Raw genomic sequence first — 57037 nt, 5'->3', positions numbered from 1 at the left:
CGGTCGCCCCCCGGACAACCCTCAACCGACCCCGGACAACCCTCAGCCGCCCCTGCACCTGCCGTTCACGGCGACGCGAGAGACGGCGACTCGGACGGTGGGTCCGCGGCAGGCGGGCGCTCGGGCACCGCCGTCCGCCCGGTCATCGCCGTGCGCAGGCGCCCCAGCAGCTGCCGTGCGGCCGGACTCATGGGACCGTCCGTCCGCCAGGCCAGGGCCACGCGGCCGCGCGCCCGGGGGTCGGCGATCCGCAGCGTGCGCAGGCCGGGTGCCGTTTGCGGGCGCGGAAGCACCGCGACGCCGAGGCCGCGGGCCGCGAGCCGGGCCAGCGCGTCGGGGGCGGCCGCCTCGAAGGCGATGTGCGGCCGGAAGCCCGCCTCGGCACACAGCCGGTCCACGACGGTGCGCACCCCGGTCCCGCGGGGCAGGCTGATCAGGCGGTGCCCGCGCAGCGCGGCCGGTGGGACGGCCGCGGCGCCCTCGTGCCCGGCCGACAGGGGATGTTCCGGGACGGCGGCCGCGACCAGCGGCTCGTCGATGACGATCTGCAGGCCCACACCCGGCGGCGGCTCCTCCTGCGCGACACCGATCACCGCGAGGTCCAGCTCCCCGCCGCGCAGCGCGGCCAGCATCCGGTCCGAGGTGTCCTCGGTGAGCGTGACCTCCACCTGCGGATGCGCCTCATGGAAACGGGCCAGTATTCCGGCCAGGTCGAAGGCGTGGGTGAGGGTGCCCGGGACGAGCCCGACAGCGACCCGGCCGCGCAGCAGACCTGTGAACTCCTCCACCGTCTGCCGCACCCCGTCGACGGCGGCCAGTGCGGCCCGCGCGAACGGCAGCACGGCCTCACCCACCTCCGTCGGCCGCACCGTACGGCCCGTGCGGTCCAGCAGCGGCTGCCCCAACTCCCGCTCCAGCTGGCGTATCTGTGCGCTCAGGCCCGGCTGCGCCAGATGCAGCCGCTCGGCGGCCCGGGTGAATCCGGCCTCCTCCACCACCGTCACGAAATACCGCAGCTGCCTCAACTCCATAACCGTTCATGATAGGTCCGAGACGGACCGGTTCTTGGACTTATCGGCGTCCTGTCAACACCCTTGATCCATGGGGAAAGCAGCAGACACCGTCACCACCGGAGCCATCGCCGCCGAACGCCGGGAGCTGGCCGACCTGTTCGGCACGCTGACGTCCGGCCAGTGGGAGGCGCCCAGCCTGTGCGCGGGCTGGCGGGTGCGGGAGGTCGTGGCGCACATGTCGATGGGATTCCGGTACCCGGCCGTCAAGGTCCTCGGCGAGCTGGTGAAGGCACGCGGCAGCCTGCACCGCATGACCGACCGGCTCGCCCGCCGGGACGCGGACGCGCACCCCGACCCCGAACTCGCCGCCTTCCTGCGCACCCACGCCCGCCACCCCTGGAAGCCCCCGGTCGGCGGTTTCGCGGCCGCGCTCGGCCACGACGTCGTCCACGGTCTGGACGTCACGGTCGCCCTCGGCCTGGACCGGAAGGTCCCCGAGGACCGGCTGCGGATCGTCCTAGACGCGATCGACCCGCGCGCTTTCCGCCTTTTCGGTACCGACCTCACGGGTGTGCGGCTGTGCGCCGACGACCTCGACTGGTCCTTCGGCACCGGCACTCCGCTGCACGGGCCCGCCCAGGACCTGCTGCTGGTCGCCTACGGCCGCAGGCTGCCCGCCGGTCGGCTGCGCGGCGACGAAGTTCACCGTTTCGTCACAGCCTGACCGGAAGCACAACCGTCGGATCCGGAGGCGGGTCTAGTAGGCGCAGACCGCGGGAATCGCGAAAGGGAGCACCTGGGCAAGGCCCGGGACGCAAGGGGAGAAGGGGAAGTGGACGCTATGGGGGACATACGCAGACGAGGTGTCGTCGCGCTCGGTCTCACCGGGCTGGTGGCGCCGCTCACACTGGCCTTGACCGCGGCACCGGCCCAGGCCGCGAGCTGCACGACACAGGCGGGTCCGTACCAGAAGCAGGTGGAGAAGTTCCTCGGCCGCCCGGTCGACGGCAAGCAGTCCTCCGCCGACTGCCGGGCCGTCCAGGCCTTCCAGAACCGGCACGGCATCACGCCCGCCATCGGGTACGCCGGTCCTGTCACCTGGGGCGTTATGGACCTGATGAACAAGCAGAAGGCGGTCGGGAACGATCCCAACAAGGACGGCAAGTGCCCGGTGGACAAGGGCCGTATCGCCTGTGTGAACCTCACGCTCCAGCTGAGCTGGATCCAGGACGGCAAGAAGCTCGTCTACGGTCCCGTACCCGTGCGTACCGGCCGTAAGGGTTATGTGACCCGCACCGGTCTGAAGAAGATCTACTGGCGGGACATCGACCACGTCTCGAACCTCTACAACGTGCCGATGCCCTACAGCCAGTTCTTCGACGGCGGCCAGGCCTTCCACTCGGTGAACCTGAGCATGTGGAACCCGCCGGGCTCCCACGGCTGCGTCAACATGACCACGACGGACGCCAAGAAGTACTGGTCGCTGCTGAGGACGGGCGACGACGTCTTCGTGTACGGCCGCAAGCCGGGCACCTGAGCCGCACCGGGACCCGGCCCCGGGCCCTTCGGGGCTCAGTTCTCCGGTGCGTCCCCGAAGTCGGGGATCTGCAGCCGGACCCCGCCCTGCCGTGCGGACTCGTGCGCGAGGACGCCCGGCAGGGTGTAGCGGGCGGCCACCCATGCGTTCACCGGGGGCAGGGTGCGCGTGGTGACGGCGGTCACGAAGTCGTCCACCAGGAAGTGGTGGCTGCCCTCGTGCCCGTTGCGCAGCGCGTCGAACTCCCGCGGCAGCCGCGCCCGGTCGTGCACCGGCGCCGATCCGGAGGTGAAGGCGGCCCGCAGCTCCGGCGCGACGTGCCGCAGCGACGGATCGTCGGGGGAGAGGGTCGGCTTGGGCCCCAGCAGCTCGCTGATGTCCTCCACACCGTTCTTGTCCTGCCACAGGGCCACCGTCGCCAGCTGCTCCATGCTGGCCTCCGTGCCGAAGAACCGGAAGCGTGACTCGCGGATGTGCGAGGGGTAGCCGACCCGCCGGAACTCGTTCGTGCGGAACGAACCGCCGCCCGCCACCTCGAACAGCGCGGTCGCATTGGACACGTCGTTGTCGAACCGGCTGACCGAGCGGTCGAAGACGCCGTCGTCACGGTCGTCGCGCACCCCGATCGCCGACACGCTCACCGCGTGGGTCCGCCAGGCCCCCAGCACGCCGCCCACGGAGTGCGTCGGGTACAGCAGCGGGGGATAGCTGGCGGTCGCCTTCCAGTTGTCGCCGCCGCTGTACTTGTAGGCCTCGTAGAAGCCGAGGTCCATGTCGTGGACGTAGTCGCCCTCGGCGTAGAACAGCCGGCCGAAGGCGCCCTCGGCGATCCGGTTGCGGGCGTGCACGGTCGCCGGGTTGTACTGGCTGGTCTCGCCCATCATGTACGTCAGCCCGGTCGCCCGGACCGCGTCGAGGATCGCGGCCGTCTCCTCCACGGTGATCGCCATCGGCACCGCCGAGTACACGTGCTTGCCCGCGCCGAGCCCCTGCAGGACCAGCGGGCCGTGGGTCCAGCGCTGGGTGAAGACCGCGACCGCGTCGACCGCCGGCGACCCCAGCATGGCCTCGTACGACGGGAACGTGCCCGCGAGCCCCTGGGTGACGGCGAGCCGCTCGGCCCGTTCGGGCAGCAGATCGGTGACGTAGACGTCGCCGACGCCGGGGTGGGCCCGGAACAGCGCGGCGAACTGACCGGAGAACTGTCCGGCGCCGATGATGCCGAGGGAAAAGGTCATGCGTTTTACTTTTGCCTCAAAAGAATTGGAGCGTCAAGAGGGCGTCCTGCTTGCATCGATGCGGCTCCTCGCAGAGCTCGATCACGGTAGAGTGGCCAGATTACTTCCTTCTCGAAAGAAACGGAGGGGTCGGCCCTCATGAGCAGCTGGCTGCCCCTGAGCCCGGGTGAGCGCTCGGTGGCGATCGAGGTCCTCGTGCACGGCCCGCTGTCCCGCACCGAGCTGGCCCGGCGGCTGGACCTCTCACAGGGCAGCCTGACCCGGCTGACCAAGCCGCTGATCGAGTCCGGCCTGCTCGTCGAGGTGCCGGAGACGGCAACCCCGCCGGAGGCGCGCCAGGGCCGGCCGTCACAGCCGCTCGATGTGGTCGCCGGCTCCCGCTCCTTCCTCGGCTTCAAGATCACCGCCGACACGGTGTACGGCGTCGTCACCACCCTGCGCAGCGATGTCGTCGCCCGCCTCGACAGGCCGCTCGCCGATCGTGACCCCGCACGCGTCGCCGACCTGCTCGCGGAGATGACCGCCGAACTGGCCGACGGCCGTCCGGCCGCCGCGGGCATAGGGATCGGCGTGGGCGGACTGGTGCAGGAGCGTGCGGTGGTCGGCGAGTCGCCTTTCCTGCAGTGGCGGAACGTTCCGCTCGCCGAGCTGGTCCAGGAGCGCACCGGCCTGCCCGTGGTCGTGGAGAACGACGTGGCCGCCCTGGTCGAGGCGGAGACCTGGTTCGGTGCCGGACGCGGGCTCGACCGCTTCGTCGTCCTGACCATCGGCGCCGGCATCGGCTACGGGCTCGTCCTCGGGGGCAGGCGGGTGCCCTGTGCCGAGGAGAACCGCGGCTTCGGCCGGCACTGGATCATCAACCCCCACGGCCCCCTCACCCCGGACGGTGGGCGCGGCAGCGCCGTGTCGCTGCTCACCATCCCGAGCATCCGCTACCAGATCCGCGCCGCCCGCGGCCGGGACGCCACCTACGAGGAGATCCTCGCCGACGCCGCCGGGGGTGAACCCATGGCCCACCGGGTGATCGACGAGGCCGCCCGGGCCCTCGGCACCCTGGTCGCCCAGATCGCCAACCTCGCGATGCCGCAGAAGATCCTGCTCGCCGGGGAGGGTGTCGGCCTGATGGATGTGGCGGGAGACACGGTCCACGGGACCATCCGTGCCCACCGTCACCCGCAGGCCGCGCCCGTGGACCTGGAGACCAGGGTCTCCGACTTCCACGACTGGGCCCGTGGCGCAGCGGTGTTGGCCATCCAGGTCCTCGTGCTGGGCGCGGCGGCGGAATGAACTCCCGCTGCCGCTTGACACATTGACGTGATGAGTAACACGGTCCGGAATGTCCGTATCGGGTGTGCTTACTCACAGCGCCTTCACGTCGCTCGGCATATGCTTCACAACATGTCCACCACTCTTGAAGCCGCCTCCGAGCGATCGGCCGCGGAGGTCAACGAGGAGATCAGGGCCCTGTGGCTCCGGTCGGGCGGGACACTGACCACCGAGCAGCGCGCGGAGTACCAGCGCCTCGTGTTGGAGTGGGCCGCCGCGGCCCCGCAGTCGCACCGGGCGGCCTAGAAAGGCCGACGGGCACCTGCCGTACCGTCCAGGGGCACCCGTGAGTGCACGGGTGCCCTTCTCGTAGCACCTCCGCAGACCCGGGGGCCCTGAAGGCCCCGCGTCTCGTCGGCCCATGTCGTAGTCGTCCCGTCAGCCCCACGTCGCCGAGTAGTACCGCTGGTACGCCCTGCGGTCCTGCTCGGACCGGATGTACCGGGTCGCGACGAGCGCGATCAGACTGCCCGCGATGACCAGCAGCCCGGGACCGATGGTCCGGGTGTCCGTGAGCCGCGCCAGCAGGGTCTGACCCTGTGCGGTGCCCGTCGCGGGCGCCGAGGAGCCCGGCGAGGCCGCGCTCGGCGCGACCGCACCCTGCGCGGCCGCCGCGGACGGCGCGGGGGAGGGCGGTGCGCTCTGGGCGCCGCCGGCGTTCTGCGTCGACACGAGGAGCCGGACGTTCAGCGCGGCCAACGCCTTGGTCAGCGGCTGGAAGAACGTCGTTCCGCCCGCCTTGCAGTCACCGCTTCCGCCCGAGGTGACGCCCAGCGCGATGCCGTCGGAGAACAGCGGGCCACCGCTGTCGCCCGGTTCGGCGCACACGGTGGTCTGGATGAGTCCGGTGACCGTGCCCTCGGGGTAGTTCACGGTGGCGTTGAGCGCGGTGACCTGGCCGTCGTGCAGTCCGCTGGTGCTGCCGCTGCGGAACACCCGCTGTCCCACCGTCGGATCGGCCACACCGGTGATCCGCACGCCCTTGCCGCCGCCGATCGCGACCACCCCGGCGCCGTCACCGGCCTTGCCCGAGTTGTACTGGACGAGCGAGAAGTCGTTGCCGGGGAAGGTGCTGCTGACCGTCTTGCCCAGCTGCTGGTCGCCCTGGTTGTCGGCGAACCAGATGGAGCCGGCGGGCCCGCAGTGGCCGGCGGTCAGAATGAAATCGCTCTGCCCGTTGGTGACGTTGTAGCCCGCCGAGCAGCGGCCGCCCGTCGAGAGGATCGGCTGCGCCCCGTTCAGTCGTGTGGTGAAGGTGCCCTTCATACGCTCCATGTGCACGAAACTGCCGATGCCCGTGGCGACGTGGGTCATGCGGGACCAGTCGGCGGCCGACACCGTGGAGTCGGCCTGCACCACGACCCGGTTGGTCCGGTAGTCCACCGCCCATGCGGTGCCCGCCACCCGAGGGGCCGAACGCAGCGTGGCGGTGGCCGACTTGAGCTCGTTCATGCTGTGCGACACGACCTTCGCCTCGGCCCCCGCCCGGCGCACGGTCTGTGCCGCCCCCGAGTCGGTCACCGCCACGACCGGCCGCCCGTCGCGGCCGACCCAGCTGCCCGCCGTCCGCCCCGTGCCGAGCTTCGCCACCAGCGTCGCACCGGTGTCACCGCTGGTCCCGGCCGTACTGAGCGGGGTGGCGGACGCCGGGGGAGGCTCGCTCGCCATGGCCGCCTGTGCGACCATCGCGCCCCCCAGAAGGAGTCCGCCGACCGCCGCCAGCCGTGTCACTCGCCTCACGACCCGTCGTCGTGCGTGCCTCATGCGTGGCTCCCGAACCCGAACGCGCGATGCCCCTGCCGGCACCGCGGGGACCTCCGGTCGTCGAGGGCCCACGTCTGAGTACGTGGCCCGCCCCGGCGGCGTTCACCGACGGCGGCGATCTTCTCGGACCGCCCGTGCCCCGGCGCCCGCGCGCTCAGTTCTTGCGCGCCACCCCGCCGAACATGGCGACCTCCTCCGGCTCGGCCCCCTCGGTGCTCTCCGGGCGCCAGCGCGAGCAGGACACCACGCCCGGCTCCAGCAGCTCCAGACCGTCGAAGAACCGGGCCACGTCCTCGGGCGTGCGCTGGGTGAGCTTCGGAGTGCCGTGCTCGTTCCAGAACGCGACGGCCTCGTCCACGTCCGGCATCGACGGGCTGGTGATGGTGTGCGACAGCACCAGGTGACTGCCGGACGGCAGCCGGTCCGTCAGTCGCCGCACCATGCCGTACGGGTCCTCGGCGTCGCCGACGAAGATGACCACGCCGAGCAGCATCAGCGCCACCGGCTCGCTGAAGTCCAGGGTCTTCGCGGCGTGTTCGAGGATCGCGTCGACGTTGCGCAGATCCTCGTCCAGGTAGTCGGTACGGCCTTCGGGCGTGCTGGTGAGCAGGGCGCGCGCGTGCGCGAGGACGAGCGGGTCGTTGTCGACGTACACGATCCGGGCGTCCGGAGCGACGCGCTGGGCCACCTCGTGCGTGTTGTCCGCGGTGGGCAGCCCGGTGCCGATGTCCAGGAACTGCCGGATGCCGACCTCGCCGACCAGATGGCGTACGGCCCGGCCCAGGAACAGCCGGTCGGCACGCGCGTACTCCCCGATGCCCGGGTGGAGCGCGCGGATCTGGTCGCCGGCCGCGCGGTCGACCTCGTAGTTGTCCTTGCCGCCGAGCCAGTAGTTCCAGATCCGGGCCGTGTGCGGCTGGCTGGTGTTGATGCGGGCGCGCAGCGACACGGCCACGTCGTTGGTGGCTGCCGGGTTGTCGGTCACGTGGGTTCAGCTCCTGGATGCCTGAGGAGAAGTGCACCATTCAAGACGCAATCTAGACGCCCGAGTTGACCGGCGCTCGTCCGGGGTTTTCCACGCCCGGACCGAGCCGCGGCCGGCTGAGTGTGTCGCACCGCACCGACGCGGCGTCGACGTACCGCCCCCGAGCCCCGGCCCCGGGCCGCTGCCCTCCGTACCGCGTCCGGCCGGTCTGCCCCGTTTCCGCTCACACCGCAGCGCCTTATCTTGAGCCCCATGACCAGCATCCCGCACGGCACACCCGGCGAACCCGATCCGCTGCGCGCCCTCGGCCTGGAGCAGCTGCGACGTCGTACGAGCATGAAATGGCGCGCCTACCCCGAGGACGTGCTGCCGCTGTGGGTGGCCGAGATGGACGTGCCCCTCGCCGAGCCGGTCGTCCGCGCCGTCACCGACGCGCTCGCCCTCGGAGACACCGGCTACCCGGCGGGCACCGCCTACGCCGAGGCCCTGGCGGGGTTCGCCGCCAAGCGGTGGAACTGGGACGGAGTCGCCGTGGAGCGCACCGCGATCGTCCCGGACGTGATGCTCGGCGTGGTCGAGATGCTCAAACTGGTCACCGGCCCCGGAGATCCGGTGATCGTCAACTCGCCGGTGTACCCGCCGTTCTACCAGTTCATCACCCACATGGACCGCCGTGTGGTGGAGGCCCCGCTGGGCACCGGTCTGCGCCTCGACCTCGATCTGCTGGCGGACACGTTCCGGCAGGCCACGGCCGGCGGCGGCCAGGCTGCCTACCTGCTGTGCAGCCCGCACAACCCCACCGGCACCGTGCACACCGCCGCCGAACTGGCCGCCGTCGCCGACCTTGCGGAGCGCTACGGCGTCCGGGTCGTCGCCGACGAGATCCACGCCCCGCTCGTCGCCCCCGGTGTCACCTTCGTGCCCTATCTGAGCGTGCCGGGCGCCGAGCGCGGCCTGTCGCTGATGTCCGCGTCCAAGGGCTGGAACCTGGCGGGGCTCAAGGCCGCGCTCGCCCTCGCAGGTCCCGCGGCCGCCGCCGATCTGGCCCGGCTGCCCGAGGAGGTGAGTCACGGCCCCAGCCACCTCGGCGTCATCGCCCACACGGCCGCCCTGGCCGAGGGCACCGGCTGGCTCGACGCCCTGCTGGCCGGTCTCGACGCCAACCGGCGTCTGCTCACCGCCCTGCTCGCCGAGCAACTGCCCGCGATCCGCCCCTGCCCCGCCGAGGCCACCTACCTGGCCTGGCTCGACTGCCGCGCCCTGGGCCTCGGGGAGGACCCCGCCGAGGTGTTCCTGGACCGCGGCCGGGTCGCCCTCAGCTCCGGCCTGCCCTTCGGCACGGGCGGTGCCGGGCACGTACGTTTCAACCTCGCGACCTCCCCGGAGATCCTCACCGAGGCGGTGGGGCGCATGGCGGCGGCGCTGACCTGAGCGGAGGCCGGGGCCCGCCCGCGGTGCCCGGGAACGGCGTGGCCTCCTACACTGCCGGGATGGACGACACGCGGCCGGCCCGGCTCGGCTCCGGCAAGTACCTGCTGGTCACCAGCTACCGCAAGGACGGAACCCCCGTCGACACCCCCGTGTGGGTGGTCCAGGACGGGGACGGCCTCGGGGTCTGGACGGCGGCCGACAGCTGGAAGGTCAAGCGGATCCGCCGCCGCGCCGATGTCCTCGTCGGTCCCTGCGACCTGCGCGGCCGTCCCACCGGCGACCAGGTCCCGGCCACCGCCGAGATCGCCGACGCGGCCACCACCGCCCGCTACCGCACGCTGATCGCCCGCAAGTACGGCATCACCGGCCGCCTCACCCTGCTGGGCAGCCGGCTGCGGCGCGGCCTGGAGGGCACGGTCGGGATCCGCGTGACCCTGAAACCGTGATTCGGCAGGTCGCGAGGCCCTGAGTGGCCCGGCCACGGGCACCTGAGCCGGCCGGCCCGGGTCTGTGGGACGGCCGGTCCCGAGGCACTCATCCGGCCGGTGGCGAGGCCCTGATCCGGCCGACCGAGTGCCTGAGCCGTTGAGCCCGGAGGCTCCGAGTCCTTGAGGCGGAAAGCACTCAGGGCCTGAGGCGCGTTCCGCCCACAGGCCCTGAGCCGCTTTGGGCCCTGAGGCCCCGAGAAGGCCGTCGCCGCCTCAGGGCCCGGGTGCCGCTGCGGATGCGGCTACGACGCGTCGAGCACCGTGCCGTTCAACTCCAGCCCGCCGGGCTGCTGTTCGCCGGTCTGCGGGTCGATCTGCCGGAACCGCACCGACTCGGCGGGCTCCGTGACCCGGTCCTTGACCGTCGGAACGGTGATGTCGACGCCGGTGCTGCCCGCCGGGATGTTCTCCCACAGGTAGAGACCGCCGTTCACCTTGGACAGGGGCCGCTCCGGGTCCGGCGAGGCGCCGGTCGTGTCCCGCAGCCAGCGCGCGGACACGTCCTTGGTGGACAGCTCCGGCCCGGTGGGCTGCACCGCGACGAAGGCCGCGGTCATGTCCACGTCGACGGCCTCGGACAGCGACACCCGCCACTTCAGGGCCTGCCCCTCGGTCACCCGGTCGGCCACCGGAGTGACGGTCGTCTTCGGCGCCGGATCGTCGTTGTGCACCGTGATCCCGCCCCGGTACGAACCGATGACCGCGCCCCGGACCGCCTTGACGAGGATGTTGTACGACACGTCGTCGCCGTAGCGCGTGTTGCCCTTCACCCGGACGGGCACGTCGATGTCGTGGCCGCCGGGATGCACGGTGACCAGCCGGTCCCTGGCCCGGCCGCCGGCCGGATCGAGGACGTACACCCGGACCTGTCCGCTGCCCCGCCCCGACACCCGGACCGGAACCCGGTAGGTGCGCACACCGGAGTCGCCCTCGTCGACGGTCGTCCGGCCGACGTCCACCCGCGCCAGCGCGGCCGCCCGCACCGCCGGCAGCCCGGGCCGCCAGCCCCACGCATCCATCAGCCAGGCCCGTCCCGATCCCGAACGCGGGGTCAGCTCAAGGGACTTGACCTTGTGCAGGTCGAGCCGGCCACGGGCGGCTGCGGTCAGCGGCACCCGGATCTCGCGCGCCCAGTAGGAAGCGGTGCGCTCGCTGCCGGGCAGCCCGTCCATCCGCACCTGGCCGAGGACCGCCTTGCGGCCGGAGGCGTCGGTGGCCGACACGTCCAGGCGCGTGCCGCGGGAGTTCGGCGGCACGAACAGCCTGAGGGCCAGCGCCTTGTCACCGGCCAGCGAGACCGGGTCCTTCACGCGTACCCGTGCCGGGGCGCCGGCGTGGGTCCAGCGCAGGGCGACCGCGTTCCGTCCGGTCTCATGGTCCGTCTCCCACGAGGCGAAGTGCGGCGAGCTTCCCTTGGCCCCCTCGCCCAGGCAGGCCTTGGCCGGGGAGGGGTCCACCGCCGCGCACAGCCTGCCACCGGTCACCGACACCCCGCCGTCGGGCAGGAAGGCGGCATCGCGGCGCCCGCCCACCGCATGGGTGAGGACCCGCGCCGGGTCCGCCGACGGCGCGCGCCTGCCGGAGCCGTCCAGCAGCGGCCGTACCTTGTCGTCACCGGCGAGGAACAGGCGCGCGGCGGCCGCGATGTAGGTCGAACCGGCCCGGTGCTGCTGGTCGGCCGTCAGCCGGGTGCCGGAATGCTTGCCGCACACCGGGTCGGGGTGGCCCGGGTCGTCCCCGAAGTCGTCCTGCGCGGGCGCGGTGGCCTGCCCGGGCGTCCACTCGGAGTTGAAGAAGTTGTGATTGGCACCGATGACGTAGACCGCGCTGTGCAGGGCGGTGCCGCGGCTGACCGCGCGGGTGCCGTCGACGTAGACCTCGCCCTCCAGGTCGGAGACGTCGCCGTCGCAGCCCGGCAGGATCGTCGCGGACGGGACGTCGGGCACCGGGTTCTGGCCGAAGACGGTGGGGCCGATGAGGACCAGGCCGCGGATGGTCCAGCGCACCGGTCCGTGATAGCCGTCCTGGGCGGCGGGCGGCGGGTAGAGACTGTCCAGCGCGGCCCGGTTCACGCCCTCACCGCCGCGGGAGTGCCCGACGAGCAGGACGTGCGACAGGTCGGCACGGGGCGCCTCGCGTACGACGGCCGGGGCCGTCTCGGGGTGCGCGGCCCAGCCGGCCCACCGGGCCAGGTGCAGTCGGACCAGCGATGAACGCGCCTGCGCGCCGCCGTCCTCGACGTCTCCGTCCTGGCCGTTGATGCCGTTCGCGGAGATCGAGACGGTCACGTAACCCTGCGAGGCGAGCAGCTTCTGGTCGCGCAGATAGCCGCGGTGGCTCGGCACCGGCCTGGTCCCGGCCGGGCAGGGCCAGGCACCGCTGATGTCGTGCCCCTTGTAGCAGGTGAAGTGGCGGCCGTGCAGGAACAGCGCGAGCGGGCGAGGGCCGCGGGCGCCGGTGGGAGCGACGACCACCGCGCGCATCTCCACGGGAGCGGCGAAGCCCGGCAGCCGGACCGACTCGAGGCTGTACTCACCGGTCCTGGTGCGGTACGAACCGGGCTTGCCAGGGTCCACGTCGCCTGCCGGCAGCGTCGCCGGGGGCTGGACGGGCGACGTGCCCGAGGCGGTCTGCCTGCGGTCCAGCCGCCGTCCCCCGGACCAGACTTCCAGGTCCCGCAGCTTCCCGGCCTGCCGGCCGTCCAGCCGCAGCCGGAAGGTGCGCCCGTCCGCGCCCGGCTGCGGGACTCCCAGCAGCCGTCCGTCCGCGCGGAATTCGACGCGCGCGTCCCCCATGGGCACCGGCTGCTTCGACCGCCACACCAGCTGCGGCGTCGGTGAACCGCCGGTGATCCCCCACCCCGGTGGCATCGTCCCGTCGTTCCCGGCCGTCAACGCCCGTATGTCCGAGGGTGGTTGACTCTGTGCGGCTGCCACCCCTGGGGATGCTCCCGCCACCGCGAGCAGCGCGGCAGCGGCGATCCATATGCGCCGGGCACGGACCACGGCTCCTCCTTGAACCCCGACCTCGGGCGCCACGGCCGTACCCGGGCACCCCTCGCCCCCGGAGGACGGAAGGGGAAGTCTGTGGGTTGCCTGTGAAGAGCAAGTGATCGATCACACTGCGCAGTCGGGTGCGGTCAGATGCGGTCGGGCGCAGTCAGGTGCCGTCGGGTGCGGTCCTGGGACCGGCGCCGACACCTGTGCCGTTCAGGAGGGATGTGCGATCGTCCTCAGGTCCAGGCCCGGTACGGCTCGTCGACCAGCTGGAAGACGGGCTCGCCCCGTACGGGGTCCTTGGTCGTCGACAGCCGGACCCGGTCTCCGCTGTGGATGCCGACGGGCGGCCCCATGACCCGGCCGCGGACGACGAACCCCTCGGCCATCTCGATCAGCGACACGTTGCGCGCCGCGGGTGTGTTGCGGTGCACCACGGTGGAGTGGCGGACCGTCCCGGCGCCCTCGCTGCGCTCCGTGCGCAGCTCGCTGCCCTGGCACACCGGACACAGCAGCCGGTGGTAGGTCGCGGTGCCGCACCAGGTGCAGCGCTGGAAGAGGATGGCGTCCTTGGCGTCCTTGGCGTCCGCGGAAGCGGGGTCGAGAACACCCGTCGCGGAGCCGCCCGCCGAATGCGAGGTGCTTGCTGAGTGGTGGTACACGCTGGTCAACTCCCCTGCGCTCGGCCGGAATCCCGCGTGCCCGGCGCGAGTCGCGCACGCAGGTGCGCGGTGGCCGTGCCACCGTGCACGCCGACAGAGTATGGCACTGAGTGTCACTCGTAAAGGCACTCCGTACCCCGAATCTGCGGAGGTCCGGTGAGGATGTGGCTCGGCCGGGGCGCCCTCAGGCGCGGCCGAGTGCGGTCTCGAACTCCTGCACCACCCGCCACAGCGGGGCATCGCGGCGGGTGACGAGGACGACCACGTCGTCGGGGTGCTCGGCCCGCTCGCCGTCGGACGCGGTGAGGGCGGCTTCGGGCAGGGGGGCGATGGTGCGGGGGTGCGCCGGTCGCCCGAACGCGGCCTGTACGTATCCCAGGGCGTGGTCGACCGCCACGCCGGCGTCGCCCTTGCCGTCCGAACGCAGCCAGGAGCGCAGGGCGTTGTTGTGGGCGGCGACGACCGCGGCCGCGATCACATCGGCCCGCAGGGTGCCGTCGGGCCGCCCGGCGAACCGCCCGCGCAGATACGCGGCGAGCGCCCGCTCGTAGCGCCACACCACCGACAGTTCGTAGGCGCGCAGCCCCGGCACCTTCTTGGTCAGGCGGTAGCGCTGCACGGAGAAGGCCGGGTTCTCCGCGTACATCCGCAGCACCAGCCGGGCCGCGTCGCACACCCGCCGTACCGGCTCGTCCTCCTCGTCGCTCTTGGCGAGGAAGGCGCTCATGTCGGCGAGGCAGCGCTCGTGGTCGGGGAAGACCACGTCCTCCTTCGAGGGGAAGTAGCGGAAGAACGAGCGCCGGCCGACCCCGGCCAGGGCCACGATGTCGTCCACGGTGGTCTGCTCGTACCCGCGTTCCAGGAAGAGCTGGAAGGCCGCGGCGACCAGGGCGTCCCGCATCGGCGGCTTCGCGGCCGATGCCGCGCTGCTGGAGCTCATGAACGGGAACGTAGCACCCGGCCCCCATTCCTGGCACTCGGTGCAGCGAAGGAGGGGTGATGGGGGAACTGAGTGCACTGAGGTGCCACCCGGCTCGGCGTGAGGTACCCGGGGGACCGGGCCGGGGGCGGAACCGGCCACCCTCCGGCTTGACCGGCCACCCTCCGGCGTAACCTTTCTGCATCCCAGTTGCCCGAGGAGCCCCGCATGTCCGCCGCCCGCCCCCGCATCCTCTACGTCACCGACCTGGCGTACCCGGCCCGCGGGCGCCGCTACGGCGACGAGGACGTCTTCCTGACCTCGCGTCTGCGGGAGCACTTCGACCTCGCCCTGTGCCACCCGCTGGACGCGGCCGCGCTGATGGACGCCTACGACGCGGTCGTCGTCCGCAACAGCGGGCCCGTCCTCGGCTATCAGAAGGAGTACGACTCCTTCCGCGCGCGAGCCCTCGCGGGCGGCACCCCGGTGTACAACCCGCTCAGCGGCAAGGCGGACATGGCGGGCAAGCAGTACCTGCTCGACCTGAGCGCCGCGGGCTACCCGGTCATACCCACCGTCGACCGCGCCGAGGACCTGCACCGGCTGCCCCAGGCCGAACGCTACGTGGTCAAGCCCAAGCTCGGCGCGGACTCCCTCGGTCTGCGGATCCTCCCCGCCGACCGGCTCGCCGGCCTCGCCGACAAAAGCGTCCTCATCCAGCCGTGCGTCGACTTCGCCTACGAGGTGTCCTTCTACTTCGTGGACGACGACTTCCGGTACGCCCTCTACGCCCCCGACCCCGACCGGCGCTGGGAGCTTCAGCCGTATCCGGCCACCGCCGCCGACCTGGAGTTCGCCCGGAGCTTCGTCGACTGGAACGGGCTCGGCCACGGCATCCAGCGCGTCGACGCCTGCCGCGTCCGGGACGGCGAGCTGCTCCTGGTCGAGCTGGAGGACCTCAACCCCTACCTGTCTCTGGACGCCCTCCCCGAGGAGGCCCGGGACGCCTTCGTCACGGCGCTGACGGCGTCCCTGAGCCGGTTCGTCCACGAAGTGCGCGATGCGCAGGGAGCGCAGGGAGCCGAGGGGGCGCTCATCCCGGCCTGAGGGTGATCAGGGGGCTGCGGCCGGCCAGAAGATGTCGTTCCGCCGTGCGTCGCCGGCCGGGTCGCCCTGCCGGGACCGCAAGGTGAGGCCGAAGCAGTTGCGGCGGGGCTGAACCGCTCCGGCACGGGCGCCGTATCTCGGTACGGGGACCGCGCACTCCCGTGCCCATGGGACGGAAGGAGAGCAGGGTGCCGACACCGCCCGATCCCGAAGAGCCCCACTCCGGACCGGTCCTCGAACCCGTCCGGGTCGTGCGGCTGCGCCGCTTCGACGCCCTCGCGGAGCTGATGCGGGAGATGCGCCCGGAACCGGAGGCGTACGAGTCCTTCCCGTCGCCCTCGTCGGCGCCTTCTCCGTCGTCCTTCCCGTCGCTTCCTCCGTCGTCCCCTCCGTCGTCCTCTTCAGTGCCCTCTTCGCCGGACACCGGCACGCCATGGGCACCCCACGCCGACGAGGAGGAGACCCAGGAACTGCCGCCCTTCGCGGGCACCCCGCCCGCCACCGGTCGGCCCGCCCCCGCGAACCCCGGCTCGGGTGACGGTCTCCGCAAGGCCGCCGTCGCCGTGGCCGTGGGCGCGGCCGCACTCGTCGGCTTCGGCTGTGCCCTCCTGCTCCCCGGCCGCCAGGAGGCCGGTGCGACCGCGGGGCCCTCCCGGCCCGCCACCACAGCACCGCCCGTCACCGCCCCGGCGGCCCCCGCCACCACCCCCGGCACCGGCCCCTCGGCCGACCCCGACGGAGCCGGCACCCTCCGACAGGGCGACACCGGCCCCGCGGTCGTCGACCTCCAGCAGCGCCTGCTGCGCGTCCCCGACGTCTACCGCGACGGCTCCACCAACGGCACCTACGACGCGGTCCTCACCGCGGCCGTGGCCCGCTTCCAGCTCTGGTACGGCATCAGCGGCGACGAGACCGGCGTCTACGGCAACGACACCCGCCGCGCGCTGGAGTCCCGGACGAGCCTCGCCGACGGCGGCTGATCACCCGGGTTCGAACACCGGGCAAGTCCTCGGGAAAACCGGAGGTACGACCGACCGCCGGGCCTCACCATGGGCACTCCCCCCGCGGTCCGCCGCCGGGCGCACCTCGCACCACGACCGAAGGCCACGCCGATGACCGGCTCCCGCATCCCGGGCCTGCTCGTGCCCGCCGTCTTCCTGCTCGCCCTGATCGTCGGCGTCTGCTGGTACTGGCGCCATCGCGACGACGACTGACGGCGGCCGGCGAGGTCCGGCTACTCCTCCTCCAGCGGCATCCGGATGTCCAGCACGCACACGTCGTCCCGCCGCTCGTCCGCCGGCAGCGTGGCGAGCAGTGCATCCAGGGAACCGGCCCCGCCGCGGGCGTCCGCGCGGGCCGCGTCGGCCAGGCGGGCGAAGCCCGCGTCGATGGCCTCGCCGGGACGCTCCACCAGGCCGTCGGTGTACAGCACCAGCCGGTCCCCGGGTTCCAGGCGGATCTCGGCCGACTCGAAGACCGGGTGCGCGCCGGCCCCGAGCAGCATGCCGCGGGGGCGGTCGAGGTAGCGCACCTCGCCGCGGCGTACGAGCAGCGGTGGCGGGTGGCCGGCCTGGGCCCACCCAAGGCCACGGGTCCTCGGGTCGTAGCGGGCGAGGACCATGGTGGCGGTGGTCCGGCCGTCCCGGGAGTGCAACAGCAGCCGGTTCAGCCGGGTGAGGGCTCCGGTCAGCGAGGAGCCCGTACTGACCATGCCCTTGGTGGTGAACCGGAGCTGGGCCATCGTCGCCACCGCGCCGATGCCGTGGCCCGCCACGTCGCCCACCACGAACAGCGCGGCGTCGTCGGGCAGTTCGACGGCGCTGAACCAGTCGCCGCCGACGTGGATGCCCGACTGGGAGGGCAGATAGGCGACTTCGACGCGCAGTCCCGCCAGCCGTACCGGAGTGCTGGGCAGCGGCAGCAGCGCGTGCTGCAGCCGGGCGGCCAGGGCACGTTCGGCCTGCAGGATCCCGCGCTGCAGGAGCATCGCGCGCTCGCTCTCCACCAGCGCGAGTTCGGCGCTGCGCTGCGCGGTGAGGTCCTGCAGGAAGCCGTGCACCTCGACGGGGGTGCCGTCCGGTTCGGTCACGGCCTCGGCGACGATCCTGAGGTGCCGTACGCTTTCGGGCGTCCCGATGCGGAACGGGACGTCGAACGGCCGCGCGTGCCGGACGAGTCCGGCGATCGAGTCGGTCAGGGAGCCCGCGTCCTCGGGCAGGACCAGATCGGGGAGCCGCTCCAGGCGGACCGGTCCGCGTGCGGGATCCAGCCCGAGCACGGTGTAGGTCTGCGGGGACCAGGCGATCTCCCGGGTGACCAGGTTCCAGTTGGCCCAGCCGAGGTTGCCGAGTCGCTGCACGTCGGCCAGCCGCCGCTCCTGGCGGTCCACGGTGTCGTGCCGCAGCCAGGTCACCAGCAGTCCGTCCCCCAGGGGCGCCGCCCGCACCGAGTAGGTGGCGGTCACGGGCACCCCGTCGGCGACGTCCTGGTAGGCGAACGGCTCGCTCTCGAACGGCACCCCGGTGATGAGCGCATCCAGGTAGCCGTGCCACAGCGGCTCGCCCGCGACGGACGGATAGCTCTCCAGGATGTGCGTGCCCACCATGTCGCGTCCGGTCCGGCCGAACACGTCGACCGCGTCGGGGGCGGCGGCATCGATGCGGTAGTCCGCCACTTCGCCGGAGGCGGCCCGCAGCGGGGTTAGCAGGATCGCCGCTCCCGGCAGGGCGTCGAACACGCTCTGCACGATCTGGGTGACGCTGTCCTCGGGGTGTTCCGGCGGGGCGTCGAAGGCGCGGAGCCGGCCCGCGCACAACCGGGCCACGGCCCGCAGCAGTTCCCGCTCACGCGGGGCGAACGCGCCGTCCCGGCGGCGCAGCACCCCGAGGGCGAAGCCGGCATCGTCCCCGCCGGGCACGGGCAGCCAGGCCCGCGACGGCCACCGCTCGGGCGGGTCACCGATCAGGAGGTAGCGCTGCCGGTCCGCGGCGAGATCCTCCAGCCAGCGCGGCTCGCCCAGCGTCAGGGCACCGAGCGGGGCGACGCCGCTCAGGGGTGGCATCTGATGCCAGCGCAGGGCGAAGGCGCTGCCGACGCCGGCGTGCCCGATCAGTTCGAGCCGGCCCCCGCGCAGCCGCTCGTACAGCAGCACGGCGCCCGCACCCACCTCGGGCGCCAGGTGCTCCAGCAGACATCCGGCCAGTTCCTGCGCCGAGCCGACCCGTACCAGGTCGCGGCCGATGCGGCCGAGGAGTTCCGCGACGTCGTCGGTGCCGGCGGGCGGGGCCTCCCAGGTGGCGGCCGAGGGCGCTGTGGCACCGGCCTCCGCTGTCGCGGGGGCCTCCTGCTGGGGCGGGACGAGGGCGCCCAGCGTGAGCCAGCACTCCTCAAGGAGCGTGCGGTTGCCTGCCTTCGCGCGCTGCGCCAGCTCGTCGTGGGCGGCGTCGGGGGAGCAGCCGGTCCTCGCCATCAGCGCGCCCTTGGCGCGCTCCAGGACGGCCGAGACCGCGGCCATGTCCCGCAGCCGCTCCATCTCGGCGCGCTGCCGGGCCACGACCTGGGCCAGCGCCGCCGGATCGGCGCCGGTGCAGGGGTCCACGGGACGCGCGGGCTCGCTCGTCACGCGACGAGCATGGCACATCCCGGCCCGCTCGATCACCCGTCTGCCACGTCCGGATCGCCGCACACGAGCGGCGGGCACGGGCGACCGGCACGGTGGTCCGGCGGGTCAGCGGCCGGCGCCGCGTCCGGCCAGGGCGTCGCTGACCGCGCGGACACTGCGCGCGATGTGCTGGAGCTGCAGGACCTCGGCCGCGTACAGCTTGATCGTGTGCTCGATGACCGACTCGGGCAGGCCGAGGACGGGCAACTCGGCCCGCGCCGTCTGCAGTGCCGTCCGCGCCACCCGGATCTCCTGCTGGACCTGGATCTGCGCATGCCGGGCCAGCAGTACGGGATGCCGTATCAGCGCGGGGTAGCTGGCGTAGCGCGCCGGGATCAGGTCGCGCAGCCACTTGGCAGCCGAGCGTTCCCAGTCGTAGCTGCCCGGCGTCTTGACCTGACAGGGCCAGTCGGGGCTGATGCGCGTGGTGGTCAGGGTCATGTTCATCGCTTCCGGTGTGCGGGCGTCGTGACGGTGGTCCGACGGTTGGGGCGGCCCCGGTCTAGGGGATGACCGGGGCCGCCACGGGCGCATCGCCTGGGCGGTGCGCCACCGAACACCCCGGGCGCCGCGTTGGGTAGGAAACGGCGGCTGGGGGTGTTCGTGCGGGAGCCCCGGGCGTCGGAGACCGGTGCGGCGTGCGGGCTTGCGTGCGCATGGCGGTCCGTCGGCTTTCTCGGGGCGGTCTGCGGGCGGTCAACCCGCAGGTGCGGAACGTGCCCGGAGTGGGTCGGGTGCGATCCGTGAGCAGTATTTATATATGCCGTCCTGTTTGCAAGACGTATGAAAACATTCATGCGCGAAATGCGGTGAATGCTCCCCTGCTGGCGAATGATCCCCATGGGCGGGGTGCAGGGCAGGAAGAACTGCGGGGAGGATCCGCAACGGCGAAAGGATCACTCCCCGGAGAAGGAACGGAAGATCAGTCCCGGAGGAAGAACTGGTGCTGGTCGGCCACCTGCTCGTACTTCTCCAGGCGGGCCTGCGTACGCTCCGGATCGGCGTCGGTCATGGCCTGGAGCAGCGCCGCGGCCAGCACACCGGGGGCCGCGTAGGAGTCGAAGACCAGACGGGAGCCGGTGCCGGTGGCGAAGGTGACGTCGGCCTCGTCGGCCAGCGGGCCGAGCGCCAGGTCGGTGATCAGCGCGACCTTCAGGCCGGCGCCGCGCGCCACCCGGAACGCGGTGAGCGTCTCCTGCGCGTGCCGGGGCATGGCGAACGCCAGCACCCAGGTGCCGCCGGCCTCGCGCGACTGCAGCAGCGCGTCGTAGGCCACGCTGCCGCCCCGCGTCACCAGCCGCACGTCGGGATGGATACGGCGGGCGGCATAGCCGAAGTACTCGGCCAGCGACACCGAGATGCGCAGCCCCAGCACGGTCAGCGGGGTGGAGCGGGACAGTGCCTGGCCGATGCGGATGACCCGGTCGGGATCGGCGAAGTCGCGGCGCAGGTTCTCCAGGTTCTGGATCTCGGCGTCGACGGCCGCCTGGAGCTCGTTGGCGCGGTTCTCCTCGCCCGGACCGCCGGCCAGGGTGCTCAGCGCGATCGCCTGGAGCTTCTCGCGCAGCGCGGGGTAGCCACTGAAGCCGACCGCGGCGGCGAAGCGGGTGACGGAGGGCTGGCTGACCCCGACCCGGTCCGCCAGCTCGGTGATCGACAGGAACGCCGCCTCGGTGATGTGCTCGATCAGGTACTGGGCGACCCGCCGCTGCCCCGGGGACAGCCGCGGCCCGTCGAAGAGTTCCCTGAGCTGGGAGGTCGGTGCCGCCTCGGCCGCGGGCACGCTTTTGCCCGAGGTGATCGCTGATGCCTGGGCGCGTGCCTGCTGCGGCGAGGGCACCGGTCCGTCTCCTTTGTCTCCCACGACCACTCAACATAGCTCACCGACCGTGGTGACCAGGGGCTGTGACGGGCCTGCAGGCTCATCGCCGGTACAGAGTGATCGAATGGCCCACTTGATCGACGGGACGGCTCGTGTCGATCAATTCGGCCAGCTCGCCCCGTGCCTTGGCGGCGGCGGAGTCCGACACGACGAGCAGCCCGTGCACCCGGTCCTGCGGCACCGTGCGCGGATCGGAGGCATCGATGCCGTAGTACGAAGGAACACCGCTGCCCTTGTAGACCAGCCACACGCGGTCGCCCGGGTACCGCTGCCGCAGGCGGTCGGCCAGCCGGCCCAGGTCCTGCCCCCAGTCCACGTTGGAGTCGTGCAGCAGCCGGTGGGTGTTGGCCGGCCCGCCGAACGCCTCGTTGGCGTACGGCAGGTAGTAGGGGAACGCCCGCAGCGAACTCACCGCCACCCACAGCACCAGCAGCCCCGTCAGCAGCCCCGCCCGCCGCCACCGCAGCGCGAGCACACCGGCTCCCGCAACCGCGAGGAACATCGGCACGAACAGCGCGTACCGCGTCCCGAAGTCCCGCGAGCCCGTCATCGCCGCCGCCAGCAGCACCACGGGCGGCAGCAGCAGGTACGGCGCCGCGGGCCTCAGCCGGCGCACCGCCACGGCCGCGACGGCACCTGCCGTGCCCAGCCCGAGCAGCCCGAGCGGCGTCTTCACCATCAGCGCGGCCGGCAGGTAGTACCAGAGCGAGCCCGTGTACAGGTGCCCGAACAAGAAGCCCTGCCAGGGATAGTCCTCCAGCCCGAACTGCACCCGCATCCCGGCCCCGTACGCGCGCGGCAGCGGCAGTAGATCCGTCAGGCGCCCGCGCAGTCCGTGCACGGTCGGCACCGGCTCGGCGGGCGCGAACCGCAGCCGCGGGTCGACCGACAGATACGCGGCCCAGACGACGGCGACGGCCACCAGCGCCACCACCGCCGCCCACGCGAGTCCGAGGAGGACCCTCCGCCGCCGGTCGGCTCCGACCCGGGCGCCCCACACCGACACCATGGCGAGCAGCATCACCACAGGGACGGCCGGCAGTGCGCTCATCTTGGTCGCCACGGCCGCCCCGAGCGCCGCCCCGGCGAGCGGCAGGTACGGCAGCGGCCGGTGCCGGGCCCGCCACACCAGCCAGGCCGACGTCAGCACGAACCCGGCCTCCGGCACGTCCAGGGTGGCCAGCGAGCCGTGCGCGATCACGTCCGGGGAGAAGGCGTAGAGCGCGAGCGCCACCGGACCGCCCGCACCGCCTGCCACGTCACGCGCGAACGCGAACACGACCAGCCCGAACAACAGGGTCAGCACGATCACCGGGAGCCTTGCCCACAGCATCAGCCGCCAGGGGTCGTTGCCCGACTCGTACAGCAGATGCCGGCCCACCTCGCCCTGGGTGCCTGTGTACGAGGGGTCGTAGTGCGGGCCGGCCACCGCCACACCGGCTGCGATGAGCAGCTTTCCGAGCGGAGGGTGCTCGGGGTTGTAGCGCACCCGGTGCTCGTGCAGATAGTCGGTGGCCGTCGTCACGTACACGGGTTCGTCGATGGTGGGGGTCTGCTGGACGGCCGTGGTGACCATCGCGACGGCCATCTGGGCCAGCAGCAGCGCCACGAGGAGCGGCACCAGCCGGCGTCGTCGGCGGCGGACTCCCGCACACAGCCGTGCGAGCGGCCGGCCGGGCCGGGGCCGTTCGGGACCCGCAACGGGGGCCTCGGGTGCCAGGACCGCCCCGTCCGCCTGGTCGATCCGGTCGGCCCGGTCCGTGGGCACCGTGTGCTGTTCGCTCGCCATCATCCGCCCCGCGGTGGCACCGGCCGCACGGCGACGGGCACGGTCGTGGGGCCCGATCATGGCCCCACTGTCGCACCGCTCCCGTCACCTGGGGCGTCACCGCTTCACGAGTCGTACCGACAGACCATCTGCCGTGTAGACGGGTACGGCCCGCAGCCCGTCCGGGTTCACCTCGACCCGTCCGAACCGGCCGCGCATCCTGGGAACGTCGAGCACCGGCAGCGTGCTGCCCGCGTCCGGCTCTTGAGGGACTCGGTGCACGCCACCCCGCCCGTACGTCCACGTCCCCGTACCGCTGCCGCCGGCGCTCGCGCTCGGCGTGGCCGTCCTGCTGTGCCGGCGGCTCCTCCTGCGGCGCGATGTTCGCCATGCCGACACGAGCCCTCCTCCCGCCGCTCATCCGCTTCCTCGTATTCCGGAAGAGGCTGGTGGAAGGTTTGGCGACCACCGGAATGAAGGGCTGATCACGCATGCATCTGCCCCACCAGCGCCACCCGCTCCACGACCTGCCGGACACCGCGCAGGCCCACGACGCCGTTCTCGCCGAGGTCACCGAGCAGGCCCTGGCCGCATCACACCCGAGGGCAACCTCGAACACCCCGACGCCCACGACGACATCGGCGACACCTCCCTCGGCATCACCTCACTGCTCGCCCTCGCCTGGCAGCGCGGCAAGGACCCGCGGCTGCCCGAGGCGGTGCGCCGCAGCCTCGCCTTCCATCTGCGCGAGCGCGTCCACACCGAGGACAACCCCGGCTACCCGAACCTGCGCATCACCGACTCGGGTCTGCCGTACGCCCGTTACGTGCTGGAGGCGGGCGCGCACCCCATCGGCGACTGGCCCAGCACGGTGTGGGCGCTGCTCCAGGCGGTCGACCTCCTCGACGCGGCCGACGGCCTCCTCACCGACGACCAGCGCACCGCGCTCACGGAAGTGGCGCACGGCCACTGGCGCTGGCTGACCGAGGCGACCTTCTTCAACCCGCAGGAGGCGGGCAACCAGGCCATCGGCTGCGTGGTCGGCGGTCTGATGCTGGCCCGTCATCTGCCCGGCGCGGAGGGCGAGTCGGTCCGCTCCCGGGCGCTCGTCCTGTACACCGAGGAGATCCGCGCCCACCGGGTCCGCGACCGAGGTGCCCTGCTGCCGCCCGAGCACGGAGGGGCGTACGACAACAACTACGGCCCGATCTCCCTGTCCTTCCTCGCCCAGGCCCATCGGATCAGCGGCGAGGAGATGTTCGCCGAGGACGGCGACACGCTCGCCCGCTACCTCGACGCCCGCCTGACCGGCGGCGGCTTCGACATCGGCGGCCCCCGGTACAGCGAACAGCGCTCCGGGTTCGAATCCGTGCTGGGTCTGCGGTACTTCGGCCGGCGCATCGGCGCCGACCTGGGCCGCTACCGGGGCGACACCCTCCCCCACCGCCTGAAGGCTGGGGGAGGTACCCCCACGGGGCGGCACGCGGTCCAGCGGGACGGCCGGATCGACGGGCACTTCGCCTTCATGCTGGTCTGGCAGATCCAGGACACCACCCGCTGGCACCGCGCCCCGGCCACCGCCACCGTGCGCCACCAACTGCGCTCCGGCTCGGTCTCCGTGGCTTTCGACAGCCGGATGACCCCCTCGCTCGCCGAGGCGGCGGGCACCTACTACCTGCCCGCGGCCGTGCGCCGCCAGCAGGGTTTCGGTCCGGTCACGGACGGCTTCCTGCTGTGCCGCCCCATGGGCGAGGTGCGCGTCCGGGACGTCCGCGCCCACGGGCTCGTGGCCAAGCTGGTCACCAAGCCGGTCGTCGGCCGCGACCATGTGCTGCGGCACGTACGGTCGTTGTACGTCACCGACGGCACCAGGCTGTGGATGACGGTCGCCGTCGAGCGGCTCGGCGGGGCGCCCTACCTGCTGTCCGGGCTGCCGTACGCGGCCGACGACGGCGACCGGGTGCGCCGCGTCGCCGAGGGCGAGGTCGCCTCCGCGGGCGGGCTGCGCCTCACGCATCCCGCGGACCAGGGCCCCGACCACTTCGACGCACGCGCCGAAATCACCCAGGAACAGGCGGCGTTCGCACTCGCCGCCGATCCGCGCGGCTACGGCAACCCCGACGAGGGCTGGTGCCACCTGGTCGGCTCCACCGCGCTGGAGGCCGACCCGGCGCCGGGCGCACCCGAGGGGCTGCACGTGTTCGCCGTGCGGTACGGGCCGGGCGGTCCCTTCGCGCCGGTCTTCGACAGCGACGGAAACGACCTGATGGTGCGTACCGATGCGTTCACCGCCGTACTCGGCGATCCGGCGGGCGACGCCGGCGGGGAGCCCGCACTGATGCTGTACGCCTGAGCACCGGCCGCGCAGCACCAGGCGGCCGGGCCGGTCCTGCCCGGCCAGCCGCGCCCGGCCGGCCGCGCCAGCCCGAAGGGCCCGGTCAGCCGCGCCAACCCGCCGGACCCGGACCGGTCCTGCTGGCCCGCCGGGCCCGGGTCGGGCCTGTCCGGCCGTCGGGTGGGCCCAGTAAGCCGTAGCCGGCCGACGGCCCTGGTCAGCTGTGGTCGGTCGGCGGGCCTGGTCGGTTGTGGTCGGTCGGCGGGCCTGGTCAGCCGTAGTCGACCGACGGCCCTGGTCAGACGCGGTCGGTCGGGCGTGGTCGGCTCTGCTCGGCCATCGGGCCCGGGTCAGGCCTGCCCTGCCGCCGGCCGCAGTTCCGGTGCCCGGCACGGTGCGGGCAGTGCGCCGGCCGGGACCACCAGATCCGCCCGCTCCCGCGTCGCCGCGATCAGGTCGGCGTTGCGCTGGTCCGTCCCCAGCACCCAGGCCACGGCCGCCTCGTGATCCTTGCCGAACTCCTCGTGCCGGGCGACGAGCCGCCGGATCCGCTCCTCCTCGTCGATCGCGCAGAACCAGACCTCGTCCAGCAGCGGCCGCACCCGCGCCCACGAACCCTGCGCCAGGAGAAGGTAGTTGCCCTCGGTCACCACCAGCCGGGCGGCCGGCTCCACCGGAATCACGCCCGCGAGGGGCTGCTCCAGCACCCGCTCGAACCCGGGCGCGTACACCACCTCGTCCGTCTCTTCGCGCAGCCTGTGCAGCAGCGCCGCGTACCCCGCCGCGTCGAAGGTGTCCGGCGCGCCCTTGCGGTCCCGCCGGCCCAGCCGCTCCAGCTCGGCGTCGGCCAGATGGAATCCGTCCATGGGAACGTGCGCCACCCGGGGCGGGCCGTCGGCGTTCAGGGCACGCACCAGGTGCTCGGCGAGCGTGGACTTGCCCGCGCCGGGGCTGCCCGCGATCCCGAGGATCGTGCGCCGTCCGCCCCGGGCGAGAGCACGGGCACGGGTGAGGAGGTCGTCGAAGGTCAGCGGCACACAGCAGAGTGTGTCACTCGCGGTTGCGGCCCGGTGTGGCGTGCGCCACCCACTGGAAGCCGCCCGGCGGGGGAACAGTGCTGGGTATGACTGAACTCGGTCTGCCCGACACCATCCTGGCCTGTCTCTTCGACCTCGACGGGGTCGTCACCAAGACGGCCGTCGTGCACGCGGCCGCCTGGAAGGAGACGTTCGACGCGTTCCTGCGCGACTACGACGGCGCGCAGGGACGGCCCTTCGACGCGGTCGCCGAGTACGACGAGTACGTCGACGGGCGCCCCCGCGCCGACGGTGTGCGCGCCTTCTTCGGCTCGCGCGGCATCCATCTGCCCGAGGGCACCCCCGGCGACCCGCCCGACGCCCGTACCGTGCACGGCGTCGGCAACCGCAAGAACGACCTGCTCCTGGAGAAGATCCGCACCGGCGGCGTGGAGGCCTACGAGGGCACGCTGCGCTATCTGGAGGCCGTCCGCGCGCACGGCCTGCGCACCGCGATCGTCTCCTCCAGCGCCAACTGCCGGGACGTGCTGCGCGCGGTCGGTGCCGAGCACTTCTTCGACGTGCGGATCGACGGCGTGGTGGCCGCCGAGCGGAACCTGCCGGGCAAGCCGCACCCCGACACCTTCCTGGCCGCCGCCCGAGACCTGGGCGTCGAGGCGGCGCGGGCGGCCGTCTTCGAGGACGCGCTGGCCGGCATGGACGCGGGCCGCGCGGGCGGCTTCGGACACATCGTCGGCGTCGACCGCGTCGGCCAGAGCGAGGCGCTGTACGCGCACGGCGCGAGCGTCGTCGTCAAGGACCTCGCGGAGCTGGGAGGCAAGCGGTGATCACCCACGGGTCGTACACGGTCGAGCCGTGGGCCGTGCGCGAGACGGAGCTGAACCTCGACGTCCTCGCCCAGAGCGAGTCGGTGTTCGCGCTGTCCAACGGGCACGTCGGCTGGCGCGGCAACCTGGACGAGGGCGAGCCCCACGGTCTGCCCGGCAGTTACCTCAACGGAGTGCACGAAGTGCATCCGCTGCCCTACGCGGAGGCGGGCTACGGCTATCCGGAGTCCGGGCAGACGGTCATCAACGTCACCAACGGCAAGATCCTGCGCCTGCTGGTGGACGACGAGCCGTTCGACCTGCGCTACGGCCGCCTCGTCAGCCACGAGCGCGTGCTGGACCTGCGCCGAGGGCTGCTGGAGCGGACCTGCGAGTGGACGTCCCCGGCCGGCTCCACGGTCCGGGTGCGCTCGACCAGGCTGGTCTCGCTGACCCAGCGGGCGGTGGCCGCCGTGGCGTACGAGGTGGAGGCCGTCGGCTGCCGCAGCCGGGTCGTGATCCAGTCGGAGCTGGTCGCCAACGAGCAGCTGCCCGGGGCGAGCGGCGACCCGCGCGCCGCGATGGCGCTCCAGTCGCCGCTGGAGCTGGAGGACGACTTCGCCTCCGGCAACCGGCTGCGGCTGGTGCACCGCACCCGGCGCAGTGGCCTGAGGGTCGCCGTGGCCGCCGACCACGTGGTCACCGGTCCCGGGCGCACCTCGACCCGCAGCGAGAGCGGTGCCGACGTGGCCCGGCTGACCGTCACCTCCGTGCTGGAGCCGGGGCAGACGCTGCGGGTGGAGAAGCTGGTCGCACACGGCTGGTCCGGCACCCGCTCGCTGCCGGCGATGGCCGACCAGGTCGACGCGGCCCTCGCCGCCGCCGCGCACGACGGCTGGCAGGGGCTGCTCGAGGACCAGCGGACCTGCCTGGACGACTTCTGGGCCCGCGCCGACGTCGAGGTGGACGGCGACGAGGAGATCCAGCAGGCCGTACGGTTCGCCCTCTTCCACGTGCTGCAGGCCGGGGCTCGCGCCGAACAGCGGGCGATACCGGCCAAGGGGCTGACCGGCTCCGGCTACGACGGGCACGCCTTCTGGGACACCGAGATGTTCGTGCTGCCCGTGCTCACCCACACCGCCCCCGCGGCCGTCGCCGAGGCGCTGCGCTGGCGGCACAACACCCTGGACCCGGCCCGCGAGCGCGCCGCGCAGCTCGGGCTCGGCGGTGCCGCGTTCCCCTGGCGGACCATCCAGGGCTCGGAAGGGTCGGCGTACTGGCCCGCCGGCACCGCGGCCTTCCACGTGAACGCCGACATCGCCGACGCGGTCGTCCGCTACGTCGAGGCCACCGGCGACACGCGCTTCGAACGCGAGACCGGCGTGGAACTGCTCGTGGAGACGGCCCGTCTGTGGCGGTCGCTCGGCCACCACGACCACCACGGCGTCTTCCACATCGACGGCGTCACCGGCCCTGACGAGTACAGTGCCGTCGCCGACGACAACACCTACACCAACCTCATGGCCCGGCAGAACCTGCTGGCCGCCGCCGACGCCGTCGAGCGGCACCCGCGGGAGGCGGAGCGCCTCGGCGTGGACGAGGAGGAGAGTGCCGCCTGGCGGGACGCAGCCGAGGCCATGCACCTCCCCTACAACGACGAACTCGGCGTCCACGAGCAGCACGCCGGATTCACCCGCTACCAGCGCTGGGACTTCGCGGGCACCCGCCCCGACCAGTACCCGCTGCTGCTGCACTTCCCGTACTTCGACCTCTATCGCAAACAGGTCGTCAAGCAGGCCGACCTGGTGCTGGCCATGTACACCTGTGGCGCCCACTTCGACGACGAGCAGGTCGCCCGCAACTTCGCGTACTACGAGCCGCTGACCGTACGCGACTCCTCCCTGTCCGCCTGCTGCCAGGCCGTCGTCGCGGCCCGGGCGGGCCATCTGCGGCTCGCCCACGCCTACACGGCCGAAGCGGCCCTGATGGATCTTCAGGACCTGGAGCACAACACCCGGGACGGGCTGCACATCGCCTCGCTGGCCGGCACCTGGATGGCTCTGGTGGCGGGCTTCGGCGGGATGCGCCGTACCACCGGGGACACGGCCGGGCCGAGCTTCGCGCCCCGCCTCCCGGAACGGCTCCGCCGCCTCGCCTTCCACCTGCAGTTCCGCGGCCGCCGCCTGCGGGTGGAGATCGCCGCGGACAAGGCGTCGTACACGCTGCTGGACGGGGAGCCGCTCACGCTGCACCACCACGGGGAGCCGCTGACGGTGAGTACCGACGAGCCCGCCGTCCGCTCCGTGCCGCCGGTCAGTCCCCGGCCGGCTCCCCAGCAGCCCGAGCACCGGGCCCCGAACGCCGGCTGAGCATCAGGACAGCACCCCGGAGAGAAGGCCCAGCAGGTCGCCCGTCGCGTCCGCGGCGAGCAGCGCCGCAAGGGCGCCCAGGGCGAGCACGGCCGCCGCCGCGGACCACAGCTGCGGCGGCGGACTCGCCTGCAGCGCGGCGATCCGGCGGGTGACGGCCCGGTCGGTGAAGTGCAGGGCGCATGCGGTGCGGGCCCGGCCGACGCTGAGCGCGGCACGGGCCAGGGCGCGGGCGGTGGCCCGGCGGTCCCCGACGGCGGCCGCCGCCTGCTCGTCGGCCCACCGCTCGACAAGGAAGACCACGGCCGAACGGACCGGCGCGAGCAGCGGGTTGGCCGCCGCGGCGAGCGTGGCCGCCGTCACCAGCGGCCCGTGCCGGTGTGCAAGGTGCGCGCGCTCGTGGGCGAGCAGCACCCGCCGCTCGCCCGGCTCCAGCGCGCTCAGCATCGCGGAGGTGACCAGGATCCGGCCAGGCCGGCCCGGAATGGCGAAGGCCTGCGGCACCTCGGAGGCGGCGACGATCAGCTCCGTGTCCGAGGGCTGCCCCGCGCACAGCCGTCGCAGCGCCCGCCGCGTGCACCACTCGGCACGCACCGTCCGGTGCACCCGCCACACGACGACGGCCAGCGCCACACCCGCGGCGACACCGACCAGCTCCGGTACCGGATCCACCAGCCGCCGCCCGTCCTCGCGGGCCTCCCGGACCACCGGAGGCGCGTCCCCGAGCAGCGCGGCCACCAGCAGCATCAGCGACCAGGTCGTGGCCGCCGCGGTCACCACGGCCGCCGACGTCAGCACGCGCGCGGCGAGCGCCGGGGCCACCCGGCCCGCGATCACCGGGGCGACGACGGACAGCAGCAGCGACAGGACCAGCGGGGTGTACACGTCGAACTTCACGTGGCGCCTCCGGCGAGCAGTTCGCGCAGCGCCCGTTCCTCCTCGGGGCTCAGTCCGGTCACGAACTGCTGCAGCGCCGCGATCGGGTCCGGGCCCCGGTCCAGGGCCTCGTGCATCGCCTCGGCGGTCAGCTCGGCCGCGTTCTTCGCCGGCCGGTACGCGCCCCGGCGCCCGTCGGCGTCCCGCAGCACCAGCCCCTTGTCGAACAGGCGCTTGAGGATGGTGTGGACGGTGTTGTAGGCGAGCCCGCCAACGATCTCGGCCTGGATCTCCGCCGGCGTGAGCGGCCGTTCGGTGGCCCACAGGGTGGCCAGCACCTCGCTCTCCAGCGCCCCGGCGCTGCGCCGCTCCGCTCTGCCGCGGGACCCTGTGCCAGCCATGCCCCAACCTTACAGCGCGTAGGGGCCTGGGCCGGATGGCGTACCGGCCGGGCGGAAGGCCGCGATCCGCTTCGATCCGGCCCTGTTCACCTCGGCGTCCGTCTCCACCTACAAGCTGTAGGGTCTCCGCAGGACCCTACAGGCTGTAGGGGTGGGAGGGTGACGATGGCAGGCAGCACGCGCGCCATGGCCGACGCGGCTCCGTGTGAGTGCCCTCGCGGGGCGTGCACCGGCACCCGTGCGCGGGGCCATCCCGGTGGCGTTCTGCGCAGGCCGTTCCTCGGCGGACACCAGCGGGCACAACGCCAACAGCACGGCGCACGCCATCGCCCGCACCGCTCGCAGCACCTCGGCGACCGCCCCGGTGCCGCACGCCTCCGGCCGCCCGGGCATGCCCGGCACCGGCCGTCCGTTCCCCTCGACGACGTGCGCCTCAACGCCGTACCGAGGGCCGGTTCATGACCGGGCGCCATGGCAGACCCAGGAGAGACGGTCGATGACCCAGCACGCCGTACCGGAGGCCGCCCAGGACGTCCCGCCCCCGTCCGCCGACGCGCCCATGGCGTCCCCGGCGGGCCTCGCCACCGCCGCCGGCCGCCGCCGGGCCTACGGGCACACCCTGATCTGCCTGGCGGTCCTGCTCTGTGCGGCGTACCTGGCCCGGCGGCACTGGCCGACGCTGGAGACCGGCGCGGTGCGGCTGGCCGGCGCCGACCAGGAGTGGCTGCTGGTCGGCGCGGCGGCCGCCGTCGCCACCTGGGCGGCCTCGGCGTTCGCCCAGCAGGGTGCGGTCGCCCGGCGGCTGCCCGGACCACGGCTGGTGGCTGCGCAGTTCGCCGCCTCCGCGGCCAACCACCTGCTGCCCGCCGGGCTCGGCGCGGGCGCGGTGAACCTGCGGTTCCTGATGCGCTGCGGGCTGTCGGCGAGCCGCTCGGCCGGCGCACTCGCGGTCAAGGCCACCGCCGGCGCCGGGGTCCGGCTCATCCTGCTCGCGGTGCTCGCACCGCTGTGCCCGGGCCTGCTGAGGGTCCCGCACATCTCCCCGGCGGTGCTCGCAGGCGGCCTCGGCGCCGCCGTCCTGCTCGCCGTCCTGCTCGCCGTACTCCTGGCCGGTCCGCTGCGGCCGCGCTGCCGCAGGGCGTTGGCGGCCGTGCAGGGCGACATCCGAGCCGTGCACACCCGCCCGGCCCGCGCGGCGGCCCTGTGGGGCGGCTCGCTGGGCTTCGCCGCCCTGCACGCCCTGGTGGTCATCGCCGTCGGCCGGGCCGTCGCACTGCCGCTGTCCCCGCTGCAGGTGACCCTGCTCTACCTCGCCGCCAGCAGCGCGGCCGCCCTGCTGCCCACCCCGGGCGGCCTCGGCTCCCTGGACGCCGCCCTCGCCCTCGCGCTCACCGCGGCCGGCGCCCCCGCCGCGACGGCCGCCTCCGCCGTGCTCGGCTACCGGCTGCTGACCGTGTGGCTGCCACTGCTGCCGGGCCTGCTGGTGCTGGCGATGCTGGTGCGGCGCAAGGCACTGTGAGCCGGGCGGATGTGCCGGACGCCCGGTCCCGGGTTCCCCGGAAGCTCAGCGCGGCGTTTCCCGGACGTCCCCTCCAGGTAGGAGACGGGTGTCGAAGGACGACACACGAGGGGGAGCGCATGGCGGAGCATGACAAGGCGGGGCGGCCGGCGGCGGAGTTCTTCACTCCGGGGACCTCGTCGTTCACCGAGTTCCTGGCCGCGCACCGCCCCCGGCTCCTGCCCACCGCGCCCCCGTTGCCGGACGGCGTCCGCGCCGCGCCCGGCCGTTTCCCGCACGGCACCACGGTGCTCGCCCTCACCTTCCGCGACGGCGTGCTGATCGCAGGCGACCGCCGGGCCACGATGGGCAACCTCATCGCGCAGCGCGACCTGGAGAAGGTGCATCCCGCCGACGACCTGACGGCCGTCGCCTTCGCCGGAACGGTCGGCCTCGCGCTCGACATGGTGCGCCTCTACCAGGTCGAGCTGACGCACTTCGAGAAGATCGAGGGCATACCGATGACCCTCGCCGCCAAGGCGACCCGCCTCGCGGCCATGATCCGGCAGAACCTCGCCCAGGCCATGCAGGGCCTCGCGGTGGTTCCGCTGCTCGCGGGGTACGACCCCGCGGCGGCCGAGGGTGGGCGCGGGCGCATCTTCGCCTTCGATGCGGCCGGCGGCCTGTACGAGAAACGGGAGTTCCACGTCGAGGGCTCCGGCTCCCCGTACGCCCGCGGCGCTCTCAAGAAGCTGTACCGGCCGGGTCTGACCAGCCGGGAGGCCGCCCTGGCCGCGCTCCAGGCGCTGTACGACGCGGCCGACGACGATTCGGCGACCGGCGGCCCCGACCTGAGCCGCCGTATCTTCCCCGTCGTCTCGGTCATCACCGAGGACGGCTTCGAGCGGCTGGCCGAGGCGGAGGCGGAGGAACTCAGCCGCGAGACGGTGGAGCAGCGAAGCGGCCGCCCGGACGGACCGCACGCCGCACCCTGACGGACCGCACGCCCGCACCCGGACGGACCGCACGCCGCACCCCGACCGCTCACCCGTGCGCTCAGGTACCCGCAGGCACCGTCGGGTCCCATGACATCAGAGACCTCTCGGACCGCGGTGGCCGCCACCGGTACCACTGCCCCCTGCCCCCGGCCGCGCTGGAACAAGGTGCCCGAAGTCACCGTGTACTTTTGGGTGATCAAGGTGCTGTGCACGACCGTCGGCGAGACCGCCGCAGACCTGCTGAACGAGAAGGCAGGCCTCGGCCTGACCGGTGTGTCGCTGCTGATGAGCGCCCTGCTCGCGGTCGTGCTCGTGGTGCAGTTCCGCACCAGGGCCTACCGCCCGGCCGTGTACTGGCTCGCCGTCGCCCTGATCAGCGTCGTCGGCACCCTGGTCAGCGACAACCTCACCGACAACATGGGGGTCGCGCTGGAGACGACCACCACCGTCTTCGCGGTCGCCCTGGTCGTCGTATTCGCCGCCTGGTACCGCACCGAGCGCACCCTGTCGATCCACCACGTCGACACCGGCCGGCGCGAGGCGTTCTACTGGCTGGCCGTCCTGTTCACCTTCGCCCTCGGTACCTCGGCCGGTGACCTGCTCGCCGAGAAGATGGACCTCGGCTACTGGCTGTCGGCCGTGCTGTTCGCGGCGGCCATCGCCGCGATCGCCGTCGCCCGCTTCGCGCTCGGCCTGAACGCGGTGTGGAGCTTCTGGATCGCCTACGTCCTCACGCGCCCGCTCGGCGCCTCCGTCGGCGACTACCTGTCCCAGCCCACCGGTGACGGCGGCCTGGGCCTGGGCACCGTGGTGACCAGCGTGCTGTTCCTCTCCGTCATCCTCGGCCTGGTCGTCTTCCTGTCGGTCACCCGCAAGGACGTCACCGAGGAGCAGGCCGTACCGCAGGCCGTCTGACGACGGGTCACCCGGCGGGCAGCGTGACCACGAACCGGGCCCCGGGGGCGTGGCGGGCATCGTGGGCCACCTCGCCCCCGGCGGAGCGGGCCAGGCGCCGTGCGAGCGGCAGCCCGAGGCCCGCTCCGCCGTGTCCGTCCCCGGGATCGGCGCGCTTGCCGGGCTGGAAGAGGAGGTGCGTGAACGACTCGGGTACGCCCGGCCCGTCGTCCGTGACCTCCACGCACATCCCGTCGGCGGTCCGGCGGGCGGTGAGGGCGACCTGTGTACGGGCGTGGCGCAGGGCGTTGGCGAGCAGCGGGCTGACGATCCGTTCGAGCAGTGCGCTCGTCACACCCGCCCGCAGCAGCGTCCCGCCGTCGGTGACGGTGACCCGCACCGGGCCGGGGGCGTCCAGGGACGCCGCCACGCGGTGCAGGACGGGCAGGACCTCGGTGGTGCCGGGCGCCGTGGGTACACCGTCGCGGGCCTCGTCCAGCAGCGTGTCGCAGATGGTGCGCATCGAACGCGCGGCCTCCGCGATGACCTCGTGGGTGGCGCGGGTCTCGGCCTCGGAGCGGGGGCGTGAGCACCACCAGTCCAGTTCGGCGACGATCCGGCTCAGCGGGGTGCGCAGCTCGTGGGACAGCTCGCCGGTCAGCTGCCGCTCGTGCCGCAGCACCGCCCGGATCCGGTCGAGCAGCGCATCCAGCGAGCTTCCGAGCGCGGCCAGTTCGGCGGGCCGGCCCCGGCCGCCGAAGCGCTCGTCGGAGGCCACGGCGCTCCACTGGGTCGCCTGGTCCGTCATCGTGCGCACCGGCCGCAGCGCCCGGCCGACCGCCAGGCGCGTCAGCCCGTAGGTACAGGCGAGCATCACCGCGTCCAGCGCGAACGAACCCAGCAGCATCGTCTCGGCCGAATTCCGGTACGGCGACAGGTCCAGCGCGGTCACGACGGTGGCCGCCGTCCCGGGCCCGGGCACCGGCTCGGCGCACAGGCGGACCGGGGCGGGGCCGGCGAGCGTGGCGCAGCCGCGCCGGCCCGCGGCGAGGGTGTCGGCGGCGCGGGTGAGGGCGTCCGTGCGGGTGGCGGTCGGCGGCTGTTCGAGCAGCCGGGTGCCGTCGTAGATCCACACGTTGGTGTCCAGGAGCCGGTCGTTGACGGTCTCCAGGATGCGGACCCGTCCGCCGCGCGTGTCGACGGTGGTGGCCACGGCCGCCGCGCGGGTGCGCAGTTCGTCGTCGGCCTCCCGCTGGAGCCGGTGGCGGGCCACGGTGTTGAAGACGACCGTGAGGATCAGCATCAGCAGCGCGGCCGTGGTGAGCGCGACCAGCGAGAGCCGGCCGCGCAGGGTGCGCGGTGCGAGCCGGGCGGCGAAGCCCGTGAGGGCGGCGGAGGCCGGGGCGGCGGGACGTCTCATGCGAGCCGGTGGCCTATCCCGCGCGAGGTGTTGATGGTCAGCTCGCTGCCCGCCGCGCGCAGTTTGCGCCGCAGCCGGGTCAGGTACTGGTCCAGCGTGTTCTCGCTGACCTGCGCGCCTTCCGGCCAGCCCGCCCGCACCAGTTCGCGCCTGCGCACCAGATCGCCCCCCGCCGCGGCGAGGGCCGCGAGCAGCCGGAACTCGGTCGGGGTCAGCTCGATGCGGGTGCCGTCCACGGTGACGCTGTGACGGACGGCGTCCAGCACGAGCCCGCCCGCGGCGGCGGCCGCCGGCGGGGGAGCCGACCGTCTGAGGGCGGCCCGCAGCCGGGCGGCCAGCTCGGCCAGGTGGAACGGCTTGGGCAGGTAGTCGTCGCCGCCGGCCGAGAAACCCGACAGTCGGTCCGTCAGCCCGTGCCGGGCGGTCAGGAACACGACCGGCCCGAGGAAGCCGTTCGCACGCATCGCCTGGCACACGTCCCGGCCGTCCGCGTCCGGCAGGCCGACGTCCAGGACGGCGGCTGCGACGTCCGAGGTGGCGAGCCTGAGGGCGGTGGCGCCGTCGGCGGCGGACACCGTGTCGAAGTCCTCGTCGTGCAGACCGCGCCGCAGGACGTCACGCAGGGCGTGGTCGTCCTCGACGATCAGGATCTTGGGGCGCATGCTTCTCCAACGGTACGTCGGCCTGGTCCGTGGTGGATGGGGGGTCCGGCTCGCCGCCGGTGATCAGGGACGGGGGCAGCCACCAGGCCGCCGCGCAGACACAGACGCCGAGCCAGCCGACGGCGAACAGCCAGCCGCCGAGGACGTCGGTGAACCAGTGCACGCCGAGGAACACCCGGGTCAGGCCCACCCCCGCTCCCCAGGCTGCCGCCCCCAGGCACAGCGGGAGGCGGCCGCGCGGGGCGCGCAGGCACAGCGCGAGGATCACCAGAGCGGCGGTCAGGGCCGCGGTGGTGCTGTGCCCGGACGGGAACGACCAGCCGGAGGCGTGCGTCTGCCAGTCCCCGTGCGGCGGGCGGGCCCGGCCGACCAGCTCCATGACGCCGTACCGCAGGGCCTGGCCGCCGGCGAGACAGCCGACCGCGAGCAGTGCGGCGACCATCCGCCCGCGCCAGGTGCGGCCCGCCAGAAGCCCGGCGAGGACGGCCAGTGCGTACGGTACGGCGCCGGTGCCGGTGGCGGTGAGTCCACGGGCCACGGTCAGGGCCGCCCCGGGGCGATGGGCGATCGACCAGGTCAGCAGGGAGTGGTCCAGGGACAGTGCCGTGCTGTGCCGACCGGAGACGACGATCGCCAGCACGCCGAACGCCGCCCAGGCGCCGAGCGCGAGACTGCCCGCGGTCTCCGCGACGGTCTTGCGGTTCATGACACCAGCAGCGGTCGCAGCCTGGTCCTCGCCAGCCGCCCGGCCAGACCCCGCGGCCACCGCCGCAGCGCCGTCATCACGAGGAAGGCGACCAGGCCTCCGACGAGGGCACCGGCGAGGACGTCGTGCGGATAGTGCACGCCCACCCAGACCCGGGAGGCCGCCATGGCCACCGCGCACACCGAGGCGACGACGCCCAGCCGGCGGGATACGAAGAAGAGGGCGACGGCGGCCGCCGCCGCGAGGGCGGTGTGATTGCTGGGGAACGACCAGTCGCCCGGCCCCGGACACCTCTCCAGGGTGGAGAAGGGCAGGCTGTGGCACGGCCGTTGCTCCCGCACGAGCAGCTTCAGCCCGGCGTCCGTGCCGAAGGCCACGAGCACGGCCACCGGCACGGCCAGGGCCGTGATGCCCGCCACGGGGCCGGTCTTCCGGGCCTGCCACCAGCCCACGACCATGAGCAGCGCGAACACGGCCGCACCGTAGGCCGACCACACCGTCACGATGCCGTCCAGCGGGCCGGGGGAGTGGTGGGCGAGGTCCACCACGTCCCGGTACAGCGGCCCGTCGACCGAGGAGCCGGTGAGCGCGAGGATCATCCGCGGGCCCCCTTGGCGGCCCTGCGGGAGCGCAGCACCTCGGCGGCGAGCGGGACGAGGGACACGGCGACGATCAGCGCGATCACCGGCAGCAGGTACCTGTCGATGTTCGGGACCGAGGAGCCCAGGGCGTATCCGGCGAGCGTGAGGCCGAGGCTCCACACGAGTCCGCCCGCCACCTGCCAGAGGGTGAACGTCCGGGCCGGGACGCCGAGGGCGCCCGCCATCGGGTTCAGCACCGTCCGCACCACCGGCACGAAGCGGGCCAGCACGATCGCCTTGGCGTGCCCGTACCGCTCCAGCAGTTCCTCGGCACGTTGAGCGCCCTCGTGCAGCCGGGCCGACCGGCTGCGGGCGAGCAGGGCGCCGCCCGCCCTGCGGCCGAGCAGATACCCGCACTGCGAGCCCGCGAGCGCCCCGGCGGCCGACGCGGCGAGCAGGGGCCCGAGCGAGAGATGCACGCCCCGGTCGGAGGTGCCCGTGCACAGCAGACCCGCCGTGAACAGCAGGGAGTCGCCGGGCAGGAAGAAGCCGATCAGCAGGCCCGTCTCGGCGAAGAGGACCACGGCGACGCCGAGCACACCGAAGGCGGCCAGCAGCGAGTGGGCGTCGAGCACATTGACCGCGAGCTGCGACGACAGGTCTGAGGGGGTGGCCATCGCCGCACGCCCTTTCCGTCCGGGTAAATTCCGACTACACATTTGTAGACGGTCTACCGAACTGTAGACGACCGACAGGCCGGCATCGTTCCCGGGATTTGCCTCCCCATTGCCCGTTCATGACTGCCTGACTACATGCCTGTAGTCATGATGGTCCGCGAAGGTAAGGCATGCCTTCACTAAGTGGGAGGGGCCGCAGGGCATGTGGGACGACGCGTTTCCGAGTTTCCTGATCGGGCTGAGGGAGGGACTCGAAGCCGGACTCATCGTCTCCATACTCATCGCCACCCTGGTGCGGGCCGGGGCCCGCTCCCGGCTGCCGCAGGTGTGGACCGGCGTCCTGGCCGCCATCGCCCTGGCCCTGAGCTTCGGCGCGGTCCTCACCTTCACCGCCGCCTCCCTCTCGCAGACCGCCCAGGAGGCCTTCGGCGGCATCCTCGGCGTGATCGCCGTCGCCTTCGTCACCGCGATGGTGTTCTGGATGCGCCGCTCGGCCCGCAGCCTCTCCGGTGAGCTGAAGGAGAAGGTGACCGGTGCGCTCGCCATGGGATCCGGCGTGCTGATCCTCACCTCCTTCCTCGCCGTGGGCCGCGAGGGCCTGGAGACCGCCCTGTTCCTGTGGACCACCGCCCGCGCGGCCGGCGAGTCGGCCGGCCCGCTGACCGGCGCGGCCATCGGCCTGGTCCTCTCGGCGGCCCTGTGCTGGGGCCTGTACCGCCGGGTCCTGAAGATCAACCTGACGAAGTTCTTCACCGCCACCGGCGCCGTCCTGATCGTCATCGCGGCCGGTGTCCTCGGCTACGGCCTGCGCGACCTCCAGGAGGGCGGGGTGCTGCCCGGCAAGACCGCCTTCGCGGTCGACCTGTCCGGCAGCGTGGACGCCGGTTCCTGGTACAGCACGCTGGTCCAGGGCGTCCTCAACCTGACCCCGGCCATGACCTGGCTGCAGGTCGTCGGCTACGTCGCCTACCTGGCCGTCGTAATGACCCTCTTCGTCCGCGGGGTCCGCGCCCCCTCCGCCGAGCCCGCCGCGGACCGGCCCGCACCCGAGCCGAAGGCGGCCCGCCCGCAGCGCCGCAGGCCCGTGTGGGTGATTCCGGTCGCCGTGGTCGCCGTCCCCGCCCTGCTCGCCGGACTCTTCGTCGCCCTCGCCCGCCCCAAGCCCACGGGCGACCAGACCGTCGCCGTCTCCGAGACGGAATGCGGCAAGGGTTTCACCGCGCCCAAGCCCGGCCGGCAGACCTTCCAGATGCACAACACCGGCGGCAAAACGTCCGAGGTCTACCTCATCGACCCGGCCAGCAACGCCGTCTACGGCGAGATCGAGGGCCTGGCGCCCGGCACCACCCGGGACCTGGTCGCCACGGTGGCCGGCGGCACCTACGCCTGGCGCTGTGTGCCCACCGGCGGCAAGGCCGTCACCTCGAAGCCGGTCAGCGTCAGCGGCGGGGGGTCGGCCAAGCCGGTCGTCCCCGTCTCCGAACGGGACCTCGCAGCCCCACTGGCGGCGTACAGGACATACGTCGGCCAGGGTCTGGCCACCCTCGTCGGCCAGACCCGCACCCTCGACCACGACATCGAGGGCGGCCACCTCGACCGGGCCCGCACCGACTGGCTGACCGCCCACCGCACCTATGCCTCCCTCGGCGCCGCCTACGGCACCTTCGAGGACTTCGACCAGAAGATCGACGGGCGGCCCGACGGACTGCCCGGCGGCGTCCGGGACAAGGACTTCACCGGCTTCCTGCGCCTGGAGCACGGCCTGTGGAACGGCGAGCCGGCCAAGGACCTGCGCGCCCCCGCCCGGCAGCTGGCCGGCGCGGCCGCGGGACTGCAGAAGGCCTTCCCGGCCCAGGCCTTCGACCCCGGGGACCTGCCGCTGCGCGCCCACGAGATCCTGGAGAACACCCTCCAGTTCGAGCTCACCGGCGACACCGACCAGGGCAGCGGCACGGGCCTCGCCACCGCCGACGCCAACCTCGCCGGCACCCGGGAGCTGCTCACCGTCCTCAAGCCCCTGCTGACCAGCCGCGCGCCCAGGCTGCTCCCGACGGTCGACGCGGACATCGCCCGGCTGCAGAAGCTGCTCGACGCGGCCCGCCACGGCAGCACCTGGACCCCGGTCGACCGGCTCGCCGCCGCCGACCGGCAGCGCATCGACGGCGCCACCGGACAGCTGCTGGAAGACCTCGCCCCCGTGCCCGACCTCCTGGAGATCAGGAAGTCGGCCTGATGACCGCCGCCCACGCGACCCCCGAGCACCCGCACCCCGAAGGGAACCCTCCGATGTCCTCTGCCGACACCCCCGCCTGCCCGGCCCGCCGCTCTTTCGTGCGGACCGCGCTGGGCGCCGGAGCCGCCGGAGCGGTCCTGGCCGGCGGCGGCTTCGCGCTCGGCGAGAGCGGCGGCACGGCCCAGGCCGAGGACGCGGGCGCGGACAGCGGCGCGAAGGTCCCCTTCCACGGCGCCCACCAGGCCGGGATCGTCACCCCGGCACCGGCGGCTGCCACCTTCGTCTCCCTCGACGTCATGGCCGACGACCCCAAGGGCCTGACCGACCTGCTCAGGACCATCACCGAGCGGGCCCGCCTCCTCACCGCCGGCGGCGCTCCCACCGACCTCGGCGTCGGCGCGCCGCCCTCCGACAGCGGGATCCTCGGCCCCGAGGTCCCCACGGACTCCCTGACCGTCACCGTCGGCGTCGGCGCCTCCCTCTTCGACGACCGCTACGGCCTCGCCAAGGCCAGGCCCGCCCGGCTCACCCCGATGCGCACCTTCCCCAACGACAACCTGAACCCGGCCGAGTGCCACGGCGACCTCTCCCTCCAGCTGTGCGCGGGCAGCCAGGACACGGTGCTGCACGCGCTGCGCGACATCGCCCGGCACACCCGGGGGGCCATGCAGATCAAGTGGCGCATCGACGGCTTCCAGAACGCCCCGCGCCCCACCGGAGCCCAGCGCAACCTGCTCGGGTTCAAGGACGGCATCGCCAACCCGGACGTCACCTCGGCCCGGGAGACCAGCCGGCTCATCTGGGTCGGCGACGGACAGGGCGAGCCGGCCTGGGCCACGGGCGGCAGCTACCAGGTCGTCAGGATCATCCGGATGCTGGTGGAGTTCTGGGACCGGGTCTCGCTCAGCGAGCAGGAGAAGATGTTCGGCCGCCGCAAGGACACCGGCGCCCCGCTCGACGGCGCCAGGGAGACCGACGCCCCCGACTACGCCAAGGACCCGCACGGCACCGCGATCCCGCTGGACGCCCACATCCGCCTCGCCAACCCGCGCAAGCCGCAGACCGACGCCTCGCGCATCCTGCGCCGGGGCTACAACTACGACCGGGGCGTGGACAACGTCGGCAACCTCGACATGGGCCTGGTCTTCTGCTGCTACCAGCAGGACGTCAAGCGCCAGTTCGAGGCCGTACAGACCCGCCTGATCGACGAGCCCCTGGTCGACTACATATCCCCGACGGGCGGCGGCTACTTCTTCGCCCTGCCCGGCGTCCGGGACGAGAAGGACTGGCTGGGCCGGGGCCTGATGTCCGCCTGACCCGACCGCCGGACCGCGGCCTTTCCCTCCCCATGGGGAAGGCCTGTCGCGGACTTTACTGCACATGAGTTGCAGGTACGTGAAGATGGCACAAGGCTGTGCAGCGCAGCCGTTCCCGTACCGGCAGCGAAGGAAAACACCCTCCCGATGACGGCCGTCCCTGGTTCCGCTCCCTCCCTCCCCGCCCAGGCCGACGCACGGCGTTCGGCCTGGCACCGCGTCCGCGGCTCGATGACGCGGCAGGAGTGGACCAGGGCCGGCGGGATGGCCGCCTTCGTCCTCGCCCTGCACGTGATCGGCTGGGGCACGCTGGCCGGGATCGTCGCACCGCAGCACTTCAGCGTCGGTACCGGATCCGACGGAAAGCCGGCGGCGTTCGGCATAGGCATCGGCGTGACGGCGTACACGCTGGGCATGCGGCACGCCTTCGACGCCGACCACATCGCGGCGATCGACAACACCACCCGCAAACTGATGGGCGGGGGACAGCGGCCGCTGTCGGTCGGCTTCTGGTTCTCGCTCGGCCACTCCAGCATCGTCTTCGGGCTCTCCCTGCTGCTCTCCTTCGGCATGAAGACCCTCGCCGGACCCGTCCGCGACGACGGCTCGCACCTGCACGAGGTCACCGGCCTGATCGGTACGACGGTGTCCGGCACCTTCCTCTACCTCATCGCCGGCATCAACCTCGTCATCCTGGCCGGTATCTGGAAGGTGTTCCGCGGGATGCGCTCCGGCGACTTCGACGAGGCCGCCCTGGAGCAGCACCTGAACAACCGCGGCTTCATGAACCGTCTCCTCGGCCGGGTCACGGGGTCCATCACCAAGCCGTGGCAGATGTACCCGCTGGGCCTGCTGTTCGGCCTTGGCTTCGACACGGCGACCGAGATCGCCCTCCTCGTCCTCGCCGGTTCCGGCGCCGCCTCCGGCCTGCCCTGGTACGCGATCCTGTGCCTGCCCGTGCTGTTCGCGGCGGGCATGTCCCTGCTGGACACCATCGACGGCTCGTTCATGAACTTCGCGTACGGTTGGGCCTTCTCCAAGCCGGTCCGCAAGGTCTACTACAACCTCACCATCACCGGGCTGTCCGTGGCCGTCGCCCTGATCATCGGCACGGTCGAACTCCTCGGCCTGCTCGCCGACAAGCTGGACCTGCACGGCGCGTTCTGGGACTGGATAGCGGGCCTCGACCTCAACACGGTCGGCTTCGTCATCGTCGGCCTGTTCTTCGCCACCTGGGTGATCGCTCTGCTGGTGTGGAGGACGGGCCGCATCGAGGAGAAGTGGACGGCGGGCCTGGCCGAGGGGTCCGCCGACTGACGCGCCAACGCCTGCCTCCAGGGGCCTGGGCGTACGGCGCGCCGTCCCGCGCCTGCGCCCTCCTGGCCCTGCCCTTCGTCACGTTCACCACTGCCGGCGGCATGGCGGCAGGCACACTGTGCTGCGCCTTGGCCGCAACGGCCGCAGCCGGACTCGTCCTCACCCGGGACCGCGTCCAGAGTTGCTCCAGGCCCGCACACCCAACTCCCGGTGCCATTTGCTCAGTTGCTGCTCCGGATCCCCCGTGAGCGACCACGGGGTGCGGGTGACGCGGCGGCCCAGCATCCGCAGCAGCGCGGCGGCGAGGTCCGGGGTGCCGGCCAGACAGGCCGCGTGCGCCAGGTGGTTCAGGTCCCGCACCTCGGTGGGGGCCACACCGCCCGGCGGGCGGGCCCGCACCCAACGCTCCCAGGTGCGGCGCACGTCGCTGACCGCACCGTCGTGGTCCCAGTGCGGGCCGAGGCCCACCGAACCCCGCTGGCCCCGGGCGCCGTCGAGGGCGTAGCGGTACTCCTCGACGCGGGCGTACTGCACCAGCACCGGCAGCGGGCAGCCGGCCGGTGCCACCCCGGCGGCGTCCCGGGCGAAGTCGTACATCAGGCCGTGCGTGCCGTGCCAGCGGGCCGAGTAGTAGTGCAGCACCTGGAGGTGAGCCTCGACGCTGTAGGGGTCCCGGCCGTGCAACTCGTCCCACCAGCGGGCCAGTTCCCGGCGTCGTACGCCCGTCGGATACAGCCGGGCGACCGAGATCAGCGACACCCACGGCGTGGGGTCCTCCGGGCAGGCGTCGGTGGCGTGCAAGCAGGCCAGGACCGCGGTGTCGATGCGGTCCCGGTCGATCGGCACGCCCCGCCCGGCCGTGATGGCCAGGTGGAACGCCCGGGCCGTCTCGGTCGCCGCGCGCAGCACCTGGGCGTCGGTGCTGTCCGGCTCTGCGGCCAGCCACGACTCCACCGTCGAACTGCCCGCGCAGGCCTGCGCCAGCAGCCGTACCCGGTGGCCGCGCAGCGTCCAGTCGTCGCCGGTGACCCACAGCAGGTCCCTGAGACCCTGCCAGCGGCCGATGACGATGTCCTGCCGGGCGGAGGTGAGCGGCACGTCTCCGCAGTCGGGGTCGAAGTCGGGCGTGAATCGGTCTCGCGCCATCGGGAACTCCCTCAGAAGTCGGTGGGGAGACCCTCGTGCAACCCCGACGGAACCGTGGCGCCGTCGGGAACGTACTCCGCCTCGACGGTGCGCGTCGCATCCAGTTTCGCGGGCCGGTAGTAGTCGCTGCCCTGCCGCCAGTACCAGAGCATCGGGACCAGCCCGAGCGCCAGTCCTCCGACGCCGATCGCGATCGCCGCCCCGCTCAGGTCGCCCAGCGACTCGACGAAGATCCAGAACATGAACACGGCGCCGAGCAGCGGCCACAGTCCGCCGAGGACGAAATGGGACGCCGACTTCAGCAGCATCTTGCGGTAGGCGACGACGACCGCGAGCCCGGCCAGCCCGTAGTAGACCGCGATCTGCAGGCCGATCGCCGCGATCGCGTCGGAGAGGATGTCGCCCACCGAGCCGAGCGCGTTGGAGGCGATGAACATCACCAGCGCCACCGCGCCGACCACGACGATCGCCACCCACGGTGTGTTCCAGCCGCGGTGCACCCGGCCGAGCGCGGACGGCATCGTACGGTCGCGGCCCATCGCGAACAGCGAGCGCGTGACCTGAATGAGCGTGGTCTCCAGCGTGGCGATCGTGGACAGCATCACGGACACGATGAGCAGCTTGCCGCCCCAGCCGGGCCAGATCTCCTCGCCCAGCACCCCGAGCACGTTGGCGTCGTTCTCCTCGATCTGCTTCGAGGACAGGATGACGTTCACCGCGATGGTGAACACCTCGAACAGCAGGAAGACGATGCCGACCCCGATCAGGCCGGCGAGCCCGGTCGTTCGGCGGCTGTTGCGGGTCTCCTCGCTGAGGTTGCTGGTGACGTCCCAGCCCCAGTAGTAGAACGCGGCGATCAGCGCACCGGATGCGAACCCGCCCACGCCGTCGAAGTGGGAGAAGCCCAGCCAGGACCAGTCGAAGGAGCGGGCGTCGTGAGAGTGGAAGACGGCGAGCACCGCGAACAGTGCGAGGATGCCCAACTCCACGCCGGACATGAGAAGCTGAGCGCGGACGGTGAGCCGGGCGCCGCCGAGCACCACGCCCAGCATGACGAGGAACCACGCCGCGCCGACCACCGTGGACAGCGCCGTGTTGTCCGCGAGCTTCGCGTCGAAGAGGGCCAGGGTCATCGATCCTGCGGGCAGCGAACCGGCCACCATGAAGATGGTCGCCGAGATCACCAGCGCCCAGCCGCTGATGAAGCCCAGGAACGGGTGGAGCGTACGGCCCACCCAGGAGTAGCTGGCACCCGCGTTGACGTCGATCCGGCTGAGATAGCTGAACGCCAGGGCGATGCCCAGCATGGGTATCGCGCAGTACAGCAGGGCGGCCGGGCTGGCCAGTCCCACCGCGCCGACGAGGACCGCGGTGGTCGCGGCGAGCGAGTACGCCGGCGCACTGCCGGCGACCGCCATCACCACGGTGTCGAACGTGCCGAGGACGTTGGCCTGCAGGCCTCTGCCCCTGAAGTTGCTCATGGTCGTGCCGCTTTCCGGTTGTGCACGGCGCACGGACGGTCGGCCTGCCCGGCGGCGTACGGGTGGGGGGTTGGACCCGCCTCGAACCCGAAAGAAGGGGTGGCCTCGGGTCGGCGGCCGGCCAGGAGAACGGAGAAAGGGACGGTGGCAAGGGGTGGTGCCAGGGAGGTGGTGGACACACCGTGCTGCCGAGCGTCGGCGGACGGTCACCGAGTGTGGGTGTGATGATAGCGTCACTCATTGCGGTTTCAAGATGACCAACCGGTAATCTGTGCTGAGCTGTTCGTTGTCGTCTGAGGCGCGGTGCCGTGGGGGTTGCGGGCTGTGACGGGTGCGGGTCCGCCTCGGCGGGGCGCGCAATTCCCCGCGCCCCTGGGGACTTCGCCCGTGGCCTGCCCGCTCAGTCCCCGAGGTGGTCGATCTGGCGCAGCTTGTTCGTCGCGTCCAGGGCTGCCACCTTGTAAGACTCCGCCAGCGTCGGGTAGTTGAAGACCGCGTCGACCAGATAGTCGACGGTGCCGCCGCAGCCCATCACGGACTGGCCGATGTGGATGAGCTCGGTGGCGCCCGTGCCGAAGCAGTGCACCCCGAGCAGCGTGCGGTCCACCGGGGAGACCAGCAGCTTGAGCATGCCGTGCGAGTCCCCGATGATCTGGCCCCGCGCCAGTTCCCGGTAGCGGGCGATGCCCACCTCGAAGGGGACGCAGTTCTCGGTGAGCTGGTCCTCCGTGCGGCCGACGAAGCTGATCTCCGGGATCGTGTAGATGCCGATCGGCTGGAGGTTGTGCATGCGCCCGACCGGCTCCCCGCAGGCGTGGTACGCGGCGGCCCGGCCCTGCTCCATCGAGGTCGCCGCGAGGGCGGGGAACCCGATGACGTCGCCTACGGCGTAGATGTGCGGCACCTCGGTGCGGTAGTGCTCGTCCACCCTGATCCGGCCGCGCGCGTCGGCCGTTAGCCCCGCCCTGTCCAGGTCGAGTCCGGCGGTCAGGCCCTGGCGGCCCGCCGAGTACATCACCGTGTCGGCGGGTATCTTCTTGCCGCTCTCCAGCACGGTCAGGGTGCCCCGGGCATGGCGTTCGACGGCCGCGACGGTCTCCCCGAACCGAAAGGTGACGGCGAGGTCCCGCAGGTGGTACTTGAGCGACTCCACGACCTCGACGTCGCACAGGTCCAGCATGGCGGGCCGCTTCTCCACCACGGTGACCTTGCTGCCGAGCGCGGCGAACATCGAGGCGTACTCCATGCCGATCACACCGGCGCCCACGATCACCATGGAGCGCGGTACCCGCTCCAGCGAGAGCACGTTGTCCGAGTCCATGATCGTGCGCCCGTCGAACTCCACACTGCCCGGGCGGGCCGGCCGGGTGCCGGTGGCGATCACGATGTGCCCGGCGCTCAGCAGCCGCTCGTTCCCGGTGACCTCGTCGCGCAGGGCCACGGTGTGCGGGCCGGTGAACCGCCCCGTCCCGGAGTACACGGCCACCTGGTTGCGGGCCAGCTGGCTGCGGACGACGTCCACCTCCCGGCCGACCACGTGCCGGGTACGGGCGGTCAGGTCGGCGACGGTGATCTCGTCCTTCAGCCGGTAGCTCTGCCCGTACAGGTCGCGCTGGGTGAGGCCGGTCAGGTACAGGACGGCCTCGCGCAGGGTCTTGGAGGGGATGGTGCCGGTGTGCAGGGAGACCCCGCCGAGCATGTCGGGGCGGTCGACGACGGCGACCCGGCGGCCGAGCTTGGCCGCGGCGATGGCGGCCTTCTGCCCGCCGGGTCCTGATCCGATCACGAGCACGTCAAAGTCGGGCATCCTCCGGAGTGTGTCAGCCGCCGGGTGCCCCGCGGAAGGCCTGTGCCGTCGCCGCCGCGGGTCCGACCCGACACCGGACGGGCACGCCCCGGCGCGAACGGCGCGCGCCCCTGCCCGGTGCCTCCCCGTTGGTGTCCTCGACGCTTCCCGGACCGCCCTAGGGCAGCAGCTTTTCGACGGCCGCCTGGCCCTCGGTCTCCAGCTTGCGGCGCGCCCAGTCGAGGGTCGCCGGAGTGACGTCCCTGCCCGCCGCCATCACCAGGTCCTCCGGGGTGACGTCCCTCGCCGGGGCGGAGTGGAGCAGGGCGTCCGGGGTGCAGTGGTCGTCGGACGACCGGGACTCTTCGGGTGTGGATGTCGACATGATGCCTCCTCCTCGGTCCGGATGACCGCATCCGTGCCGGTGCCGCCGAACGGGGCACAGTCTTACGATTCCCCGCCTCGGCGCACCCTGCATCCGGAAGGCGCCTCGGGGCCGGGCCGAGGAGCGTCTGCCCACGTCGCCGCGGAGCACTCGCACCTAAGCTGGGAAAGAGCCCGCACCTCGCACCGGGGAGGCCTCAGCCATGGCCGACATGCCCTTCCAGCAGCAGTCGTCCGCAAGCCCCCGCTACCTGCCGATCGCCGAGCACGGCCTGATCGGCGATCTGCGCAGCGTCGCCCTGGTCGGCACCAACGGAACGATCGACTGGTACTGCTGCCCGTCCTTCGACGACCCCAGCGTCTTCGCGGCCATCCTGGACGCCGAGCGCGGGGGCCGCTTCGAGCTGGCCGCGGCCGTACCGGCGCGCACCAAGCAGTTCTACTTCCCGGACACCAACGTGCTGATCACCCGGTTCTTCACCGAGGACGGCGTCGGCGAGGTGCAGGACTTCATGCCCGTCTGCTGCGACAGGTCGGGCGAGGTTCGCCGGCACCGGCTGATCCGGCGCGTGGTGTGCGTCCGCGGCACCGTGCCGTTCCGCGCCCTGATCGCGCCGCGTTTCAACTACGGTGCCGACCCGCACACCCTGCGCTTTCTGGACGGTGTGGTCGTCTTCGAGTCCCCGGACCGGTCCCTGGCGCTGACCTCCACCGTCATGGTGGAGAACGACGGCCGCGACACATGGGCCGACTTCAAGCTGAGCGAGGGCGAGACGGCGGTGTTCGCCCTCGACCAGCTCGGCGGGGAGGTGATGCCTCGCGGCTGCGCCCACTCCGAGGCCGAGCAGGAGTTCAACGCCACCGTCGTCTACTGGCGCAGCTGGCTGCACCAGTCCCGCTACCGGGGCCGCTGGCGCGAGATGGTGCATCGCTCCGCCCTCACCCTGAAGCTGCTCACCTACGCCCCCACCGGCGCCATCGTCGCCGCGCCCACCACCAGCCTGCCCGAGCAGCTCGGCGGCGAGCGCAACTGGGACTACCGCTACGTGTGGGTGCGCGACGCCGCCTTCGCCGTCTACGCGCTGCTCAGGCTCGGCTTCAGTGGTGAGGCCGAGGCTTTCATGACGTTCCTGACCACGCACATCAGCCCCGGCGACGGCGCCGCCACCGGACCGCTGCAGATCATGTACGGCATCGACGGCCGATCCGACCTGCCGGAACGCGAGCTGCCCCACCTGGAGGGGCACCTGGGCTCCGCGCCGGTCAGGGTCGGCAACGCCGCCGCCGACCAGCTCCAGCTGGACATCTACGGCGCCCTGATCGACTCCATCTATCTCTACGACAAGTGGGCGCAGCCCATCTCCAGCGGCCAGTGGGACGATGTGTGCCAGTTGGTCGACTGGGTGTGCGACCACTGGGACCAGCCCGACGAGGGCGTGTGGGAGACGCGCGGCGGCCGCAAGAACTTCCTGTACTCGCGGCTGATGTGCTGGGTCGCGATCGAGCGGGCCATCCGCCTCGCCACCCACCGCGGGCTGCCGGCCGACCATCGCCGCTGGCGCCAGGCCCGGGACACCATCTACCGGCGGGTCATGGACCATGGCTGGTCGGAGCGCCGGGGCGCCTTCGTGCAGTACGAGGACGCCGACGTCCTCGACGCCTCCGTGCTGATGATGCCGCTGGCCAAGTTCATCGCGCCCACCGACCCCAAGTGGCTGTCCACCCTGGACGCCCTCACCGAGGACCTGGTCTCCGACTCCCTCGTCTACCGCTACGACCCCCAGGTCAGCCCCGACGGCCTGCGCGGCGACGAGGGCACCTTCTCCATCTGCTCCTTCTGGTACGTCGAGGCTCTGGTCCGGGCGGGCCGGCTCGACGAGGCCCGGCTGGCCTTCGAGAAGATGCTCACCTACGCCAACCATCTCGGCCTGTACGCCGAGGAGATCGGCCGCACCGGCGAGCAACAGGGCAACTTCCCGCAGGCGTTCACCCACCTGTCCCTCATCAGCGCCGCCTTCAACCTCGACCGCGCCCTGGGCTGAAGCGCGGCGGGCGGGGCGGCGCCTCCTGCGGGAGAAGACGCCGGAGATCATCACCCGCACCACGGGGTGCCCTCGACGTCCTGCTGCACGGTCCTCAGGGCAGCGGCTGCTCCGCCCAGATGATCTTGCCCCTGGAGGTGTAACGAGTGCCCCAGCGGTCCGCGATCTGTGCGACCAGGAACAGGCCCCGGCCGCCCTCGTCGGTGGTCGCCGCGTAGCGCAGATGCGGGGACGTCGTGCTGCGGTCGGAGACCTCGCAGATCAGCGTCCGTTCGCGCAGCAGCCGTACGCCGATCGGGCCGCGACCGTAGCGGATGGCGTTGGTGACCAGCTCGCTCAGGATCAGCTCCGTCGTGAACGACAGCTCCTCCAGGCCCCAGTCGGCCAACTGACGGCTGACGAAGGCCCGTACCTCCGAGACGGCCGCCGGATCGGACGCCACCCGCAACTCGGTGACCCGATCGGCGCCGAGGACCCGGGTGCGGGCCACGATCAGCGCGACATCGTCGCTGGGCCGGGCCGGGAGCACGTCCAGCACGGCCCGGCAGGTGTCCTCCGGCGAGGTGTCCGGCGCCCTGCGCAGGGCATCGCTCAGCAGCTCCAGACCGATGTCGATGTCCCGGTCCCGGTCCTCGACCAGACCGTCGGTGTAGAGCACCAGCCGGCTGCCCTCCGCCAGCTCCAGATCGGCCGTCTCGAACGGCAGCCCACCGAGGCCCAGCGGGGGACCGGCCGGCACCTCCGGGAACTCCACCCGGCCGTCCGGGTGCACCAGCGCGGGCGGCGGATGGCCGGCCCGGGCGATGGTGCAGCGCCGGGAGACGGGGTCGTACACCGCGTACAGGCAGGTGGCCCCGGTGACCGCGGCGGCCCCGTCGTCCGGGGTCTCGTCCTGGTCGATCCGGCCCACCAATTCGTCCAGCAGGGAGAGGAGTTCGTCGGGAGGCGGGTCCAGTGACGAGAAGTTGTGCACCGCCGTGCGCAGCCTGCCCATCGTCGCCGCCGCGTGCAGCCCGTGCCCCACGACGTCCCCCACCACCAGCGCCACCCGGGCACCGGACAGCGGCAGCACGTCGAACCAGTCGCCGCCCACGCCGGCCTGTGCCGGCAGATAGCGGTAGGCGATCTCCAGGGCGCCCTGCTCCGGCAGGGTGCGCGGCAGCAGGCTGCGCTGGAGCGTCACCGCCATGCTGTGCTCGCGGGTGTATCGGCGGGCGTTGTCGATGGACACGGCGGCCCGCGTGACCAGTTCCTCGGCGAGGGCCAGCTCCTCGTCGTCGAAGGGCTCCGGCTTCTGCGAACGCCAGAAGTTCGCCACACCGAGGACCAGGCTGCCCGCCCGCAGCGGCACGGTGATCAGGGAGTGGATGCCCGAGGCCACCACCCCCCCGGTGCGCTCCACGTCCTGAGCGAGCCAGCCGGGTGCCTCGCTCAGCACCGGCTCGATGACCGACTGCCCGGTCGTCAGACTCCGGGCCTGCGGCGAGGTCGCCACGAACCGGATGCGCTCGCCCACCGGGTACAGCGGGACGTCCTTGCGGAAGCCGCAGAACGCCGCCCGGCGCAGCGAGGTCCCGGGCCGCGGCTCCTCCCCGTTCAGCACCGCGTCGAACAGGTCCACGGTGGCGAAGTCCGCGAGCCGGGGCACAGCCAGCTCCGCGAGCTCCTGGGCCGTGCGGCTCACGTCCAGGCTGGTGCCGATGCCCACTCCGGCGTCGTACAGCATGTTCAGCCGCTCGCGCGCCACCTCCGCACGGCCCGACAGGGCGCGCAGCTCCGTGGAGTCGCGCAGCGTGGTGACGCTGCCGGGCGGGCCGCCGCGCAGGTCGGTGGGGCGCTGGTTGACGGCGAGCAGCCGGTCCTTGACCAGGTGCACCTCGTCCGTCGCGATCCGCCCGGAGGCGAGCAGCCCCGCCGTCTCGTCGTCCAGACCCAGGTCCCGCACATGCCGCTGTTCGGCGTCCTCGGGCAGGTCCAGCAGGCGGTGCGCCTCGTCGTTGGCGAGCAGCAGCCGGCCGTTGCCGCCGACGATGAGCACGCCCTCGCGCACCGAGTGCAGCACCGCGTCGTGGTGCTCGTACATACGGGTCATCTCGGAAGGGCCCAGGCCGTGCGTCTGCCGCAGCAGCCGTCTGCTCACCAGGGCCGTGCCCCCGAGGGCGAGCGCGAGCGCGGCCGCTGCCGCCGCGAGCAGCAGCGGCAGCTGCTCCTGGGCGGCCCCGCCCACGTGCGCGGTCGTGATCCCGGCCGACACCAGGCCCACCACCGTGCCGTGGGCGTCCTTCACCGGCACCACGACCTGCACCAGCTCGCCCAGAGTGCCGTTGACCTGCTCGACGACCGTGCCGCCGGCCACGGCCGGCGCGATGGTCCCGACGAACTTCTTGCCGATCCGGTCCGGTTTTGGGTGGGTGTAGCGGATGCCGTCGGTGTTCATCACGACGACGAAGTCCACGCCGGACGCCTTGCGGGCCGCCTCTGCCTTCGGCTGCAGGATCGCCGTCGGATCCGGGGCACGCAGCGCGGCCGCCGTGCCGGGCGCGTGGGCGAACGTCTCGGCGACGGCCAGGGAGCGGTTGCGCGCCTCCAGATTGCTGTCGTGCCGCACCTGGAGCACCTGCGCCACCACGGCCGACACGACCAGCAGCAGCACGATCACCACTTGGAGGATGAACACCTGCCCGGCGACGCTGCTTCCGGTCACCGCCGAGCGCAGCACACCCGGCCGGCCGCCGTCCGCGCCGGTCCCCGTCTGCCGCGGCCCCTGCGCTGCGCGCCGGTGCCCGAGGCGGCGGAGCGGCCGAGTCGCGGGCCGCGCGGGCAGTCGGACCATGAGGCCATGTCTACACTGCCCGGCCCCGTCAGGCGAGACCGTCGCACGAGGTGACGGCCCCCGGCCCCGGCGGCGCGACCCGGTCATCGGCGGTGCCCGGGCGCCCGGCGGAGGGTGGCGAGCAGCAGCGCCACGTCGTCGGGGCGGTCGGTGGCGTGCCGGGCGGTCGAGGTCAGCCGGTCCGCCACCCCGGCCAGGGACCGCCCGCCCCGTCGTCCGGCGGCCGCACCGGCCTTCGCCAGCGCCAGACGCAGTGCGGTGATGCCGTCGTCGATGTCGGCGCCGGGCCGCTCCACGAGACCGTCCGTGTACAGGGCGAGGATCGCGTCCGGCTCCAGCTGCAGCTCGGCCACCGGGTACTGCGCCTGCGGATCGACGCCGAGCACGACACCGCCCGGGATGTCCACCACCCGGGTCCGTCCGTCGGGGCAGCGCAGCAGCGGCGGCAGATGCCCCGCCCGGGTCACCCGGGCCCGTCCGGTGGCCGGGTCGAGACGCAGGTAGCAGCAGCTGGCGAACTGTCCCGGGTCCAGGTCGATCAGCAGGTGGTTCGTCCCGCTCATCACCTCGTCCGGCGGCCGGTCGCCGAGCGCGAAGGCCCGTACGGCGCTGCGCAGCTGGCCCATGGTGGCCGCCGCCTGCACCCCGTGGCCCTGCACGTCGCCGATGACCAGCGCGAGCCCGTCCCCGGCCTCCACGACGTCGTACCAGTCCCCGCCCACGTCCATGCCCTGGGTGCCCGGCAGATAGCGGCCCGCCGTCTCCACCCCGGGGTGCGCCGACAGCCGGCGGGGCAGCAGCGCCTGCTGCAGGCCGCGGGCGAGCGCGGCCTCGGTGTCGTAGCGCTGCGCCTTCTCCATCGCGTGCGCGATCAGCCCGGCGAGCGCGGTGAGGACCGTGCGTTCCTCCGTGCTGAAGCTGCGCGGCCGCTCGAAGCCGAGGATGCAGGAGCCGACCGGCCGGCCCGAGGAGATCAGCGGCAGGAACGCGCGGGCGCCCTCCTCGGCGTCCAGGGGAATGCCCGGGTAGGTCGCGTCCACCTGCTGCATCGACTCGAAGAACAGCGGACGGCCGGTGGTGAGGGTCTCCACGCCGGGCAGGTGTGCGTCGAGACCGACCCCCTCGAAAGGGGCGAGGAAGCCCTGCGGGAAGCCGGTCTCCCAGGCCAGGTACAGGTGCCGGTCCTGGAGCAGGTAGATGGCCAGACGGCGCCCGCCGAACGCGGGAAGCAGCTCCTGCACGACGACCTCGGACACCTGCCGCGCGGTCACCGCGTCCGTCAGCGCGATGGCGAGGGCGATGGGCCGGTACACCGGCGTCAGCGACGGATCGCCGACCACGGCCTCCTCGAGGATGTGCGGCTCGAGACCGGCCGGGGCGGGCTCCGCGGCGGCGTCCATGCGGCTGGCCGGGACGAGCGTGCAGGTGAGCAGGTCCGGACCGGGGTGGACCGACAGGGCGAGCCAGTCATCGCCACCGGGCCCGGGGACCGGGTGGCGGGCGTGGAAGTGGACCGGCTCGCACGACAGCAGTGCGCCGCGCAGATGGTCGTCGTACGGCGGTCCGGTCAGCCACGGCATGGCCTCCGCCACGGGACGGCCGAGCAGCCACGCCCGGTCCCGGCCCGCCAGCCGGGCCGCGGCCGCGTTGACGTACACGATGAGGCCGAGCCGGTCCACGCAGAACACGCCCTGCGGCAGCAGATCCGCCGCGCCGTCCGCCGACGCGGCAGGCGCCGGGTCGAGGACGACCCCGACCACCCGCGGCGCGCCGCCAGCCTCGGGCCCCGGCCGCCACAGGTCGATCAGCCGCAGAAGACCGTCGCCCGACCGCAGGCACAGCGGACCGGACGACGGTTTGCCGGCGGCGGTCTCGTGCAGCGCGGCCAGGAACCGGGGTGCCCCGGACGGGGACACGGCCTCCGCGAGCGCCGGGCCGGTCCCCGCGAACTCGTCCGGCCCGAGGCCGAGCAGCGCATACAGCCGCTCGTCCGCGTGCACCTGCGAGGTCACCGGATCCCAGGTGAACCGGCCCAGGCGGGACTCGGGCGGCCGGGAGGCGGGCGGCCGCACGCACAGCGGCTCACCGTCCCAGGCCACCGCCGTCTCGTCCCCGTCGGCGAGGCCGAGCAGCTCGGCTCCCAGCTCCTCGGCGAGCCGGGCGAGCAGTTCACGGTCCACCAGCTCGTCCCCGGTGTCCGACTCCGACGGACGCAGGACCGTGAGCACGCCCAAGGGCTCGGACCCGCCCGGCACGGGCACGTGCACCGACCCGAACGGGAAGGGCAGGCCCGCAGCGAACTGCGGATACCGGCGCACCGTCTCCGTGGCGTTCGGCAGCACCACCTGGACGCCGAGGCGGTAGGCGTCGGCCGCCGGGAAGGGCCGGGCGACGTGCAGCCGCCACCAGGGCCGGAACAGTGAACCGGGCAGCCCGAGGAGGACCGCGAGGCGCAGCAGTCCCGGGGTGCTGGAACGCAGGTACACGCCGGCCACATGACCCTGCGCCGCGCCGAGTGCGTCGGCCGAAGCATCGACCAGCAGCGCGGCGAGCCGGGCCCGCACACGGACCGCCTGCTCCCCGCTCCCAGCCATGGGCCCTACCTCGTCCCGTGTACCGCCGGGTGGATGACACAGCAAGAATGCGCCACCTCGGCGGAGGATTGCACCTGCGCGCGAGAAGACGCCGGACCGGCTCACACCTCTGCCTCACCCAGGTTGCCGGGCCCTGCGCGCGCTCCTAGTAATGGACTGCGTAATGGCGTAATGGACTGCGAATCGGCGCGCGCAGCACGCGGGGGCGCTGGTGCGGCCGCACCCTTCCTCAGGAGCCCAGATGACCACCCCCTCCACGTTTCCTGGTTCCTACGGCGACTCCGCCATACCGCCCGTACCGTCTGCTGGTGATGCCGCTGTCTCGGCGCTCGTATCGCCTGTCGGGGATGCCGTTGCCCCGTCGCCCGTACCGTCTGCCGGTGATCCCGTTGCCCCGTCGCCCGTACCGTCTGCCGGTGATCCCGTTGCCCCGTCGCCCGTACGGTCCGTCGGTGATCCCGTCTCCCCGTCGCGCGCACCGTCCGACCACGGCGCAGATCCACCGTCCTCCGACCCTGGCGGCCGACTCGCATCGCCGCCCTCCGGGCGGAGCGCCGAAGCCCCGCGGGAGGGCGACCCGGGCCGGGGCGACCCGCTGCGCGACCTCGTTCACGCGGCCTTCGCCGACCGTCCCCTGGAGGACGTCGTCCGGCTCCTCTCCCTGCTCGAAAGCTCGCCCGAGCACACCCGGACGATGTCCGACGCGCTGCGTGCGGTCGGCGTGGACCGGTCCGTCGAGGACGTCACCCACCTGGTCGCTCTCCTCACCCGGCCGCCCCGGGACGCCGGCAGTGCCGACGAGGTGATCCGTGCCGCCGCCGAGGGTCGGTCCCTGGAGGACCTCATCCGGCTCATGGAGCTGATGCACCGCACGCCCGTGGAGCCCCACTGCGCGCGTGCGGTCGTCGAGGCGGCGGCCGTTCACCGGCCCGTCGAGGAACTGGCCGAGCTGATCGCCCGCATGGCCGCCGACCGGATCGGGCACGCGACGGTGCGGCCCGAGCAGGCTTTGTCCGGGACGGTGCCGCCCGAGTCGGCGGTGCTCGGAACGGTGCAGCCTGAGAAGACGTTGCCCGGGATGGTGCCGCCCGATCAGGCGTTGCCCGGGATGGTGCTGCCCGAGTCGGAGGTGCCCCGTACGGTGCCGACTCACAAGGTGCAGGCCGAGATGGTGCAGGCCCACACGGCGCAGGCCCATGCGGTGGTGCCTCATACGGTGGTGCGCGAGCCGGTGGCGCCTGAGTCGGTGGTGCGCGAGCCGGTGGTGCATGAGTCGGTGGTGCGCGAGCCGGTGGTGCATGAGTCGGTGGTGCGCGAGCCGGTGGTGCATGAGTCGGTGGTGCGCGAGCCGCTGGCGCGTGAGTCGGTGGTGCGCGAGCCGGTGGTGCGCGAGCCGGTGGTGCATGAGCCGGTGGTGCACGAGACGGTGCTGCGTCCTCCTGTCGTTGCGGCCGGGCCCGTCGGTGTACCGCCCGCGACCGTCGTCGTGGAGCCCGTCGGGTCACGGCCTGCTCCCGCGCCCGCCGTCCCGGCAGCCGACCGGATCTGGCAGGACAGCCGGAACGACGCTCGCCGGGGCCCCGAGGACGAGTCCGGCAAGGCTCCCGTGCGCGTCGCCCGTGCCGCCGCGCTGATGATGCTCCTGTGCGGCGTGGCCCACGCGCCCCGCTACTGGGTCGGCCTGTCGCAGGCCGGCCTGCAGGCCACGCTGATCGCCTCCGGACTCTGCGTCCTGCTGGCCCTGGCCCTGCTGGTGCAGGCCGACCCGGTGCGGCTGCCCGCGGCCACCGCGGCGCTCGGCCTGACGGCGGCACTCGCCGCCGGGCCGGTGCTGGGCAGCCGGTTCAGCCTGCCGGACTCGGCCCGGC

Annotated in this window: 44 protein-coding genes and 2 pseudogenes; 20 read left to right on the top strand and 26 right to left on the bottom strand. The window is 73.0% G+C overall.

What is annotated here, in order from left to right; genetic code table 11:
• Window positions 1-65: 65 nt before the first annotated feature.
• The gene (locus tag AB0H32_RS18915; protein WP_361121407.1) at window positions 66-1031 is read right to left on the bottom strand and encodes a LysR substrate-binding domain-containing protein; all 966 of its coding nucleotides are present in this window, start codon (window positions 1029-1031) and stop codon (window positions 66-68) included.
• Between the two features lie 70 nt (window positions 1032-1101).
• Between AB0H32_RS18915 and AB0H32_RS18910 the strand changes: the two genes are divergently transcribed.
• The gene (locus AB0H32_RS18910; protein WP_361121404.1) at window positions 1102-1737 is read left to right on the top strand and encodes a maleylpyruvate isomerase family mycothiol-dependent enzyme; all 636 of its coding nucleotides are present in this window, start codon (window positions 1102-1104) and stop codon (window positions 1735-1737) included.
• 117 nt (window positions 1738-1854) lie between these two features.
• Entirely contained in the window at window positions 1855-2550 is a 696-nt protein-coding gene (locus AB0H32_RS18905; protein ID WP_361121401.1) for a L,D-transpeptidase family protein, read from the top strand.
• 35 nt (window positions 2551-2585) lie between these two features.
• Here the strand turns inward: AB0H32_RS18905 and AB0H32_RS18900 are convergent, their stop codons facing one another.
• Window positions 2586-3788 (bottom strand): Gfo/Idh/MocA family oxidoreductase, encoded by a 1203-nt coding sequence (locus AB0H32_RS18900; protein ID WP_361121398.1) that lies wholly within the window; start codon window positions 3786-3788, stop codon window positions 2586-2588.
• 138 nt (window positions 3789-3926) lie between these two features.
• Between AB0H32_RS18900 and AB0H32_RS18895 the strand changes: the two genes are divergently transcribed.
• On the top strand, window positions 3927-5075 hold the full coding sequence (locus AB0H32_RS18895; RefSeq protein ID WP_361121395.1) for an ROK family transcriptional regulator: 1149 nt from the start codon (window positions 3927-3929) through the stop codon (window positions 5073-5075).
• Between the two features lie 99 nt (window positions 5076-5174).
• On the top strand, window positions 5175-5360 hold the full coding sequence (locus tag AB0H32_RS18890) for a hypothetical protein (protein ID WP_361121392.1): 186 nt from the start codon (window positions 5175-5177) through the stop codon (window positions 5358-5360).
• Window positions 5361-5492: 132 nt separating this feature from the next.
• Here AB0H32_RS18890 and AB0H32_RS18885 read toward each other — a convergent pair whose 3' ends face one another.
• Entirely contained in the window at window positions 5493-6878 is a 1386-nt protein-coding gene (locus AB0H32_RS18885) for a S1 family peptidase (protein ID WP_361121389.1), read from the bottom strand.
• A gap of 154 nt (window positions 6879-7032) precedes the next feature.
• Window positions 7033-7863: an SAM-dependent methyltransferase gene (locus AB0H32_RS18880; protein WP_361121386.1), complete on the bottom strand. Its 831-nt coding sequence runs from the start codon at window positions 7861-7863 to the stop codon at window positions 7033-7035.
• Window positions 7864-8115: 252 nt separating this feature from the next.
• On the opposite strand from AB0H32_RS18880, the gene AB0H32_RS18875 reads away from it, so the two are divergent.
• On the top strand, window positions 8116-9294 hold the full coding sequence (locus AB0H32_RS18875) for an aminotransferase class I/II-fold pyridoxal phosphate-dependent enzyme (RefSeq protein ID WP_361121383.1): 1179 nt from the start codon (window positions 8116-8118) through the stop codon (window positions 9292-9294).
• A 59-nt stretch (window positions 9295-9353) separates the two neighbouring features.
• The gene (locus AB0H32_RS18870) at window positions 9354-9740 is read left to right on the top strand and encodes a PPOX class F420-dependent oxidoreductase (protein WP_361121380.1); all 387 of its coding nucleotides are present in this window, start codon (window positions 9354-9356) and stop codon (window positions 9738-9740) included.
• Between the two features lie 284 nt (window positions 9741-10024).
• Here the strand turns inward: AB0H32_RS18870 and AB0H32_RS18865 are convergent, their stop codons facing one another.
• The 3 genes from AB0H32_RS18865 to AB0H32_RS18855 all read right to left on the bottom strand — a co-directional run bounded on the left by AB0H32_RS18865 (window position 10025) and on the right by AB0H32_RS18855 (window position 14380).
• The gene (locus tag AB0H32_RS18865) at window positions 10025-12787 is read right to left on the bottom strand and encodes a hypothetical protein (protein WP_361121377.1); all 2763 of its coding nucleotides are present in this window, start codon (window positions 12785-12787) and stop codon (window positions 10025-10027) included.
• 227 nt (window positions 12788-13014) lie between these two features.
• A complete protein-coding gene (locus tag AB0H32_RS18860) occupies window positions 13015-13440 on the bottom strand; it encodes a zinc ribbon domain-containing protein (protein ID WP_361121374.1) in 426 nt (141 codons plus the stop codon).
• Window positions 13441-13624: 184 nt separating this feature from the next.
• Complete coding sequence (locus AB0H32_RS18855) at window positions 13625-14380, bottom strand: TetR family transcriptional regulator (protein ID WP_361121371.1); 756 nt, start codon at window positions 14378-14380, stop codon at window positions 13625-13627.
• A gap of 207 nt (window positions 14381-14587) precedes the next feature.
• Between AB0H32_RS18855 and AB0H32_RS18850 the strand changes: the two genes are divergently transcribed.
• The 3 genes from AB0H32_RS18850 (at window position 14588) to AB0H32_RS18840 (ending at window position 16680) form a co-directional block, all read left to right on the top strand.
• Window positions 14588-15466: a hypothetical protein gene (locus tag AB0H32_RS18850; protein ID WP_361121368.1), complete on the top strand. Its 879-nt coding sequence runs from the start codon at window positions 14588-14590 to the stop codon at window positions 15464-15466.
• 188 nt (window positions 15467-15654) lie between these two features.
• A complete protein-coding gene (locus tag AB0H32_RS18845; protein WP_361121365.1) occupies window positions 15655-16446 on the top strand; it encodes a peptidoglycan-binding domain-containing protein in 792 nt (263 codons plus the stop codon).
• 69 nt (window positions 16447-16515) lie between these two features.
• Window positions 16516-16680, top strand: a complete 165-nt coding sequence (locus AB0H32_RS18840; protein ID WP_361121362.1) for a hypothetical protein — start codon at window positions 16516-16518, stop codon at window positions 16678-16680.
• A 20-nt stretch (window positions 16681-16700) separates the two neighbouring features.
• On the opposite strand, the gene AB0H32_RS18835 is transcribed toward AB0H32_RS18840, so the two are convergent.
• The 5 genes from AB0H32_RS18835 to AB0H32_RS18815 all read right to left on the bottom strand — a co-directional run bounded on the left by AB0H32_RS18835 (window position 16701) and on the right by AB0H32_RS18815 (window position 23059).
• Window positions 16701-19106, bottom strand: coding sequence for a SpoIIE family protein phosphatase (locus AB0H32_RS18835; protein ID WP_361121359.1), 2406 nt, complete (start codon window positions 19104-19106; stop codon window positions 16701-16703).
• Between the two features lie 87 nt (window positions 19107-19193).
• On the bottom strand, window positions 19194-19574 hold the full coding sequence (locus AB0H32_RS18830; protein ID WP_361121356.1) for a hypothetical protein: 381 nt from the start codon (window positions 19572-19574) through the stop codon (window positions 19194-19196).
• 475 nt (window positions 19575-20049) lie between these two features.
• Window positions 20050-20967 (bottom strand): MurR/RpiR family transcriptional regulator, encoded by a 918-nt coding sequence (locus tag AB0H32_RS18825; RefSeq protein ID WP_361121353.1) that lies wholly within the window; start codon window positions 20965-20967, stop codon window positions 20050-20052.
• Between the two features lie 82 nt (window positions 20968-21049).
• Window positions 21050-22858 (bottom strand): phospholipid carrier-dependent glycosyltransferase, encoded by a 1809-nt coding sequence (locus AB0H32_RS18820; protein ID WP_361121350.1) that lies wholly within the window; start codon window positions 22856-22858, stop codon window positions 21050-21052.
• 36 nt (window positions 22859-22894) lie between these two features.
• Window positions 22895-23059, bottom strand: coding sequence for a hypothetical protein (locus tag AB0H32_RS18815; protein WP_361121347.1), 165 nt, complete (start codon window positions 23057-23059; stop codon window positions 22895-22897).
• Window positions 23060-23268: 209 nt separating this feature from the next.
• Here AB0H32_RS18815 and AB0H32_RS18810 point away from each other — a divergent pair.
• Window positions 23269-25130: pseudogene (locus AB0H32_RS18810) on the top strand (hypothetical protein).
• Window positions 25131-25462: 332 nt separating this feature from the next.
• On the opposite strand, the gene AB0H32_RS18805 reads toward AB0H32_RS18810, so the two are convergent.
• Window positions 25463-26149, bottom strand: coding sequence for a nucleoside/nucleotide kinase family protein (locus tag AB0H32_RS18805; RefSeq protein WP_361121344.1), 687 nt, complete (start codon window positions 26147-26149; stop codon window positions 25463-25465).
• An 86-nt stretch (window positions 26150-26235) separates the two neighbouring features.
• Between AB0H32_RS18805 and AB0H32_RS18800 the strand changes: the two genes are divergently transcribed.
• Together AB0H32_RS18800 and AB0H32_RS18795 are read left to right on the top strand one after the other, a co-directional pair.
• The gene (locus tag AB0H32_RS18800; RefSeq protein WP_361121341.1) at window positions 26236-26976 is read left to right on the top strand and encodes a beta-phosphoglucomutase family hydrolase; all 741 of its coding nucleotides are present in this window, start codon (window positions 26236-26238) and stop codon (window positions 26974-26976) included.
• Window positions 26973-29324, top strand: coding sequence for a glycosyl hydrolase family 65 protein (locus AB0H32_RS18795; RefSeq protein WP_361121337.1), 2352 nt, complete (start codon window positions 26973-26975; stop codon window positions 29322-29324). Before AB0H32_RS18800 ends, AB0H32_RS18795 begins: the two co-directional genes overlap by 4 nt.
• Window positions 29325-29327: 3 nt before the next feature.
• Here the strand turns inward: AB0H32_RS18795 and AB0H32_RS18790 are convergent, their stop codons facing one another.
• Window positions 29328-30221 (bottom strand): M48 family metalloprotease, encoded by an 894-nt coding sequence (locus tag AB0H32_RS18790; RefSeq protein WP_361121334.1) that lies wholly within the window; start codon window positions 30219-30221, stop codon window positions 29328-29330.
• Window positions 30218-30601, bottom strand: coding sequence for a BlaI/MecI/CopY family transcriptional regulator (locus tag AB0H32_RS18785; RefSeq protein ID WP_361121331.1), 384 nt, complete (start codon window positions 30599-30601; stop codon window positions 30218-30220). The genes AB0H32_RS18790 and AB0H32_RS18785 overlap by 4 nt, the downstream gene beginning before the upstream one ends.
• 559 nt (window positions 30602-31160) lie before the next feature.
• Here AB0H32_RS18785 and AB0H32_RS18780 point away from each other — a divergent pair.
• From AB0H32_RS18780 to AB0H32_RS18770, 3 genes are all read left to right on the top strand, one after another.
• Complete coding sequence (locus tag AB0H32_RS18780) at window positions 31161-32120, top strand: lysylphosphatidylglycerol synthase domain-containing protein (RefSeq protein ID WP_361121413.1); 960 nt, start codon at window positions 31161-31163, stop codon at window positions 32118-32120.
• A 119-nt stretch (window positions 32121-32239) separates the two neighbouring features.
• Window positions 32240-33094: a proteasome subunit beta gene (prcB, locus tag AB0H32_RS18775; protein WP_361121328.1), complete on the top strand. Its 855-nt coding sequence runs from the start codon at window positions 32240-32242 to the stop codon at window positions 33092-33094.
• A 90-nt stretch (window positions 33095-33184) separates the two neighbouring features.
• On the top strand, window positions 33185-34012 hold the full coding sequence (locus AB0H32_RS18770; RefSeq protein ID WP_361121325.1) for a hypothetical protein: 828 nt from the start codon (window positions 33185-33187) through the stop codon (window positions 34010-34012).
• 7 nt (window positions 34013-34019) lie between these two features.
• On the opposite strand, the gene AB0H32_RS18765 is transcribed toward AB0H32_RS18770, so the two are convergent.
• From AB0H32_RS18765 to AB0H32_RS18745, 5 genes are read right to left on the bottom strand one after another with little or no spacing between them, the layout of a single operon-like run.
• On the bottom strand, window positions 34020-35411 hold the full coding sequence (locus AB0H32_RS18765) for a HAMP domain-containing sensor histidine kinase (protein ID WP_361121322.1): 1392 nt from the start codon (window positions 35409-35411) through the stop codon (window positions 34020-34022).
• Window positions 35408-36073 carry a response regulator transcription factor gene (locus tag AB0H32_RS18760; protein ID WP_361121319.1) on the bottom strand — a complete coding sequence of 222 codons (666 nt, stop codon included), beginning with the start codon at window positions 36071-36073 and terminating at the stop codon, window positions 35408-35410. Before AB0H32_RS18760 ends, AB0H32_RS18765 begins: the two co-directional genes overlap by 4 nt.
• Window positions 36027-36779 carry a phosphatase PAP2 family protein gene (locus tag AB0H32_RS18755; RefSeq protein ID WP_361121316.1) on the bottom strand — a complete coding sequence of 251 codons (753 nt, stop codon included), beginning with the start codon at window positions 36777-36779 and terminating at the stop codon, window positions 36027-36029. Before AB0H32_RS18755 ends, AB0H32_RS18760 begins: the two co-directional genes overlap by 47 nt.
• On the bottom strand, window positions 36776-37378 hold the full coding sequence (locus tag AB0H32_RS18750) for a phosphatase PAP2 family protein (RefSeq protein WP_361121313.1): 603 nt from the start codon (window positions 37376-37378) through the stop codon (window positions 36776-36778). The genes AB0H32_RS18755 and AB0H32_RS18750 overlap by 4 nt, the downstream gene beginning before the upstream one ends.
• On the bottom strand, window positions 37375-38037 hold the full coding sequence (locus tag AB0H32_RS18745; protein ID WP_361121310.1) for a DedA family protein: 663 nt from the start codon (window positions 38035-38037) through the stop codon (window positions 37375-37377). The genes AB0H32_RS18750 and AB0H32_RS18745 overlap by 4 nt, the downstream gene beginning before the upstream one ends.
• A gap of 202 nt (window positions 38038-38239) precedes the next feature.
• On the opposite strand from AB0H32_RS18745, the gene efeU reads away from it, so the two are divergent.
• The 3 genes from efeU to AB0H32_RS18730 all read left to right on the top strand — a co-directional run bounded on the left by efeU (window position 38240) and on the right by AB0H32_RS18730 (window position 42903).
• Complete coding sequence (gene efeU, locus AB0H32_RS18740; RefSeq protein ID WP_361121307.1) at window positions 38240-40270, top strand: iron uptake transporter permease EfeU; 2031 nt, start codon at window positions 38240-38242, stop codon at window positions 40268-40270.
• A 53-nt stretch (window positions 40271-40323) separates the two neighbouring features.
• Window positions 40324-41586, top strand: a complete 1263-nt coding sequence (gene efeB / locus AB0H32_RS18735) for an iron uptake transporter deferrochelatase/peroxidase subunit (protein ID WP_361121305.1) — start codon at window positions 40324-40326, stop codon at window positions 41584-41586.
• A 147-nt stretch (window positions 41587-41733) separates the two neighbouring features.
• On the top strand, window positions 41734-42903 hold the full coding sequence (locus AB0H32_RS18730) for a HoxN/HupN/NixA family nickel/cobalt transporter (RefSeq protein ID WP_361121302.1): 1170 nt from the start codon (window positions 41734-41736) through the stop codon (window positions 42901-42903).
• Window positions 42904-43062: 159 nt separating this feature from the next.
• Here AB0H32_RS18730 and AB0H32_RS18725 read toward each other — a convergent pair whose 3' ends face one another.
• The 4 genes from AB0H32_RS18725 to AB0H32_RS18710 all read right to left on the bottom strand — a co-directional run bounded on the left by AB0H32_RS18725 (window position 43063) and on the right by AB0H32_RS18710 (window position 47701).
• Window positions 43063-44049, bottom strand: a complete 987-nt coding sequence (locus AB0H32_RS18725; protein WP_361121300.1) for a hypothetical protein — start codon at window positions 44047-44049, stop codon at window positions 43063-43065.
• Window positions 44050-44060: 11 nt separating this feature from the next.
• Window positions 44061-45530 carry an APC family permease gene (locus tag AB0H32_RS18720; RefSeq protein ID WP_361121297.1) on the bottom strand — a complete coding sequence of 490 codons (1470 nt, stop codon included), beginning with the start codon at window positions 45528-45530 and terminating at the stop codon, window positions 44061-44063.
• A 400-nt stretch (window positions 45531-45930) separates the two neighbouring features.
• Window positions 45931-47337 carry a Si-specific NAD(P)(+) transhydrogenase gene (gene sthA / locus AB0H32_RS18715; RefSeq protein WP_361121294.1) on the bottom strand — a complete coding sequence of 469 codons (1407 nt, stop codon included), beginning with the start codon at window positions 47335-47337 and terminating at the stop codon, window positions 45931-45933.
• A gap of 157 nt (window positions 47338-47494) precedes the next feature.
• On the bottom strand, window positions 47495-47701 hold the full coding sequence (locus tag AB0H32_RS18710) for a hypothetical protein (RefSeq protein WP_361121291.1): 207 nt from the start codon (window positions 47699-47701) through the stop codon (window positions 47495-47497).
• Between the two features lie 202 nt (window positions 47702-47903).
• Between AB0H32_RS18710 and AB0H32_RS18705 the strand changes: the two genes are divergently transcribed.
• Window positions 47904-49742: a glycoside hydrolase family 15 protein gene (locus AB0H32_RS18705; RefSeq protein WP_361121288.1), complete on the top strand. Its 1839-nt coding sequence runs from the start codon at window positions 47904-47906 to the stop codon at window positions 49740-49742.
• A gap of 94 nt (window positions 49743-49836) precedes the next feature.
• On the opposite strand, the gene AB0H32_RS18700 is transcribed toward AB0H32_RS18705, so the two are convergent.
• Entirely contained in the window at window positions 49837-52575 is a 2739-nt protein-coding gene (locus AB0H32_RS18700) for a SpoIIE family protein phosphatase (protein ID WP_361121285.1), read from the bottom strand.
• Window positions 52576-52658: 83 nt separating this feature from the next.
• Window positions 52659-55169 (bottom strand): SpoIIE family protein phosphatase, encoded by a 2511-nt coding sequence (locus AB0H32_RS18695; RefSeq protein ID WP_361121283.1) that lies wholly within the window; start codon window positions 55167-55169, stop codon window positions 52659-52661.
• 694 nt (window positions 55170-55863) lie between these two features.
• On the opposite strand from AB0H32_RS18695, the pseudogene AB0H32_RS18690 reads away from it, so the two are divergent.
• Window positions 55864-57037: pseudogene (locus tag AB0H32_RS18690) on the top strand (hypothetical protein); the annotation flags it as partial.

The sequence above is a fragment of the Streptomyces sp. NPDC020362 genome, from assembly GCF_040642095.1.
Classification (GTDB): Bacteria; Actinomycetota; Actinomycetes; order Streptomycetales; family Streptomycetaceae; genus Streptomyces.
The sequence above is the reverse complement of the archived record's forward strand: the minus strand, read 5'-3'. Positions and strand labels throughout refer to the sequence as shown.

What these genes read in the sequence shown, in the direction of transcription:
- AB0H32_RS18915 (WP_361121407.1), bottom strand. Translation starts at nt 1,031, where the DNA reads ATGGAGTTGAGGCAGCTGCGGTATTTCGTGACGGTGGTGGAGGAGGCC.
- efeB (WP_361121305.1), top strand. Translation starts at nt 40,324, where the DNA reads ATGTCCTCTGCCGACACCCCCGCCTGCCCGGCCCGCCGCTCTTTCGTG.
- AB0H32_RS18745 (WP_361121310.1), bottom strand. Translation starts at nt 38,037, where the DNA reads ATGGCCACCCCCTCAGACCTGTCGTCGCAGCTCGCGGTCAATGTGCTC.
- AB0H32_RS18870 (WP_361121380.1), top strand. Translation starts at nt 9,354, where the DNA reads ATGGACGACACGCGGCCGGCCCGGCTCGGCTCCGGCAAGTACCTGCTG.
- AB0H32_RS18730 (WP_361121302.1), top strand. Translation starts at nt 41,734, where the DNA reads ATGACGGCCGTCCCTGGTTCCGCTCCCTCCCTCCCCGCCCAGGCCGAC.
- AB0H32_RS18905 (WP_361121401.1), top strand. Translation starts at nt 1,855, where the DNA reads ATGGGGGACATACGCAGACGAGGTGTCGTCGCGCTCGGTCTCACCGGG.
- AB0H32_RS18835 (WP_361121359.1), bottom strand. Translation starts at nt 19,106, where the DNA reads ATGTGCCATGCTCGTCGCGTGACGAGCGAGCCCGCGCGTCCCGTGGAC.
- AB0H32_RS18820 (WP_361121350.1), bottom strand. Translation starts at nt 22,858, where the DNA reads ATGATCGGGCCCCACGACCGTGCCCGTCGCCGTGCGGCCGGTGCCACC.
- sthA (WP_361121294.1), bottom strand. Translation starts at nt 47,337, where the DNA reads ATGCCCGACTTTGACGTGCTCGTGATCGGATCAGGACCCGGCGGGCAG.
- AB0H32_RS18800 (WP_361121341.1), top strand. Translation starts at nt 26,236, where the DNA reads ATGACTGAACTCGGTCTGCCCGACACCATCCTGGCCTGTCTCTTCGAC.
- efeU (WP_361121307.1), top strand. Translation starts at nt 38,240, where the DNA reads ATGTGGGACGACGCGTTTCCGAGTTTCCTGATCGGGCTGAGGGAGGGA.
- AB0H32_RS18750 (WP_361121313.1), bottom strand. Translation starts at nt 37,378, where the DNA reads ATGATCCTCGCGCTCACCGGCTCCTCGGTCGACGGGCCGCTGTACCGG.
- AB0H32_RS18780 (WP_361121413.1), top strand. Translation starts at nt 31,161, where the DNA reads ATGGCGTCCCCGGCGGGCCTCGCCACCGCCGCCGGCCGCCGCCGGGCC.
- AB0H32_RS18760 (WP_361121319.1), bottom strand. Translation starts at nt 36,073, where the DNA reads ATGCGCCCCAAGATCCTGATCGTCGAGGACGACCACGCCCTGCGTGAC.
- AB0H32_RS18695 (WP_361121283.1), bottom strand. Translation starts at nt 55,169, where the DNA reads ATGGCTGGGAGCGGGGAGCAGGCGGTCCGTGTGCGGGCCCGGCTCGCC.
- AB0H32_RS18900 (WP_361121398.1), bottom strand. Translation starts at nt 3,788, where the DNA reads ATGACCTTTTCCCTCGGCATCATCGGCGCCGGACAGTTCTCCGGTCAG.
- AB0H32_RS18910 (WP_361121404.1), top strand. Translation starts at nt 1,102, where the DNA reads ATGGGGAAAGCAGCAGACACCGTCACCACCGGAGCCATCGCCGCCGAA.
- AB0H32_RS18785 (WP_361121331.1), bottom strand. Translation starts at nt 30,601, where the DNA reads ATGGCTGGCACAGGGTCCCGCGGCAGAGCGGAGCGGCGCAGCGCCGGG.
- AB0H32_RS18840 (WP_361121362.1), top strand. Translation starts at nt 16,516, where the DNA reads ATGGGCACTCCCCCCGCGGTCCGCCGCCGGGCGCACCTCGCACCACGA.
- AB0H32_RS18705 (WP_361121288.1), top strand. Translation starts at nt 47,904, where the DNA reads ATGGCCGACATGCCCTTCCAGCAGCAGTCGTCCGCAAGCCCCCGCTAC.
- AB0H32_RS18725 (WP_361121300.1), bottom strand. Translation starts at nt 44,049, where the DNA reads ATGGCGCGAGACCGATTCACGCCCGACTTCGACCCCGACTGCGGAGAC.
- AB0H32_RS18855 (WP_361121371.1), bottom strand. Translation starts at nt 14,380, where the DNA reads ATGAGCTCCAGCAGCGCGGCATCGGCCGCGAAGCCGCCGATGCGGGAC.
- AB0H32_RS18700 (WP_361121285.1), bottom strand. Translation starts at nt 52,575, where the DNA reads ATGGTCCGACTGCCCGCGCGGCCCGCGACTCGGCCGCTCCGCCGCCTC.
- AB0H32_RS18885 (WP_361121389.1), bottom strand. Translation starts at nt 6,878, where the DNA reads ATGAGGCACGCACGACGACGGGTCGTGAGGCGAGTGACACGGCTGGCG.
- AB0H32_RS18770 (WP_361121325.1), top strand. Translation starts at nt 33,185, where the DNA reads ATGACATCAGAGACCTCTCGGACCGCGGTGGCCGCCACCGGTACCACT.
- AB0H32_RS18890 (WP_361121392.1), top strand. Translation starts at nt 5,175, where the DNA reads ATGCTTCACAACATGTCCACCACTCTTGAAGCCGCCTCCGAGCGATCG.
- AB0H32_RS18765 (WP_361121322.1), bottom strand. Translation starts at nt 35,411, where the DNA reads ATGAGACGTCCCGCCGCCCCGGCCTCCGCCGCCCTCACGGGCTTCGCC.
- AB0H32_RS18710 (WP_361121291.1), bottom strand. Translation starts at nt 47,701, where the DNA reads ATGTCGACATCCACACCCGAAGAGTCCCGGTCGTCCGACGACCACTGC.
- AB0H32_RS18720 (WP_361121297.1), bottom strand. Translation starts at nt 45,530, where the DNA reads ATGAGCAACTTCAGGGGCAGAGGCCTGCAGGCCAACGTCCTCGGCACG.
- AB0H32_RS18830 (WP_361121356.1), bottom strand. Translation starts at nt 19,574, where the DNA reads ATGAACATGACCCTGACCACCACGCGCATCAGCCCCGACTGGCCCTGT.
- AB0H32_RS18850 (WP_361121368.1), top strand. Translation starts at nt 14,588, where the DNA reads ATGTCCGCCGCCCGCCCCCGCATCCTCTACGTCACCGACCTGGCGTAC.
- AB0H32_RS18755 (WP_361121316.1), bottom strand. Translation starts at nt 36,779, where the DNA reads ATGAACCGCAAGACCGTCGCGGAGACCGCGGGCAGTCTCGCGCTCGGC.
- prcB (WP_361121328.1), top strand. Translation starts at nt 32,240, where the DNA reads ATGGCGGAGCATGACAAGGCGGGGCGGCCGGCGGCGGAGTTCTTCACT.
- AB0H32_RS18875 (WP_361121383.1), top strand. Translation starts at nt 8,116, where the DNA reads ATGACCAGCATCCCGCACGGCACACCCGGCGAACCCGATCCGCTGCGC.
- AB0H32_RS18895 (WP_361121395.1), top strand. Translation starts at nt 3,927, where the DNA reads ATGAGCAGCTGGCTGCCCCTGAGCCCGGGTGAGCGCTCGGTGGCGATC.